The organism is uncultured Aquimarina sp., from assembly GCF_947492965.1.
Taxonomy (GTDB): domain Bacteria; phylum Bacteroidota; class Bacteroidia; order Flavobacteriales; family Flavobacteriaceae; genus Aquimarina.
This window is the reverse complement of record NZ_CANLOZ010000005.1, coordinates 57,672-115,342: the sequence shown is the minus strand read 5'-3', so window position 1 is coordinate 115,342 and position 57,671 is coordinate 57,672. Positions and strand designations below refer to the sequence as shown.

Genomic DNA, 57,671 nt, shown 5'->3' with positions numbered 1-57,671 from the left:
TCTTTCTCTAGACTTTTTCTTTTCTTCCTCTTCAGCTTTAGGGACTAATTCACCTTTAGCATCAAGATCTGCTATTAATAAAGAGACACCTTTGGACAATGAGTTATAGTGTATCGTATAAGAGTTGCTTAGTGTTTCACTAGAGTGATGTGTAACAATTTTACGAATATCCAATAACTTCTTTTCGTTATCCATAAAATACATCATCGGAAAACCTAAAGAATGTTTTAGGTTATTAATAATGTAGGAGTTTTGATTCGTAAGCTCATTAACATATAGAAGCTGTATGTTTTCACTATATTCACCTACTTTCTCCTTTAATCTTTCTTTTGTGTCCCAAAACAAGACAATAAAATCAATTTGATCATGGAATTTATCAGCAAGGTCATTTAGTGCTGGTATTTCTCCTATCCCAGGAACACACCATGTAGCATAGGTAATAAGAAATATAGGTTTTTCTATTTCTTTAAATGAGATAGGCTCTCCTTTTAATGGACTCATTTTAAAATCGTCCATATAGGTTCCAACCAGATGGTTTTGAACTAAAGAATCAAATAAGAATTGCGCATATTCTAAATCCTGATCCTTGTACGCCTCATTACTTTTGAGATTATATTTTTTGATATGAGCTGCAACAGCTATGGAAAAAGGAACTTTTCTTTCTGTTTGTCCAATTTGTCCAAAAGTATTTCCAATATACAAAAAGAGTATTCCTAGAATTAATATTTTCTTCATTACAACCTTGTTACGATAGCTAAAGTACTATAAAGTCTTTAAAAATAACAGTTTTCGTAGTGTAAAACGTTATTTTTTGGTCTCAGTACACTATTTATTTCACCCCTAAAACTAATAGATAACGTAATTGTAGGTACAATTAGTGTGCCTAAATTCTTTTCATTTGTTGTTTCATCATGGAGATTTGCTCTTTTAGCATACCATGCTTATCTAACTTTTTAGCTTCGGTAAGTAAATTTTGAGCTTCACGCTTTCTGCGTTTGGTCATTGCAATTCCTGCTAGGTTAAGTTTAGCAACGGCTAGATCCTGATTCATCGATAGACCAAGTTTGATTGCTTTCTTTAAATATTTTTCTGCTTGCGTAATATTTGTTTGAGACAACATGATCCCTAAAAGATAGTTATAATATCCTTGTTGTTTCGTTGTTAAAGCACTTTCTGGATTTTTAATTTTATCCAACCATTTCTTTGCTCCAGGAAAATCTTGTTTACGTAATCTTAGAAAAGCTAATAAGATTAATTCGTTTTTAAAATATAAGAATACAAAAACTGAAGCTAGTAAAATTAGCATGATCCCATTACCAATATATCCTTCTATCATTTGCCAAATGGCAGTTCCAACAATTAATGCGGCTATTACTAATTTAATATTTTTGTTATACATGAAATCCGTTATTTTTTAATCGCGGCAAAGGTAATAAAAACAATTAAAAAATTTTGATAATTAGGTTTGCGAAAGTAAAAACTCTTCGTATATTTGCCCGCAGTTTTGGGATGAGATGCCCAATAGGTATTTAAAAAGAGATTTCAAGAAGATATATAAAGAGAGATAGCAATGAAAAGAACGTTTCAACCATCGAAGAGAAAGAGAAAAAACAAACACGGTTTTAGAGAGCGTATGGCTTCTGCTAATGGTAGAAAGGTCCTTGCTCGTAGAAGAGCTAAAGGTAGAAAAAAGCTATCTGTTTCTTCTGAATTAAGACACAAGCACTAATGATTGTAGTGCAATGAAAATATTAAGGTGTTACTTTTAGGAGTAACGCCTTTTTTTATATCTAATCAATACCTATAAAATATTTTTAAATTTTCAATACCAACACCAAAATGCCAAAAGATCAAAAACTAAAAAGTATACTAATCATTGGATCAGGTCCAATTATCATTGGACAAGCTTGTGAGTTTGACTACTCAGGATCGCAAGCACTACGTTCATTAAGAGAAGATGGAATAGAAACAATATTAATAAATTCTAATCCAGCGACTATAATGACTGACCCTTCAATGGCAGATCATGTATATCTAAAGCCATTGAATACTAAATCTATTATAGAGATTCTTAAGAAGCATCCTAATATAGACGCAGTATTACCAACCATGGGAGGACAAACTGCTTTGAATTTATGTATCGAAGCAGATGAAAAAGGAATTTGGGAAGATTTTGATGTAGAGATTATTGGTGTTGATATCGATGCAATCAATATTACCGAAGACCGCGAAAAGTTTAGAGAATTAATGCTTCAAATTGGTGTTGGAATGGCACCGCAAGCAACTGCAGGGTCTTATTTAAAAGGAAAAGAAATTGCTCAGGAATTTGGATTTCCTTTAGTAATTAGAGCTTCTTATACCTTAGGAGGAGCAGGAGCATCTTTTGTATATAAAGAAGAAGATTTCGATGAATTATTAACTCGTGGATTGGAAACATCTCCAATCCATGAAGTTATGATTGATAAAGCACTAATTGGTTGGAAAGAATATGAATTAGAGTTATTAAGAGATGCTAATGATAACGTAGTTATTATTTGTGCTATCGAAAATATGGATCCAATGGGTATTCATACTGGTGATTCAATCACAGTAGCTCCAGCAATGACACTTAGTGATAAGACATATCAGAAAATGCGTGATATGGCGATCCATATGATGCGTAGTATTGGTGAATTTGCTGGTGGTTGTAATGTACAATTTGCTGTGAGTCCTGATGAAAATGAAGACATCATCGCAATTGAAATCAATCCTCGTGTATCTCGTTCTTCGGCATTGGCATCGAAAGCTACTGGATATCCGATTGCAAAAATTGCTGCTAAATTAGCTATAGGATACACACTGGATGAATTAGATAATCAAATTACAAAATCTACTTCGGCTTTATTTGAGCCAACATTGGATTATGTAATTGTAAAAATTCCTCGTTGGAATTTTGATAAGTTCGAAGGTTCTGATCGTACTCTTGGACTACAAATGAAAGCAGTAGGTGAGGTAATGGGAATTGGACGTTCTTTCCAGGAAGCATTACACAAAGCTACACAGTCATTAGAAATTAAAAGAAATGGTCTTGGTGCAGACGGAAAAGGATACAAGAATTACGATCAGATTATCGAGAAGCTAACTTACGCTAGTTGGGATCGAGTTTTTGTGATCTACGATGCAATTCAAATGGGGATTCCGTTAAGTCGCATTCATGAGATTACTAAGATCGATATGTGGTTCTTAAAGCAATATGAAGAGCTACATTTATTAGAAAAAGAAATTTCTACTTATACCATTCAATCGTTGACGAAGGATTTGATACTGGAAGCGAAACAAAAAGGATTTGCTGATAGACAAATTGCACATATGGTAGGTTGTTATGAAAGTGAAGTATATAATAAAAGAGATGAACTCGGAATTAATAGAGTTTATAAACTGGTAGATACTTGTGCAGCAGAGTTTAAAGCGCAGACACCTTATTTCTATTCTACTTTTGAAGCAGAAACGCAAACTCCAGATGGAGAAGTAATTGTTGCTAATGAAAGTGTAGTTACAGATAGAAAGAAAATCGTAGTATTAGGTTCTGGTCCTAACCGAATTGGACAGGGAATCGAGTTTGATTATTGTTGTGTGCATGGAGTTTTAGCATCTGCAGAATGCGGATATGAAACGATTATGATTAACTGTAATCCAGAAACTGTTTCTACGGATTTTGATACAGCGGATAAATTATATTTTGAACCTGTTTTCTGGGAGCACATCTATGATATCATCAGGCATGAAAAACCAGAAGGTGTTATCGTACAGCTAGGAGGTCAAACGGCATTAAAATTAGCTGAGAAACTAGATCGTTACGGTATTAATATCATCGGAACGAGCTATGAGTCTCTTGACCTTGCTGAGGATCGTGGAAGTTTTTCTACACTGTTAAAAGAGAATAATATTCCTTATCCAGAATTTGATACAGCAGAAACTGCAGATGAAGCATTAGCGGTGGCAGACCGTTTAGATTTCCCAATATTAGTGCGTCCATCCTATGTATTAGGAGGTCAGGGAATGAAAATTGTGATCAATAAACAAGAGTTAGAAGAGCATGTGGTTGATTTACTTCGTAAGATTCCTAATAACAAACTATTATTAGATCATTATTTAGATGGAGCAATCGAAGCAGAAGCAGATGCAATCTGTGATGGTGAGAATGTGTATATCATTGGAATTATGGAGCATATCGAGCCTTGCGGTATCCACTCTGGAGATTCAAATGCAACATTACCTCCTTTCAACCTTGGAGAGTTTGTAATGCAACAAATAAAGGATCATACGCATAAAATTGCTTTAGCATTAAATACAGTTGGTCTGATTAATATTCAGTTTGCTATAAAAGATGATACAGTATATATCATCGAGGCGAATCCAAGAGCATCCAGAACGGTTCCTTTTATTGCAAAAGCATACGGAGAACCTTACGTGAATTATGCTACGAAGGTAATGTTAGGAGAAAAGAAAGTTACAGATTTTGATTTCAAACCACATTTAGAAGGGTACGCAATCAAACAGCCGGTATTTTCTTTTAACAAATTCCCAAATGTAAATAAGAAACTAGGTCCTGAAATGAAGAGTACTGGAGAAAGTATTTTATTTATAGATGATCTGAAGGATGATCAGTTCTATGACCTATACGCTAGACGTAAGATGTATTTGAGCAAATAATTTTATACTGCATATAACTAAAATCCCGTTTTCTAACGGGATTTTTTTGTTCGAATATATTAGTTATAGATTATTAGTATACCTTTAGATAGACTAAAATTTAAATATCGATGATTATTAATAGCAGAATGGTAATACGAGTATGTTTTCTTTTTGGGTTTATACTATCCAGTTTAAGTACTTTGGCACAAACCAATGTTGAAGCAATACAACAACATATTGATAAAACTGTTTGGGCTTCTTTTCAGAAAGCATATGAAGCAAAAGATGCCGATGCCTTAAATGCAATTTATGCAACAAATGTAATAAGAGTTACGCCTAATGGTATTGATACAAAGGATGATTTTAAACGTAAGAATATAGAGAGTTTTAAAGCTTCTAAAGAAAGTAAGACTCAAATCAAACTCGACTTTTGGTTTGATTCCAGGCATACTAATGAAAATACCTCATATGAAGTTGGTTTCTATAAAATAGGACTTACTACCAATGAAAAAACTCAGCTTATTTATGGTCAATTTCATATTGTATTAAAAAAGATAGAAGGAGTTTGGAAGATTACTCAGGATTGGGATACTACTACGATTAATGGGCATAAGATATCTGAAGAAGATTTTAGTATAAAAGAACCGATTGATTTTTCTGAATAAATGACCTATTTAGATGCGATCTTAAAAATATAATTGATTTCTCCCAAGATCTTTTTTTCAAAGAAGATTTTCAAGTTAAGATCAAATTTCGAGGTTATACTCTTTATATGCTCGATATCACAATCGTTAGATAGAATCATAAAGACATTAGATGAATTTGTAATATGATTCGGAATTTGTTTAAATAATTTTTCAAAATACTCGAAGTTCTCTCCACAAAACCAAGCTTTCTCTTTCGTGTTTTTTGGGGTTCTTGGGTAATATGGAGGATTTATAATGATGTAATCATAGATTCTATTTTGCAAATTATCAAAAAGATCTGATTGTATTATTTCTAGATCTAGATTGTTCTTTAGTGATGCTTTTTCTAAATATTGCAATGCAATTTTATTGATATCTGTAGCCGTTACAATAGCTTGTTTTTTAGATGCGTATAACGAAATGATGCCAGATCCACAACCTAGTTCGAGAAGTGTTTTGTTTTCCAGATTCATGGGGTTGATAAAATCTAGCAAAATTTTTGTGCTTAACGTAAGATGAGGAGGGAATACTTCTGGATGGACAAGTACCTTAATTCCATCATAACTGTATTTTCTTGGTTTTAAATAGAATAATTTTAAACCTAGTTTTAAAAATGGATGTGTTATTTTCTTTAAAAAAAGCCTCACTATTCAGAATAAAATCCTTGTATTTCCGGTTGTCTATATTTCCATATTTTGTGCAGTGCCTTTATCTCATATGGATATTTGTAGATTTGATTTTGATATCTAATACTGGCAATGATTTGTAATATTTTTTTCTTTAAACCTTTAATTCTAAAATCCGAAGCTGTGGGATAATAGCCATTTAACACGGTTTCAAAGTCTTTGATTTTATCAACCATTTCTGGAGTTAGCCAAGGTGTTAGAGGATTTTTTCTTAAGTCAAATTTTTCCCATGCAGGATCTAACCAGTCTTCAAGTTTTTTAGGAAAACTAAATCCAGCATCTTGGATTTGTTCATACAATTCAGATCCTTCAGTTGCGACAGGACTGTAGAGGTAAATAATAATTTCAGCATTGGGATTGATCTCCTTGATTTCTCTTATAAATTGAATATCCCAATTAATCTGATCCATCACTTTTTTAGGAGAATCGGCGGGCATACCAAGTACGAAAGAAAATTCGGGAATTATCCCTATTGGAGCTAATCTTTTTGCAAAATCTTTTATCGTTTGGCCTGTTTGGGTACCACCTTTATTCATTTGTTTTAGGATCTCGTCATTTCCAGTTTCTGCGCCAAGAAAGATCATTTTGCATCCCGCTTTTTTCATTGTTAGGAGATCGTCATCACTATATTTATTAATCGTATCGATTCTTCCTTCTCCCCACCAAGTAATTCCATCATTCATGATTAATTCAGAAAATTCGACAACTCTCTTTCTGGAAGTGAAAAAGTTGTTGTCATGAAATTCAATAGCATCTATTCCGTATGTGTTTTTAAAATATTTTACATCTTCATATACTGTTTGCGCCGATTTCGCTTTCCAACGACCATCGTAGATAGGAACGACAGCGCAAAATGAACAGGTAAAAGGACAACCTAAACTAGAATGATAAGAAAATGTTTTCTTTCCTAAGAAGGTCTTACTCAGGTAATGTTTTAAATCATAAAAGGTATTTAGATGTTGATATGGTAATGGAGGTAAAGTATCTTGATCAAGTAATTTTTCTTTTTGCGTTTGTATGATATTGCCTGCTGAATCAAGAAAAATAAGATTTTTAATATCTTTTATTTTGGCGTATTCCTTTTGTTCTAAAGCATCTAATAACGAAGGGAAAGCAACGTCTCCTGGTCCACTAACTATATAATCTACATAACTAGCTTCGATACAAACTTTGTATTGATTAGAGGCAAAATATCCTCCCCAAATAGTGATGCACTCAGGAAATTGTTCTTTTAGTCTTTTGGTAAAAGGAATTGCTTCTTTTAGCTGAGGTCCTGGCATCACAGTAGAGCAGAAGTACTTGTATTCTCCTGTAGAGAAATAACTAAGTATTTTTTTCCAAGGGTCTCTTTCTAAATTACCATCTATAAAAACAAAATCATACTTTCCATAAATAGAGGCACCAACTTGTAATATAGAATTAGGAATTCTATGTTTGGCATTGGCACTTCTGGGATTAAATATGATTATTTTGTTTTTAGTCATTATTTAAAAAACTTACTTTATAGTAGTATGTAATTATTTTATGTTTTTAGATACTGTGAATATCAAATAAACTTGATAGGAAATGTTTTACCAATTAGAAGTCTAATCTATTTTAGAAAACCAACATAAGATCTTCTAAACAGATAGAGTTTCAAGTTTTTTATTATTATTTTAATCCCTTCAATATTTAATTTGATATGTGCATTTGATTTTTTTAGAAACGTTTTAAATTGAACGTTGTCTGCATTTATTCTTGCCATTTCACTATAAATATAGCTCTTTCTATTTAGATAGTGTGGTCTTAGAATTTTTTTACTTTCATATAAATGTTGTAATGTTTTTAAGTATTCGATAAAAGGTCCTTCGCTTTCTCTCGATGACATATTATCTCTGTGTTTTCTAAGTTTGATAAGACTTTTGTGTATGAAGTATGTTTCATGGATACTTACAATTCTTGCAAAAAAATCATGTTGTCCGTCATGAAAACTCTCATCTAATAATCCTATAGTTTCTAGAATGTTTGATGTAAAGGTATAGGAAGAATAGGATTGGATTCTATTATATAACAAGTCCAGAAGTATATTCTTTTTAAAATCTTTATGAAATTGATAAACTTTGTTTTTATACACTCCTTCTTTGCTAAAAAGGGACAAATTATGCGCACTCATCTGTAAGTTTTTATGTTTTAAAAATGTTTTGAGTGTTTGATCAAGTTTCTCAGGATGTAGGAGATCGTCAGAGTCTAAAAAAGTAATGAGCTCACCAGTTGCATTTTTAAGTCCAATGTTTCTTAAAACACTTAGTTTTCCAATCTTATTAATTTTGTGATATATAATTTTATCATCTTTATAACTTTTTATTACCTCTTCTGTATTGTCATTAGAACCGTCGTCTATAATAATGTGTTCATAATGTTGATAAGATTGATTTCTAACACTTTCTATGGTTTCTCCAATCAATTGAGCTCTATTATATGTAATGGTTATGATACTAAATTTCATGATTACTTTTTTAGTTCAATTATGGAGTCATACATGTTTTTAGTTTCGTCTATATGATGAGATACGGTAATGATTGTGCAGTTGTTTTTGGACGCATAAGTTTTTAGAAAGCTTAATGTTCTAATCTCAGCTTCTTTGTCTAGATTATTGGTAGCTTCATCCAATATTAGGATTTCCGGGTTATTAATGATGGCTCTTGCTATACAAATTAGTTGCAATTGACCACCAGATAAATTACCAGCATCCGATCCAATAAAAGTATGTATCCCATCTGGAAATTGATTTATTATTTTATCTATTTTTAAATCAGAAATCAATCCGTTAAGTTCTTCCTTATTGTAATCTGTTTTATTTAAAACGATATTTTCTAGAATCGTACCTTCATAGATAAAAGGTTTTTGTGTGAGGTAGGTGAAAAGATTAAAATATTCATATTTATTTTCTTCCGTGATTTTAATATCATCTATATAGATATTTCCAGAAGTAGGTTTTATAAGTTTAGAAATAACATTTAATAGCGTAGTCTTTCCAACTCCTGAGTTTCCAGAAATAGCAGTAAACTTTCCTTTCGAAAATTTTAAATTCAGATTGTCTAAAATCTTTTTATCCTGATCATAGTAGAAAGAAATATCTTGTAAAGAAATTTCCTTTTCAAAAGAAATTATAGCGTTAGCTGTTCTTTTGTCTTTGGAAATATTAGTCTTCTTTTCAATAATATCTAATGTGTATAGGTGTGCTTTAAAATTGGTAAAAGCAATATTTAATTTATTTAGTGATGGGATTGCTTTAAACAATAAGGCTGCGAATACGGATAAAAAAACCGTAGCGTTAGTTTTGTCAGTGATCAAAACATTAGTAATCATGAAAATTACGCATAAGATTAAAATCAAAATAATCTCTGTTTGCTTTGTACTATTTACCCTTTTGGCATGCAGTATGGCATAGCTTTCGTTAAGCGCTTTGTTAGAGTTATGAAATGCATTTAGGAAATATGCAGAGATATTCGAAGATTTTAAAGAAAGATAACCGTTTAGCAAATTATTTAGGTTACTAATATTTTGGTTGTAATCGTTAATTCGTGTTTTGTTTATTTTTTCTAAATCAGCGCTATTATATTTTTTATGAACCAGAAAAATCACAACCATAATCATAATAATAAGCAGAGTAGTTATGTAATTAAAGAAAACGCCTATAAGACATAGTATAAATAACAATAAAAGTTCGCTAAGTATGGTATTGAGAGATAGTAATACGTTACTAACAAAATCGTTTGGAACAAATATGATATCCTTTGCAACTGTAGACTTTTTTTCTTGCTTGAATGCTACGTAATTTTCTAACAAGTAAAATTTTGATAACAATGAAGAATATTCTGAACCTAGTTCAAATGCTTTTTTAGCCCGGTATTTATTTATTTCTATGGCTATATAATTTTTTGCAACAAAAAATAAGATGACCACACCTAGTAACACATATCTGGTATTGGTTTCAATAGTGACATTAAGAAAATCGAATGAATGTTCTTGCCCTAAAATGGATATGATTACAGGAATCAATAAAAAGATAGAAAAGGCATCAAGAATTAATGAGAAAAATGAAAGCAAGGAGAAATACTTCGAAGTCTTTCGATACTCTTTTGGAATCACCCGTTGTATTCGTTTTATTAAATTCAAAAAACTCATTAATACTTATTTTTTGTCAAGATTATCTTTCTAAAAGTGTAAAAACCATAGCCTCTTTGAGTATCCGAAAGATAAATCAAAGTATCTTCATTGATAATTGCGGGTTTGTATTTGTTAGAAGGATCATCTGTAATTTTGGTTGCACCATGATAGATCTGATTGTTTTTTATGCTAATTTCATAATTTATACTTTTTACATTGATGTCTGTCGACTTAGTTTGACTTCCTTCTTCTGCCCAGTACTTATACATTAACACCTCATTTTCTACGTAATAATCATATATCAACGCTTGGTGTTGATCTTTTTCGAGTAGGTAATTTGTATCTGGATTTATCTTTTTCTCATCATTATTCCACAAGAATATAGCGGAAACACATAGGCTAATAGACAAGATACTTAGATGCCATTTTGCTAAATTTATTTTTTTGAAGAAAATTAGACACCATAATGATAAATATAGGAATAGTTTTAAAAAAGAAAAGGGTAGAGGTAAATTGTAGGTATAGTGAAATGGAAAATTACAAATAAGAAATAGAATAGCTACTCCAAATAAAACAAGATAGTCTTTTGAATTTTCCCTGAGTAATTGAATTAAAAGAATAATAAGTAAAATATTGCTATAACTACTTCCGTATGGAGACAGTAAATAAGATGCTAGTATCCAGTATGAAAACCTAAGAAGTTTTGACTTTTGATTCCAAGTAATTAATAATCCATATCCTATGATTAGTAGTTTAGATACTATTAATAGCAAATAATATATGCTGGGACTATGAATTATAGCATCCGGATTTTTGATCTCATTGTGTATAAAAACATGTTTTAGAAACATTAATATGGATTGATACCCTTTAATAAACTCTCCTGATATCTCTCCTTTATTGGCTTTTGGTAGTATATTTTCTATAAAATACAACCATGCATCGAAACCGTTTACAGAGATGGAAATAGTTAAAATTATCGCAGTACAAAATGCTAGAACTAGAAAGCTTTTTATTTTTTTTTGGAAAAGTAAAAATCCAAAAAGAATTAAAGGAAATACTTTTAGGAGTATTGCAATGGACCATAAGATTCCCATTTTCAATTTTTTCTCCTGCTTATAAGCTAAAAAACCTTCAGAAATTAAAAAGAAGAGTAACAAGTATACCTGACCAAAAAGGATATTATTTTTGATAGGAATTAAGAATACCAGAAAAACAGTAACATAATGGATGTTTGAGATTTTATAGGTAGTAAATATGTTTTTTAGTGTATACAGAAATAGGATTAGACTTAAAGAATTAAAAACAATTTTTGCGGTAGAAAAACTAAATAATGTAAAAGGAACAAAGAACAAAGCCAGAAATGGAGTATTCGGCGAATAACTTGCAAAAACGTTTTTTTGAATCTCAAAGATTTTTTGATTAAACCATGTTGGGTCATAAATAATTTTAGAGAAACTTCCGTTTTCTAAGAAATAAGCTCCAAAGTAATAATTAGCAAAATCATGAGGTAAAAAGAAATAGGATTTTATAATATATATAATACCCATCAATAGTAGTGGTAAGATATATAGTATCCATTTCTGTTCTTTTGCTAAAATCCCTTTCATTCAAATAAACGTGATTTTAATATTTTACTATTATGAAGAAAATATTGGATTGATACTCTAACAATACCTAAACCATAGATAACACTTCTTCTAAAGTTTATGGAAGAAGCTTCTTCAAAATATTTGGTCGGACAAGATACTTCTCCAATACGAAAGTCATGGAAGCAGCATTGTGCTAATATCTCATTATCAAAAATAAAATCATCCGAATTGTCTTTAAAATTAATTTTTAACAGCGCTTCTTTAGAAAAGCATCGATATCCCGTATGATATTCTGATAACTTCTGATTGATCATTATGTTTTGAAAAAGGGTAAGAATCCGATTCGCTATATATTTATAGATAGGCATTCCTCCCTGTATAGCTCCTTTTCCTAATATTCTGGAACCAAGTACTACATCATAGATATCATTTGCTACTAAGTAAGCCATCGAAGGAATGAGTTTGGGAGTGTATTGATAATCTGGGTGTAGCATGACTATGATATCAGCACCAATGGCCAATGCACGTTTATAACATGATTTTTGATTTCCGCCGTACCCAATATTGGTTTTGTGTTCTATAATATGTTGAATTCCAATTTCATTTGCAAGCTGAACGGTTTGATCCGAACTAAAATCATCTGTAAGAATTACTTCATCAACAATATCAAAAGGAATTTCTTCAAAAGTCTTTTGTAATGTTTTTTCTGCGTTGTAGGCAGGGAGAATAACTACTATCTTTTTTGAATGTAACATACTATTTTAGATGATTAACCTCATTAGCAGATTTCTCGCGCATACTTTCGGGAATCTCTAAGGATTTCCAAGGTGCCAGTGCATCAATATCTTTTCTATGGTATAAATCACCAATAAATCCAAATTCATGATGTCTGTGTGTTTTTAAATGTTTTAATTTGGTTTTTACTTCTTCAATAGAAATACCCCACTCGTTTGAAATATGTTCTGCAGAAGGTTCCATAAATGAAATATAGGATATTTCCATTTCAGTATGTAATCTCTTATTTCTAATTTCTTTATCCTGCCAATGTTTGTCCTGATATGATCTTAGAAGTTTATTATTCCTATCCAAAGAGTCTTTTAATTCTGGGTACGTTAAATATCCAGGATAGTTATTTTGTTTGCTAAATAAAGGTTGTATTCCTGTTTCATGACACCAAATACACTTTGCTGGTTTTCCAGCATTTGTGACCGTGCGATCTGCAACGTCTTTAATATTTCCATTGTGGTCATATATCCCAAACTTTAGTTGACCATTATTCATTATTTCTAAAGTTTCATATTCGAATATTTCTTTTGATACAGAATCTACTTCGGTTGATATATATGCTTGTCTATTTTCTGTGTTATTTTTTGATATAGAAATAATTCTGTCTACGAGTGATACACTGGAATCATCGATATAGCCTTTTATAGTATCAAAAGCATATGAAGTATGATACTCTTGAAGCTTGTTAGGTATATCTACAATTTTGTAATAATGATAGGAGCTACCAATAGTAAGTGCTATGTATCTTCCGAGATCAATAGCATTGTTTTTTTTATATTCTTCTGTTTTTTTTAATTGAGAATGAAGTTTTTTTAGATGCTTAGAAGCATTTTTATTGAATTTTAATTGTTGGATATTTAAGGTTATTATAGGTTCTTTATTTGTTGAAATACCTACCGTTTCCGTATCTGCTACCAGATCAGAACCTAAAAAGGATAAACACCATTTTAGAGCAATCACATTTTTGGTAAACGTGTCCTCGGGATATGATTTATTCCATTTTAAATTAATCATATTACTCTTTTTTGGATAACTAAAAGAGAGTATCAATAGCGTAATTGTAATTAGCAATATTGGAATACCGTATTTATATTTTTGATATTTCATATATATAATAACTTTCTTGTTTGACAATACTACTATTAAAACCTTTCAAGAATTTATAGTTTAAAGAATTTGAAAGTGTCATTTGTTTTTCAGTATTTAAAGAATGGGTAGATATAAAAATAACACTCTGATTTACATTGTTTAGCACCTTTTGTAAAGAATCATTTAAAGCTTTCTCTGGATTTTGTACTATTGGAATTCTACGATTCCATTTACAAAAACTTTCATAGCTGTCTGCATCGAGGAAAAAAATAGGCTTTTCTAGATAACTGCTCAAAGGAGTCCCACCACATCCTTGGGTAATGACCATTTTATTGTTGAGATTAGATGTTTTTAGATAAGTAATGGTTTGTTTGGAATTCGAAAAGGGTAAGGATAAATCTATACAAAATGCAGTTATTCCAACGATCAATTGTGTTATTAACATGCTGTAAATAAGACTCTTTTTTATGTTTTTTAATAACATTAATGGAAGTTTGGAATTAATTATGTTTGTTTGAAACGGATAGTAGTGATTAATCCATAATCCTGTGATTATTAAAAGAAAATGTACTCCAAAAAATCTAGGTGCAGATACTTGAGTAACAAAGAAGAAAACTATCGTTCCCAAAATTCCTAAATAAGCATACATTAGAACCAGTTTGTTTTTAAAAAATAAGAAGCAAGGAATGAATATACTTATAATTCCTAGTATGATTGCAAATGGTTTACTAAGGTTTACGATCAAATGGGTATTCCAAAAATGAAGCGTTCTAAAATCAGGAATAAAAAATACTCCTTTAAAAAATGTAATTGCACTTTTAGAAAGTTTTTCAAATACAGAAAGATCTGTTGTTCTTTCAAAATATAAACTATCGGAAGGGGGAATGATTTGAATAACTGAAAGCGCTGTGATACCTCCAAAGATTAGAGTACCAATAAGAAACTTCTTTTTTAAAAAGAAATCTTCTTTCAGGATCATTTCAAGAAAAATGATACCAAGCAACGCGAATGAAAGTATTATAAAAATTGAATGGACATGATTTGCAATAGCCAGAAAAGTAATAAAAAGAATAAATTTTTCATGTCTGTCTTTATAGATTGTTAAAGCACAGAATAAAAATAAAACTCCTAATCCATAATTTCTGCTAATTACATTGTACTCAAAAAATATAAAATACCCGAAAATGAATAATATCTTAAATAATAAAGAAAAAGGGGCTTTTTTAAGAAATATGAAGACTGCTATGCTAGAAATAATAATGTGTAGCAATTGCATCCAAAAAGGGTTCGAAGAAAACCGGTTAATATAAAATAGTATTATATTCCAAAGTATCGGGTGTCCTTCATAGCTGGTATTTATTATAAGATCGGATAGAGAGTTGCTATCTCTTCCTAACAACCAACTGTGGGATTCATCTAACCAAAGTTCGTGATGCGTAATCCCTATAAAGCTTAGAATAAAAAAAATGAAAACTAAGGAGTAAGGAGCAAATTTTTCCGAAAATAAAATTAAAAAGTTACCCATTATCTAAACTTATAATATTTCATTAAAACCAAAGCAGCCATAGATTTGAGTTTTAATTTATATTTCGAGATTAATCCATTACCCTTTTTAAAATAGTTTACTTCATTTACAATTCTTCTTACGGCATAGTCATAAAATTTACGATGGTAAGTTCGTTTAAAATCAATATCTCTATCTGTTGAGGTATTCCAATCAGGTTGTATGGTAATATCATTTTCTATTTCATTATAAAGTGATGTTCCTTTGATAGGGTAGGCAACTGTAATGGTAAAATGTGTAGGATTGGCAATTTTGAGATGATGAATAGTTTCTGCAATATCTTTTTCATCTTCTCCAGGATATCCAACCATGATGAAAGTTCCTGTTTCAATACCTAATTTATTGGTTTTTTGAATGGCTTCTCTAACAGTTTCTACTTTTACACGTCTATCCATAGCATCCACAATTTTTTGTGAACCACTTTCTGCGCCAATCCAGATACGATAACAACCTGCTTCTTTAAGTTGCCGTAGTACTTGATCATTTAATCTTTCAGCTCTGGTAATACATTCAAAAGGGATGATAGCATTTTGTTTGATTACTTCTTTATGAAATTCTCCTAACCATTTATGACTTACAGTAAATACATCATCTACGAACCATATAGTATCAGGATTGTATTCTTCTTTTAACATCGCAAGTTCCTGCGCTACTAATTTTGCAGGCCTTCTACGATAACTTTGACCATAAACCGCTGTACTACACCATTTGCATGTATATGGACAACCACGTTGTGTACTAACAGTCATAGAACTTTGTCCATGATTGTTTTTCCAGGTTTTTAAATACAATTGCATATCTATCGCTTTCCTATTTGGTAATGGAAGGACGGATAGATCCTTCATTTTAACCCTTGCAGAAGTTTTGATTACTTTTTCATTATCCAGATATGCAATTCCAGAGACATTATTTATTTCCGTTTTATTTTTTATAGCTAAATAAAGTTCATATAACGTTTCTTCGCCTTCGCCAATTACGATATATTGTGCTCCTGATTTTAAATAATTTTCGGTATTGTAAGTGACATCTGGACCTCCTAAGACTATTTTTGGGAATCCATATACAGCATCCGTACTAAGTATTTTTATTAGTTCTATAACTTCTACTTTAGTCATAAGATTTGCATATATCGCAACAAGATCTGGTTTTTTAGCTTGAATAAATTGTAACTGTTCTTCTTTCGAACTAAAAGTAGTATCAAAAACATAATTTTTTACATCATACTTCTCTAGATATGAGGAAATATATAACTGACCTAATGGAGGATATGGTTTCATAATCCTATGTTCTTTAGGATCTGTACTTAGGTAATATGCATGGGTTAATACGATGCTCATTTCTTAGATAATGAGATTATGTAATGATCACTGAAGCTAGATATAAAAGTAGAGTGTTTGAAAAACGAGTCTAAACGATTTAATAATTTTAATAATCCTAATCTGTTTTTAAAAAAGCTTTCGAGGTAGGAGGGAGGAATAAAAAAACCAATTGGTTTAGTTTTCTGAATGCGAAAGTAACTACTAGAGTTCTTTTTTATATCCTTAGGATTATAGTACCAAGTTTTGACCGAAGTATTTTCAACGTTTGCGAGAACTGCCTTTTTCGTATTTCTTCTGAATACGCTGCTGAAATTACCTTTCATTATAAAATAAAGGCTTTCCATAAGGCAATTTTTAGGCATGATAACCGCTACGATTTTACCGTTAGGTTTTAGTTTTTTTACCGCAGCACTAAAAAAGTTTTCTAATTCTAGAGGAGAAAGACAATTTAAACCACCAAAATCTGAAAAGATAAGATCAAAAGACCTATTAAAATCTGTGTTGTCTAAACTATTAATGTCTAATTGTCTAAAATCTGGTTGGTTACTTTCTTTAGTAAGTTTTGAATTTGCTACAGCGATCATTTCTGTTGATATATCTGTAGCTATAATACGATGCCCTAAGGTTGAAAGCCAGATTGCGTCATGACCAGTTCCGCAGTTGACCTCTAAAATCTCTAAGCTGCTATTTTTAGGAAACGTAGTTATTAGAAAATCGTGCACTCTTTTTCTTTGAAGTTTACCGATATGACTATTTGTAAAAACAGTATCATAAGAAATAGCGGATATGTCAAAACTTTCATTCATTTAAATGTTCCATTCTTTTTAAAACTTGTGCGTCTATAAAAGCACTTGGGAAATAATATAAAAGGTAAGCTATTCTCTTCAAGGCAATGGCAGATACTTTAGATGGGCTTTTGAATATTTTTTTTAAAAATTGTAATCCTTGACTTTTTCTGTATTCTTTATGCACATATCTGTGTAATTTTCTATAGTATTTAGAGTTGTAAGTTCCCTTAAACATCATAGCTAAATCATCAGAATCAGTCCAATTTGCTTTAAACTTTAGATCATCTTTAACCTTTTCATAAAACTTGGTACCAGGAAGCGGATAGGATACCGAAACTCCCAAATCATCAGGAATAAGTTCTTTGATCATTCTGATAGTCTCGGAGATGTCCTTTTTAGTTTCTCCCAAGTATCCAAATTGTATAAAAAATGCTACTCGGATGTTTTTTTCTTTTAATAGACGGGTTGCCTTATATATTTCTTCAACTTTGGTTCCTTTATCCATAGCATCTAATATAGACTGGGAACCACTTTCTGCTCCTACCCAAACTTCTTCCAAACCAGATTCTGATAAAGCTTCTATAGTGTCTTCTTTTAGCAATAAATCAACCCTACTTTGGATATAATAATTGAGCTTCGTATTTGTTTTCTTTAGCTCTTGATTAAAGCTTTGTACCCAACCAGGAGTTAAACCAAAAATATCATCGCACATCCAAAAGCGAGATACCTGATAGCTTTTTTGTAACAATTGTATATGTTTAACAATGTATTCTGGTGAATGATTGTTATATCTATTGCCATAAATAGGTTTAGCACACCAATTACATTTAAACGGACATCCTCGTGTAGTAGCAAGATTTAAGGTAAATTCTTTGCCACTACGTGTCCATATTTCTTTATAAGATTTTATATCGACTAGATCCCAAGCAGGTAACGGAAGATCATCTAAATTTTTTAGAACTTCTCTTTTTGGATTTGTAATAGTTTCTTCATTTCTAGAATATACAATTCCTTTAATTTTTTCAGTTGCCCCTTTTTGATTAAGCGTTTCAATTAACTCTAATAGTGTGTTTTCTCCTTCTCCTTGAATAATGTAATCTGCACCATTATAAAGATATTTAGAATAATGATCGGTAGCATCAGAACTATTTACAATAATGGTACAATTATGAGTTTTTCCAATTCTCATCATTTCAAATGCTGCCTCTCGCATCGTGGTAAGACACATTTTGGTTAAATAGTTAAAGCCATCATCGTACAATACAAGAAATTTAGGTTTTTTATGAATAATCTCTTTTTCTATTTCATAAGGGTTATCTTTTAGATTCGTGTCAAAAAGATCAACTTTAAAACCTTTTTCTCTCATTAAAGCGGCAGCATATATTGTTCCTAGAGGTGGATAAGGAGTTTTGTTATCCCATTGCTTCTGGTCCAGTGGATAATAATAAGAATGTGAAAATAAAATATCAAGCATGTTCTTTTTCTAATTCTATATTATACCTTGATTGAAATTCTTGGTATTTTTTATTTAGTTTATTAATTACTTGTTTTTGAAAGTTTTGAGGGTGATGTTTCGATACACCTTGTGTAGACTTCATAGCTATTTTGAAATCTTCTTTGCTTAAAGTCTTAAATTTATTGTTCCATTTCTTAAGAGTAAGTTTTAGAAATGTTGATTCCAAAATGTTTCCGAGTTTACTAAGCAATAAGAATTCAATGGATCTTGAGGTTATAGGTTTTCTTTTTGCAGAGATAATTGAAGGTTTTCCAATTTCTAGATTAGGAAGAAAATTAGAAACCCAGCGATTTTGATTGTAAAATTCTGTAAAATCACCAGTAATTGGAATCAGCGTTAAAAGTTCTGTAGCGGTAAAAATATTTTTCTCAGATATTTCCAGAGAGTTTTCGGTTACGAAATAATTAATACAAAAAAACTTTCTAGAGTTCAATAAAAAAATCTTTTTGTATAACATTAATAAGGTTCTAGCAACCCATAATCTTTCAGATTTGGTAATTACAAAATAATCAACGTCTCCATTTTTATCATGATAATTTTTAGATAAGGATCCTGAAATTCCAACTGCTTTTACGTACGGGAATTTGGAAATAAATGCTCCTTTCCTAATTGCCTTGTCCATAACAGAATTAGCCATTTTATTACCCTTAATTCTTCGTTTTACCAAAGAAGGATTATTGTCTAAAAAATAGAAGTCATTATCGATAGATACGACTCCTTTTTGTTTTAAAAGATCCAATTCATGATTTACTTCATTTTCATCAGCTGCAGAAGAAAATAAGAAAATTTCCCTAGCCGAAAGGGGATACTTAAAAATTGAAAAATAAAGGAGTGTTTTAAGTGAGTTCATTCGGGTTGTAAGAGTTAAGCCTTTTAAAATTAAAATTTGTGTTGAAAAAAATGAAAATGTCTGTTCGTATAGAATTGATTTTAAATTATTACCGTTGTTATTTATTTCTTTATTAGAAGAAAATTTAAGGATACCGAGATATCATCTGCAATTTTTTTACTTACAATACTTGGTATTTTAATATCAAAATCTTCTGGTTTTGCAATGAATGTTGATGAAATAGAAATTGTATTTCCGTCTTTTGTTATGATCCCTTTAGTTTGTATCTCTTTTGATTTTCCGTGTAGCGATAACTTCCCCTTAATGATATATTCTTTTTGTAAATTTTCTACATCAAAGTCTACCAGTACGCCTTTAAAAGTAGCTTTTGGAAAATCATCAGATTCGATATAGTTTTCATTAAAATGTTCTTCCATTAAGGCATTTTTAAATCTAAAACCTTTTACCAATGCTAGAGCAGCAATTTCTCCATTATCAGTATTTAAGATCGCCGTTACTGTCGTGTTTTTTGCTTTTACTTCTTCGAAAGAAGGAACGGAAGCTTCAAAACTAATAACACCTTTTTTAGTAATGAATTTTCCTTGGGCAAAGACAGTTCCAGAAATAATAAAAAGAAAAACGAATATGATATTTTTCATAGAATGGTTGTTATTTTATTGTTCTAATAATCCATCTGTATTCCACTGTAAAATGATATCAATAGTTGCCTGTGGAAGTCTTGGGCCACCTGCAGGCATCAAAAAACTAATATCTTCAGAGGATACTCTATCTAGCAGACCACGATTATCTACAGCTTCTTTTACCTGTGTAAAATTTAATAAAGGCATTGGAGCAAAGTTAATAGGAGGGTCATTATGACAAGCAATACAGTTTGTATCGATAATAGATTTCACGTCAGATTCATAGGTAACTAAGGTAACAGGTGGAGTTACATCAACCAAATCATCTTCGCTATCATTCTCGCAACCAATATGTATAAATAGTGCACAAAAGACAAAGAATTTAAGAAAATGTACTTTCATAAGTGAGTTATATATTAAGTTTTGGTCGGTAGAAATTAGATCAAATTTCATTCATATGCAAAAATATGTTTCATTCGGAGGATAATTTTCATACTTTTAAAACAACTTAAGCCTAATACTTCGTTATGAAAAAGCTTATAATAGTTCTAGTCATTTTAGCCATTGGTGGTTTTTTTGGGTATAAATATCTTTATCAATCTCATAGAAATATTGAAAAGGAAGAAGCGTCGTTTAATTTAGAGGCAATCAGTTTGGTGAAAGAGTTTTCCAAGGATGCAGAACTAGCTTCGAAGAAATATTTAAACAAAACTATCATTGTAAAAGGAGCACTTACAGAAATTGAATCAAATTCTTTAATGCTTGCAAATGCTGCCTACTGTACTTTTGATGCCAATCATGGTATTTTGGAAACCAATTTGAATTCCGTTTATTCCATAAAGGGAAGATGTATTGGGTATGATGAACTGTTAGAAATAGTAAAGCTTGATCAGGCATCCATAATAAAATAGTAAATAACACTTATTCTTATCATAATATCGTCTTAATGAAAAAACTCATTTTAATTTTATTAATATTCCCTTATACTCTATTAGCTCAGGATGATTTGTTAAATGAATTAGAGTCCGGTATACAGGAAGATAATTATGTCTCCTCAACTTTTAAAGGGTTGAAGATTGTTAATTTTGAATCCACAAAACTGGTTAATAAGAGAAATCTATTTTTTATTGTTGCGCATCGATTTGGTAGTGTAGAAAACGGAATTGATGACTTCTTTGGATTGGATCAAGCGGTTACTCAATTAAAATTTATTTATGGGATCTCTGATGCCGTTAATATTGGAATTGCTCGAAGTTCATTTCAGAAAACTTATGGAGGTCACGTAAAATATAGGTTATTTAGACAAAAGAAAAATGGTTTTCCGTTAACAATCGTAGGATATAATTTAGTAACCGTAAATACTGGTTTAGATACGGATCAATTACCAAAATTAGAATTTAATAACAGATTGTCTTATGTTTCTCAGGTATTGATTGCTAGGAAATTTGGAAAAAGGTTATCTCTAGAACTTGCGCCTTCCTATCTTCACGAAAATTTTGTAAGATTTGATGATCAGGATAATTCTCAATTTATTATGGGTGTTGGTGGTCGTTATAAACTTACAAAACGATTTAGCTTAAATGTAGATTATGGATATCATTTAAACAGGAGTAGTAGTTCTGCGTTCAAAAATCCACTGTCCATTGGCGTAGATATAGAAACTGGTGGTCACGTTTTTCAATTACATTTTACCAATGCACAACCTATGTTCGAAAATGGATTCCTTGGTCAGGCTTCTGGTGATTGGGGTGATGGAGATTTTTTCTTCGGTTTTAACCTAAGTAGAGTTTTTGATCTTTAGTATAAAATTTCAGTCGAGCTAATTATTATTATGTAAAGTTTTTGCAGGTAATGATTTCGTTGTTTTTTAGAGCTATAATTCAGTGATCACAAAGTCAGCGAATAATATTTCTTCATCTCTAAGATCTTGTGAATTTTTTAGACTCCTATAGATACCCCATTTAGGTCTAATGAAGTCGGCTTCTGTTTTCCACATTTTTAGGTCATTGTTTTTATACTCTAATATAGTTTTACCTGTTTTTAGATTTTTAATAATTATAGAAAATTTAGCTTTTCCTTTTTCGTCATAAGTTACTGTTTCGATCACATCTACCCAATTACCTTTCAGCTCGTCTAAATTTACCTTGGTTAGGGTGTTTTGATCCAAACCAGAGGCATATCGTAATTCTAAACGATCAACACTTCCTTTTCTGGCAGTTAATGTAATAAGAGGCATATCTTTATCCAATCCTCCTACAGCTTTTAGTTGATGTAAGTGAGTAAATCTTTTAGAAGGTTGGAAACCTTTATCCAGTTTAAATTTCCATCTGTATTCCACTGTTTCTCCTTGTACTCCTTTGAGATGATCAGGTGAAGATTTGTAGCTTTTAATTTCGTTACGTTGTCGATCGAACTTCTTACAACGATCATTATCTTCTTCTACATGGATTACGAATTTAAATACATGTTTCTGTAATTCTTTGCTAAAAATCTCACTAATATGAGTGTCTTTAAAATTAGAATGGTTATCACAATCACCTTTTTTTATTCCAGGTGCTTCTATAGGGTTGTAACCAGGAGCTAATTTAGAAGCAATAAGCTGATAGGTGTCTCCAGGTCCATCGGCACTAAGCGAAACTTGGGTATATGAGGTAGCATATAAGAAAAAGATAGATAGAATGACAATTGATCGCATATTGAATGTGAGATTAGTTCATTTTTACAATTTTCTCCACAGAAAAGGTATTGGTTTTATGATCTATTAGTTTAATAAAGTAGAGTCCATTAGAAAGAGTAGTGATATCAAGTGTATCGGTTTTTAATATTCCGCCTTTACGAACTAATTGTCCAGATTGGTTAGTGATTACTATTTCGTAATCACTGATGTTTTCTAAAAAGGTAATATTTATGGTAGCGTTTGCTGGATTTGGGTATATATCAAATAATTTTTTTTCTGACACAGTAGGTACTGATAAATTAGGATTTTCGGTAATGGAAAAATTAGCGTATAACACTTCTTCATCTCTTAGATCGGAAGCAGAATTTAAACTTCTATAAATACCCCATTTAGGTCTTATAAAATCTGCATTTGTTTTCCACATTCTTAAATTAGAAGAGGAGTAGTTTAGAATTTCTGCACCACTATCAACATTGGTAATAATAATGCTATAGTTAGAGTTCCCAGTTTCTCCATAGGTAACCGTTTCAACTACTTCTACCCAATTTCCTTTTAGTAAAGAAAGATTTGCAGTGGTTAGCGTAGATTGCGATGTGGTAGGTGCGTATCTTAGTTCTAGTCGATCTTCAGTTGCTTTCCTTGCAGTTAGCGTGATTAGTGGTTGACTTTCTTCTGCAGCATCCGCACCAACTGATTTTAATTGATGTAAATGGGTGAAACTGGTAGAGGGTTGAAAATTAGCATCGATTTTAAACTTCCATTTGTATTGAACTGTTTCTCCTAATGTACCTTTTAGGTTATCAGGTGAAGGTGCGTACGTTTTGATCTCATTACGTTGTCTATCGGTAGTATTACATTTGTCACGATCTATATCTTCATCTACGTGGAGAAGAAACCTAAAAACATTGATACCTAAATCAGAATCAAATAGCTCATCTATATGACGATTTCCATCCGTACCAACATAAGTAGAATGATTGTCACAGGTACTTCCTGTAATTCCAGGAGCTTCTATTACATTTCCACTGGTAGGTGCAAGAACGCTATTAATGAGTTCATAAGTATTTCCTGGACCATTAGCATCTAAGGTGACCTGTGCGGTTATACTATAACTTACAATTAAACCAAAAAATAAAATAAAATGTTTCATCGATTACAGGGCGTTAAGTTATTGATTTTAATCATGATATCCCCACAAAAAATGCAGGGATATCAAATAGATAGTAGTAAACTCAAATTTAAAATCAAACCATTATTTTGATTTTATGCGTTCTTATTTTTTTACGATTGCTTTGGTGATTTTTGCACCATCACCGTATATATTTAAATAGTACAAACCAGTAGCAAATGGTGTTAGATCAACAACATCTAAGTTTTCTTTTTTGTTCAATAAAATTTGACCTGTAACATCCACAACCTCTAAGGATTGTATAATATCATTTTTAGAATTTATGTTAATTACATTCGATGTCGGATTGGGATAGAAAGAAATATCATCAGTCAATTCTTGTCCTGTTACGGATAATAACGCAACAGTAGGGTTTAAAGCTCCATATATATCACTAGGAATAACATAACCAGCGAATTCTTCTGGAGATACACGTGCTGTATTACTAGAGAACTCCCAATTAGGACCTGTTCCATCAAAAGAAGCTGCTATCCAATCTGAAGCTGCAAAACCTGTAGAGGTACCTTGTCTACCCCAGAAGTGTACATTACTCCCTGTGTTTTCTATTACTGTAGCACCAGTATCTGTAAAAATACTAGCAGAGTTTTCAGCTAAATCTCTTACAACGATAATTTGCCCATATCCGAACTCTCCATTATCTCCAGCATCAAGTAAGTCATCTTCATCTAAAAAGCTTACTGAATCGTATCGTGTCCACATCGTATGATCACCTGTCGCATCGATAATACCATCGTCATTAGCATCTATATCAACACCACTAGGATCACTAGGAGCCTGTATTAGCATATAAGTAGCACTCCAATCTTCAAAATTTCCATCATAACCAATGTCTGGCGTAAATGAAGAAACATTACTACTAGAAGATCCAGTAACATCGTTTCCTACAAGTTCGATAGTAACCACAGTAGTCCCCGCTGCGATAACGCTAGAATAAGGGTTTGTAGTAACTACACTTGTATTTTCATCAGTATAATTTGCTACAATAGCTAGAAATCCGTTAGAACCAAAAGTTCTTGTTCCATCACCTAATTGAATCACTTCTCCAACTTCTCCATAGTCACTTCTAGATGCTTCTCCGTCACCTTCTACATTTATTAGATATAAATCTGAAGGAATTACAGCATCTGGAGTACCTCTTATCTCTATATACTCATTAGTTAAATCTGGACCATTAGGACTTAAAATCAATTTATTGATATATGTGCCTGATCCTGAAGGAATTTGAGAAAACCCCAAGGTCATAGTTAGCATTGTGCAGATAAGTAATAAATTTTTCATAATTATTTCATTTAGAGAATTGGTGAAATTATATTTGGTTAACCAAATTGGTTAACCAAATATATAGATTATTTTTATTTAAGACAATTTTTGTGAAAAATTATTTAATTTAATTGTTTTTGTATCAATTTGATATTTTAAAAGAAGGTTTTACTGTAATACCAAAATAGAGGTTATAGAATGCGATTTCGTAAGCTTTTTACAATGTTTATTGAGTTTTTAGTAAGCTCCGTGATCTTGTCATAATCTAGTTTTCCATTCTTATCTTTTACGATAAGTTTAGATCCCATACCAACACAATGTACGCCTGCATTGAACCAATCAGTTAAATTTTCTTTTTCAGGAGTGACTCCACCACTTGGCATAATACTAGTCCATGGGCATGGAGCTTTTATACTTTTTACAAAATCAGCTCCACCGATTTGAGCAGCAGGAAATATTTTTACAATTTCAGCGCCCAATTCTTCAGCATAATTAATTTCTGTAAGAGTAGCACAGCCAGGTAACCATGCAACTTTTCTGCGATTACAGACTTTGGCTATTTCTTTATTTAAGATTGGAGAAACAATAAAGTTAGCTCCTTTTTGAATGAATAAAGAAGTGGTGCCAGGATCTACAATAGATCCAACACCTAAAACCATACCTGGTAATTCTTTTTGTATCCATTTGGCAACTTCGCCGAAGATATCTTGAGCATGATCACCTCTATTTGTAAATTCAAAAACACGTGCACCTCCATCATAACATGCTTTGATAACTTGCTTTACAATATTAATATCCTCATGATAGAATAAAGGTACTATACCTGTATCCTTTGTTATTTGCGCTACTTCGATTCGTGTATAATCTGCCATATTATCTTTTTATACGTCCTGATAAGTTTCCTTCAATTATATGTAATACTTCGGCTTCTGAAACCAGATTTGCATCTCCTTCTATAGTGTGCTTCAAAGCACAAGCAGCATTGGCAAATTGTAAAGCTTTTTGATCATCATAATGCATTAAACCATGAATTAATCCAGCAGCATAAGCATCACCTGTTCCAATTCTATCAACCACGTGGGTTATTTCTAGTTCATTAGTTTCATAAAAATCAACACCATTCCATAGGCGCGCTTTAATTTTATGCCAATTAGCATTTAGGGATACTCTTGTTTTATCAAAAACACCTTTTAGATTCGGGTACTTTTGGATAAGAAGCTTGCTTGCTTGGATAAAATCTTCATTTTCGTATGAAAAACTGGTATCTAGTAATTCATTAATTTCATTAGGTCCGCCAATGAATACGTTTGATAATTCTACTAATTGATTAAGAATATCTTTTGCCTTGTGTCCATAATTCCAAAGTCCACTGCGATAAGCTGGATCTGCGGAAATGGTAATTCCTTTTTGGTTAGCAATCTCTAATCCTTTTTGCAAAGCTTTATATGCATTTAAGGAAAGGGCAGGAGTAATACCTGTCCAATGAAACCAATCACAATCTTCAAGAGCTTTTTCCCAATTAATAACATCTGGATCAATATGACAGAAAGCAGAATTAGAACGATTATATGCAATCGTACTTGATCTCATGACCGCACCAACCTCCAGGAAATAAAGTCCCAGAGGATGATACGAGTCAATAATCAAACCAGTATCTACTCCCAGTTTCTGCAAGTAGCTCTTTACTGCGTCACCAACAAAATCATTGGATACTGCAGTGATATGTTTAGTATTATTTCCGAACTGTGCCAAGGAAATGGCGACATTGGCTTCGGTTCCACCAAAGTAGTATTCTAATTGGTTAGATTGTTTTAATTTTTTGTTTCCCAAAGGAGCAATACGCATTAAAACTTCTCCAAAGGTTACTACTTTTTTCATTTTATATTTTTCAGGATGTTATTAAATACCTAACGCTTGTCCACCTCCGATTTGGATAGTCTCGGCAGTTATAAACGCTGCACTATCACTTGCTAAGAACGAAACAACAGAAGCTACATCTTCTGGCTGTCCTAACCTTCCTAGCATAATATTGTTTGCCCAAGACTTAAACACTTCAGGTTTAGTAGATTTAATTTGTTTATGGAAATCAGTATCAATTGTACCAGGAGATACTGCATTAACTCTAATTCCGTACTCTGCTAAATCTTTTGCCAATCCTCTTGTAATTGCATGAACTGCAGCTTTAGAAGTTCCATAAATTCCTGCTCCTGGTCCTCCAGCGGTCCATCCAGCATTGGAAGTATAGTTGATAATAGAAGATCCTTCTGCTTTTTTAAGAAATGGGATGGCAGCTCTTGATGCAAAAAATGTAGAATCAAGATTTAATGCCATTACGAATCTGTAAAACTCTGTGGTCATTTCCTCAAATCTAGATCTACCACCTAGTCCACCAGCGTTATTTACTAGTACGTCTATTTTACCATATTTTTCACCGATTGCAGTAATATTTGATGTAACAGCTTCTTCATTAGTAACATCAAATCCATAATATTCTGCAGTGATTCCTTGTGCTGTAAGTTCTTTAACTCTTTCAGCTCCTTTTTCATCTTCGATACCATTTAAAATCACGGTATATCCATCTTTTCCTAATCTTTCCGCAACTGCAAATCCTATTCCACCAGTTGCACCTGTTACTACAGCAACTTTTTCTTTTAAACTCATTTTTTAAACTTTATTTATGTTGATTAATTTTAATTCTTATTATTTAGCTCTTTACCTTTACTGGTTCAACTTTTGGTATAAGCACCCATACAGAAAAAACTACAATGGCTACAAGTGCAGCTCCAATTAGAAATACAAAAGAGTATTTGTCTATCGGTAATTTATTTCCAATGTACCATGTTAAAACTGCTGCTGCGAATTTTGCAGACATGCCTGCTAATCCAGATAAAGTTCCTACCGATTTCCCGTTGTATAAATCACTTGGTAGCGTTTGGATATTACCAATTGCAGTTTGAAAACCAAATAGAATAACTGCCATAATAAGTACAGCAATTAGTGGACTACCCGGATTACTTAAAGAGAGTAATGCTGGAAGCATAATAGCGCATCCAATTGCAATGGTTGTTTTTCTAACTTTGTTGGTACTCCAGCCTTTAGCAAAAAATGATTTAGCTATTAATCCACCAAACCAAGCTCCTATCATGGCTCCAAGGAAAGGAACCCAACCTAATTTGGTGATTCCTGCGATATCCATTTCAAAAACATTAACCAAGTAATTAGGTATCCAGATTACAAAAATCCACCAAATTGGGTCAATCGCTGCTGAGGCTAGAATAACTCCCCAGCTCTGTTTGTTTTTTAAAAGCTTACCGTAACTTAAACTCTTCTCTTCTGTCTCTTCACTAGAATTTGATTCATTCTTTTGTCCATCGATAATTAAATTTCTTTCCTTATCAGTTATCCAAGGGTGTTTTTTTGGCGAGGTTTTTACATAAACAAACCAAGGAATTAGCCAAACAAATCCTAGAATAGCAATAATTAAAAAGACAAATTGCCAATGTAATTGTTGTGCTAAAAGTCCTATAAGAGGGATGGAGATTAATGCTCCAAAAGATGCTCCAAAGTTAAAAATTCCTTGAGCAACTGCTCTTTCATTTGTGGGGAACCACTCAGCATTTCCTTTTGCTGCTCCAGGCCAATTACCAGCTTCTGATAATCCTAACAACATTCTTACTAAAGTGAAGCCTAAAAAACCTCTCACTATAGCATGTAAACCTGTGGCTAATGACCAAAAGCCTATAGAAATGGCAAAACCTAATCGGGTACCTACTTTATCAAAAATTCTTCCAAATAGTGCTTGTCCTAATGCATAGGCGATAATGAAATAAAAGCCAATATCACCATATACTTTTTTGCGTCCTTCTTGGTCCAAATCAGGATAAAGCTCATCGGCAATACCTCCTTCAGTTTCCCATAAAACAGAAAACGCTTGTCTGTCTATGTAGTTGATAACAGCTGCTAAGGCAATCAAACCTATAACCCACCAGCGTAATCCTTGTACCTTCTTCATCAATTATTTCTTTTTGAAGTCAATTTCTAAAAAGTCTTCTCGTATCGGGCTGAAAACATCAATTAATACTCCAGCTTCTAAACAAACTGCTCCATGAGAAACATTAGGAGGGATGAAAAAACCATCTCCTGCATTTAATATTTTCTTCTCATCTCCAATTGTCACTTCAAAACTTCCTGATTCCACGTATGTTGTTTGTGAATGAAAATGGTCATGGATATACCCTATAGCTCCTTTTTCGAATGCTACTTTTACCATCATGATGTTTACATCATAACCAATCATCTGACGTGTAATTCCTTCTGCTGCTTGCTCCCAAGGTTTGTCTTTTGTTACAAAAAATACTTCGCTTTTTATTTTAGAATAGCTCATTGTTTAGTTGGTTTTTAAATTATAATTTCCTGTCCATTGAAATTCTTGATCTTCAATGGTTACTGTATGCTTTTTGTGTGGATCGTGATCGTTATTCACTATTGCTAGCGTATAGCTTTCATTATTATTGAATATTGCTTTTACGATAGTGTAGTTTTCATCTGAAAATAATAATTGAATGTGTTTTACACGAGAATGCGGATTCTGAACGGATTCTAACTTGGGATCAAAATTTCCGTGCGGCTCAATAATATTCACGAAAACATGGTCTTTTTTATCATTTTCTCGCAACATATAAGAAGCATCATTTCTGAGATTAAATTCGGGATCGTTAGCTCCTAATAACGAAAAAACCATTTTACTATCCTTAGAAACAAGACTCGAAATAGAGTAGAAGCGGTTCTTATTAAGCCAAGTAAATGTGGCTAGGTTATGATCGCTTTTACCTTCTGCAAGTTTCCATAAATGTTGATATCCGTTTTTTGTACCAAGTGGTGATAATGTGTTTGCTTTGATATACTCAAAATTAGTTTCCATTAAATGTCCTTGATACATAAAATTAAAATCATATTGATGCTTGTTAGCAGAAGCGATTCGATACACATCGATTATAAAAGGCGGTTGTTCTGAATTTTTACCCTCTACTAGTGCAATTGTTCTTTGCATAGCTATGTCATCATATGCATTTTCTTCTTTAGCACTAACAATTTGAAAATCTTTATCTCTTACGTTAGAAAATAATAGTTTAGGACTTACCTCGCTGGAAGCTTTAACATTCGCTCCAAATTGTGATGCTTCATCTATAGTAACCGTATTATGAGCGATTGTTTGTTTAGCCCAAGTTTTGTTTTCTGGTAAATAGCGACCTCCTTGCTTAGATTCTACATTTAAGAATCTTGCGGCACCATAATCTTGAATGATTTCTTGTTTTCCGTCATAAAGGAATAATGAAAGTCGATCAAAATGTCCGTGCCCCATACCTTGCGATGCAAACTTAAAGACCGTAGTAAGCTTTTCATTACGTTGTAAGTTTGGCATACGCAACAATGCTAATCCGCCATCATTTCCATCTTTACCGTCGGTAATAAGTAGTGATTTTTTTTCGTATTCTTTAGCATTGAAATTCTGAAGTGCTTTTGCAACAGAAAGTCCTGCTCCAGATATACTTACTTTATTATGCTCATGGGTAATAGGCAGTAGCGAACTATCATTATAGTAGGCATAAGCAATATTGCTGGCGAATATCAATTCACTGGTTAAATAGTTTTTTTCTTTTAATGCATCATTAAAAGGGAAAAAAGCTCCATTTTCATCAGTAAGTTGCAATACTGTGGTTACAGCTTTGCCTAATAATTGATCTCGGTATTCGAAGATTTTAAGATCAGGTTGATTACGTTGGATAGCCTGCCCGAAAAGCATAAAGGGCATCATAGCGTATCTCTGATAATAAGGTCCTTCAGAATAATATCCTTCTGGAGAAAAAAGCATGTCTATTTGTTTAAGAAAACCGGTTTTCTTGTCCTTATTACTTCCGTATAGAGCACGGTCTACCATATCCTGGTCTTTGAGAACATATCCTGTCATACCTACGCCCGCTACTGCCCAGGTTCCATGATTATGAATTTTATTAAAGGTTTTTTTGGAATCTACACTTATAAATTCAGCTACTTTTCGGAAGACATTGTTTTCTATTGTTTTTTTATCTTCTGATGAAATAGCATCACTTACCAAATTGTAAGCTTGAATAGAATTAACTAACCATACACTTTCGTTTAATCCTTGCCAAAATAATTTTCCTGCAGGATGATTTTCTTTTCTTTTTGGATGCAATGGTAACTGAGGATACATATCCGCATAGGCAAGTAACATATTTGTTACGAACTCAGAATACTTACTATCTTTAGTAATCATAAAAGCAATTCCCGCAGCGTACATTTCTCCATAATTACGCTTGTGTTTTTCATGAGAATAACCGCCACCTGGATCTTTTGGTACTGGAACTTCTATTCCATTTACGATTGCTTTATCAGCCTTTGTTTTTTGTTCTTCAAATGAATTTCTTAAAATCTCATTTGAGTCTAGTAATTCTTTTATTTCATTGGCTTCCGAATTGGATAAAGAAAGTACAGGTTTTTGATTTTTGGTTTCTGTTTTTACTTCAGCTTTAGCATCTGTTTTTGGTTCTGAGTTACAACTAAAATTGAGGATGCATAGGGTTAGGGCTAGACAAAGAATGTCTAACCTTAACCGTATAATATGTGAAGGTGATGGGATCATATATGCTTTTATGATTGTTATTATATATTGTTCTTATCCTTGGTCTTTCCAAAAAGTTTCATCAGTAACTGATGCTGGTGAATAATCTACAGCTCCGAATTCTGTAAGTACTCTATCTGTAACAATGATCCAGTCGTAATCCGCAGACCTAGGAATGTTGTCAGAAGAGCTTCCTGCAGTAAGACGGAAATGAAATCTAGAGAAATCCGCCGCACTGTCCATAAATCCGTTAAGTCTAACAGCTACTAATACCCATTCTCCTGCTGTATCTAATAATTCTCCATTAGATTCTCTTCGTTGAGCACTAGAAGTTCCTAGATATATTTTAGTTCTACAGTTAGCACCATTAATTCTCATCCAGAAATGCAGAACTGGATTTCCTCCAAATCGACCATCTGGATCTACCAATGCTGCAGATTCTTCTCCCATTTCCTCAGTTCCATATGCATCACTAAAATCATATCCATAGATAGATGCCAATGTACTTGTAGTAGCTGTAGGATAATCTATATGTAGATATCTACTTCCAAAAGGTTCTGTCATCCCCGTAAATCTAGGCTGTTCAGAAGCCTCTTCACCCAATGATAAAACTACTTGGCTAGGATCATTTTTGTTATCTCGTACAGTTTCTAATGCTTTAGTGTCAAAATCATAATATTCGTAGTATGGGCCATTAATGTATGGAATATTAAATGTTGTCTGACGATCTTCGGTATCTGTTATGATTACCTCAGAAATACCTGTCGATACTCCAGATGGCACCATAAAAGTTAAATCTGTCGGAGATGTGGTTATTGTAGCTTCTATACCATCTACAGTTACCGAGGTGGTAAAATTGATATTAGCACCAGTTATCGTTACCATATTATCACGAGTCATTATTCTCGGAACATTATCTGGTTCTGGAGTGGGTATATTTACTAGAAAAGAAGAACTTAATTCTTGTCCTATTTCTCCAGTATTGCTATTGTAGTTTAAATTTACTGCAACCGGATCCAAAGTCCCTGGATTAGGTACTGTTACTACAATTACACCAGTTTCCTGAAATGATATTACACCTGCTACATCACCGAAGGTAACACTAGAAACCACTCCTAGATTAGCTCCTTCGATAATAAGAAGGTCATTCGCTGTAGCCTCATCTGGGATAACACTGGTTACCGATGGAACAGGGTAGGACACATTAACAGTTTCAGAAGAAGTAGCTGTAAATTCAAGATTTTCGGCACCTTGTCTACTTACATCATTTATTAAAACTATTTGTCCAGAAACTACTGCAGGATCTACTCTTAGTAAAATTTGAGTATCACTTATCTTACTTTTAATTTCTGTAGGGATACCTCCGATAGTTGCGCGATCTACAAATTGTAGAAACTCTCCCTCTACTAATACATCCTCAAGAATTTCTACATTAGACGGAGAAAAACCTGTAATAATTGGTGTAGCAGACTCAATTTCTTCCACAGTCTGATCTACTTCAATATCTGCGTCGCAAGAAGAGGATATAACGAATATCAATATTAAACAGAAAACTAGCAGACCTGCTAAGATTCTTTTAAAAGATGCTTCATAATTTTTCATAATTCTATGGTGTTAATTTTATTTTTTAGTTTCCCATTTCAGACCAATAGCTTGTTGCCTTAGTAAAGGTGACTTCTTACTTGGAATGAAGTTTTCTTTATCGTCCCATTTCGGGTTTTTATAAAATACATCTTTTGCAGATGCTCCTTTTGTTGCTTTTACCGTTCCGCAATCAAAAATGACACAGTTGGTAATCTCATTTTTGTTTCCTTTTAAACTTACAGGGTTTATAACTTTATAGCTTTTTTCAAATACTGAATTTTTAATAGCTACGGTAACAATTCCTTTAGTCCTTAAAACAGTTCCTTTTTCTATATTTCCTACATTACTGAATACAGAATTATCAACGAGGAGTTTACCTCCTAAAGTAGATTCATCATTACCGCCACGGAAATAATTTATAGCCCATTGATCGATATCTTTAAAAATCGTATTTTTTATGATAACTACTTGAGCACTATACCTTCCTAAATCATCTTTTTCTTCACCTAGGTTGATACCTCTGTAGGCATTTTCAATTCTTGAATTCATGATGCTTATAGAATCAGCAAAAGTTCCTTTATATCCTTTAAAAACACTACCGCCATTTTTGTTTTTGAAACCTTTTATATGACAGTTATTAATAAATACAGAGTATGGATCGGAAATTCCTTTATCAGGAGAAACTACAGCATATTTTATAGGAGTATTGGATGTAGCGTTTATCTCAATGTTATCTATTTTTAAGGATTTTCCACCTTCGACTCTAAAAAAATAGGTTGGTTTTTTTTCTAAACCTTCCTGTATTTTTAAAATAGCCTTAGGTTCGTTTGCGCTTCCTTGTATGGTAACACTGTTTGTGATTTTTATGCCTTTTTCCAGAGTGTAGGTTCCTGGTTTTAATTTTAGAATACTTCCATCAGGTGCTTTTTTCAATGCTTTACGCAAAGTACCTACACCTGGTTCCACTTCAATAATTTCGGTAATTGTCTTAGTTTTTTGTGGTACGACTTTAGAATCCCATGAAGTTCCACTTTTTAATAGCAGTGCTTTCGGGTATTTTTTATTCCCTAAGTTAAAAGCTCCTGCGACAAAAGTCGTTCTTTTAGCTCCAGTGATATCCAATCTTGTAGGTTTGCCTTCACTCTTGGAATTCTTTAGTAAGGCTTCGTTTTCAACTTTTGGTATATATAAAATATCTTCAAAAGTATCCCAGTTTACTTTTACTTTTGTAAAACCGTCTTTCTCAAAAGTACCTTTTGTATCAAGTATATTACCATAGAATTTAAATCCATCTAAGGAGTCATATACAGAAGCTATTTCATCATTATGAGTATTGAAAATTATATTATTAGCAAATACAGTATTTTCTGGTGCTAATGATCTTTCTTCATCTTTACCAGCGCAAAATTGAATAGGAGAACAATTGATTACTGTATTATTAACAATGCTTACATCCTTAACTTGGTGGTAACGATTAGCGGGGCTGTTTGGAACCCCATTCATTACTACAATAGGACCTCTAAAACCATCACCAGTTAGATTCATCATAAGATTATTTCTAATCATATGGCCCGCATTAATCACTCTGATTCCTCCGGTATTTGGTTTTTGGTTTCCAATAAAGACATTACTTTCGATTAAGCATCTATTACCATGTCTTAATGTTAACACGCCTTCACTTTCTAGAAATAAATTATTTCTATAGGCATTATCACAGGATTTGTTAGATATAATTTCTACTTCTCCGTTACATTTTTCGAACACATTATCTTCTACAATCGTTCTGGATGATAACAAAGAATTTTTGCTAGTTCCGATTCTGATAGTCTCGCCTCCATTAAATCCTAAAGGAGGTCTTTCTCCGAAATAATTATGATCAATTCTATGATTGTTTTCAATGTGTTTTTCACCTTTTAACCAAACCACAAGAGTAGTTCCTGAATGAGTTTTACCAGCAAAGTAATTATGATCTACACGATTGTTTTTACCCCAAACGCTGATCCATTTATAATCAATAGATTTGGATCCAGGGTTGAAATAGGTAATAGCACAATCTGTTAATCTAGAATGATTAGCAAATTCTTTAGAATTTACTCTAAAGGAGATAACTGACTTACCAGAAGAATATCCATTTTTGAACCATAGCCCTTTGACTATTAGATATTCTCCAGCCATTTTTAAGCTAGAATCACCTGAAATAACAACTTTACCTGATTCTTCAGCTTCAATAGTTATAGGGTTTTCAGACGTTCCTATACCTTTCACCACTAATTTTACATCTTTCCATTCTCCGTTTTTAAGAATGATACGATCGCCAGCTTTTACAGATTTTATAGCTTCATTAAACTCAGAAAGAGTAGCTACTTTAATCTCGTTTGCAAGTCCTGCATATCCTACAAAAAGTAGAATTGGTAAAGTAATAGTGATGATATGTGTTTTTATAAACATCATTAATAACCTACGTTTTGAGCTAAATTAGGGTTCAAGTCAATTTCTCTTTGCGGAATCGGTAACAGTAACTGGAAGTCCGAGATTGGACTTGCATCTAAATCCGGATTATCAGGATTGTTATAAGCAAATTCAGTTACGAAATGTTCATTGATTACTGTTAATGCTCTATTAGTTCTTAATAGATCAAAAAATCTATGGTTTTCGAAAGCGAACTCTAAGCGTCTTTCATCCTCCAAAGCAAGTTTAAAGGCAAAACTAGAACTTACATCAGCTTCTACGATTGCTGTCAGACCTGCTCGTTCTCTCACTTTATTAAGCTCAATTAAGGCTTCTGAAATTCCTCTAGCATCTACATATGCTTCAGAAAGCATTAATAGTACATCAGCAAATCTAGTTACTGGCCAATCTACGTCTCCATCATCTAATGCATTAAAATCTGAATTGTATTTAGTAACATGTTTGTTAAATATTTCAGTTCCATTCGTAGCTATGTAGCTATCAGCCATGGAAGAAGGTTTTCTTTGGTCATCAGTTGCATAAGAATCAGACACATCTTCAGTAGGAACGTTAAGTCCATCACCATTACCGAAAACTACATTTCCATCACTCTGTAGTGGTGCAAAGAAATTTGGAAAAGGAGATCCTAAACCAATTAATCCTTGTTCATATCTAACAGAGAAAATTACTTCGTTATTGATTTCATTTCCAGGTTCGAATAGTTCGTCATAATCAGGAAGTAAATCATTTAATCCTCTATCTCTTACATACTCCAATTGAGTGATAGCCGCTTCTAAATCTCTAGTGGGACTTGATAGGTGAACTTTCCCAAGTACTGTTCTTGCTGCTATTCCTGTTGCTCTTCCAAATTCTGAATCGTCATACTGCTCTGGAAGTAATGCTATGGCATCCGTAAGATCTTGAATAATAAAATCATACACTGCCGTTTGCGGTTCTCTGGATAATTGAAACCCTTCTTCACCAATAAGGATTCTATCAACAATTACAATACCTCCGTATAATCTTGTAAGATTAAAATGCATCAATGCTCTTAAAAATTTAGCTTCACCTTCATATTGATTTCTTAGATTTTCATCTTCTGCAACATCTAGGTTAGCTAATATTCTATTTGCTAAAGCAATTGTTTTATAACAACTCGAGTAATAACTCTGATTAATAGAATTATTGGTGTCTACGGTTAGTCTATCTAAAGTAAATCTTGGAGCGTCCGATTCTGGAGATCGATCAGGATTTGTAAATGTGTTGTCAGAACGAAGTTCTGTAACGTTCCATTCAACTGCCATTACATCGTATAAACTAGAATAGGCGGCGATGATTCCTCTATTTAATTCTTCCTGATCTTCATAGAAGTTGTCATCCGTTCTAAACGAAATTACATCTTCTTCGAGATCACAAGACACCATTAATAATGTCAAGAAAAAAGCATAAATCTTAAAATTTATGGATCTGTTCTGAAGTTTAAAAATATGTTTCATTATCTAATTTTTTGTAGTCAATATTTCGGTTTTTCAAGTCTGCTGTAACAGAAGTTTTTCGAAATGGACTATTATTATTTGCTTTTAGAAATTGATGTCTAGTCCCAGTGCAAGTTGTCTTTGTACTGGTGTAACACCTCTTTGATATCCTCTAATTAGAACATTATTACGATCAGTATTTCCTTCTGGATTATTACCCAGATAATCATCAGCGGTTTGGTACCATAAATTTTGACCAGAAAGGTAAATTCTCAATTTTTCTAGTCCCATTTTTTTCACAGAGTGAGTAGGTATAGAGTATCCTAATACAACTTCTCTTAGAGAAGCGTAAGAAGCGTCTTGTACTGCGTAATCTGTTTCTAACCATGGAACTCCAATTCTAATTCCTGGTCTGCTTGCTGGGATGTTTTCATTAAACCATTGTCCTTCGGCATATACAGAACCATATCTCGCAACTTCATTATAGAAAGCTTCACCCCACACTACTTCACCTCCTTGTGATCCTTGGAATGAGAAATTTAGATCAAGGTTTCCATAGTTAAATGTGCTTGTGAATCCCCAAATAAAATCTGGGAAAGGATCTCCAATAACTGTTCTGTCATCTTCATTAATGATTCCATCACCATTTACATCCACACGTTTCAATCCACCAACAGCATCAGTAATACCACTTGGACTGTTAGCTAAATCTTCTGCATTCTGAAAAATACCATCTGTTTTATATCCATAGAACTGAATATAAGGTTCACCTACACGTGTAATGTATTGATCTGTACGTTCTCCATTGTTAATAGCTCTCTCAGATCCACCAAAGGATATAAGTTTGTTTTCATTAAAGGAGATGTTAGCACTTCCTTGCCATTTTAGTTTTCCTGTACCAAGATTTGTAGATAGTGCAAATTCCCATCCAGAGTTTTGTACTTTTCCAATGTTGTTCCACTGCTCATCAAAACCAGTAGTATTGGAAATTTGCTGCCTTAATAATAGTTTTTCAGATAATTTATAGTAGTAGTCCACTGTAAGATTTACAGAACCATTAAAAAGTCCAAGATCTACACCATTATTAAATTCTGTATTTGTTTCCCAAGTGATATCAGGATTTCCTTGTAAAAAGTCTACTTCTCCCTGACCTGTAGTTACTCCACCAGTATTTCCTAAGCTATAATTACTGAAGTCTACAATGGTTTGCGATAAGAAATCGAATAGAGGAGGAGCTGCTCCACTAATTCCCCAACTAGATCTTAACTTTAAAGTATTCACGGTATTTCCGATACTGTTTCGCCAGAAATTTTCATTGGCTACATTCCAACCTACGGAAACAGATGGGAAAAACCCGTATTTGTTGTTTTTACCAAACTTATTAAAACCATCTGCTCTACCTGCTAAAGAAATTAAATAGCGATCTTTAAAAGCGTAATTCACTCGGGCTAAGTAAGAAGATAAAATAGTTTCATCTTTTATAGTAAATGTGTTGTCTAAATCTATAATAGTACCACCATTAAGTGTAGTGATGTTTTCGTCATCAAAGTTTGTAATTCTTAAATTACTTAATCGCTCGGCAGTATTTTCGTAAGTAATACCAACTAATAGTCCAAGATCATGACCATTAAAGTCTCTATTATACGTTAAAGTATTTTCATTTATGTATTTTACAGTAAGTTGATCAGCTAATAACCCTTCAGTTTCTCCATCTCTATCTCCGTCAGAACCAAAAAACTCTTCTCCTGTTCTGTATCGTACATATCCCCCTAAAGATGATCTAAGAGTTAATCCAGTGGCTATTTTCCATTTTACAGAACCATTAGATAATAATCTATATTCAAAACGATTTCTCCTACTAGCTTCTTGTCTGGAAATAGGGTTAAAATTGGATGAAGTCCAAAGTGCTTCTATATTTCCAGTATTTTCTACTTGTCCAGTAACTGGGTCTACATAATCAAAGTTCAAATCTCTAAAATGTAATGCATGAGCAAAACTTCCAACAGGCTGTCCTGTTAAGTCTGATGTATATTGATTATGTCTAACAGGAATCCAAGTCTCATATCTTCCAACATCTGTAAAATTGATAGAAGATCTTCTGGTAAGAGTATAAGAAGGATTTATTTTAAGATCAAAACTTAAATTGTCTGATAGTTTTGATTTTAGTCTTGCAGAAAGATTTAATCTTTCTAAGTCATTATCTTTTCTTAGACCTTCGTTATAGATGTAGTTGGCAGATACTAGATAATTTGTTCGAGTACCTCCTCCAAATACATTTAATTGATAGTTTTCGATTCTTGCCTGATTTCTAAGAGCTTCTTCTTGCCAGTCTGTTGCACCACCAATATTTTGAGCGATGGTTCTTTTTCCTATTTGTACATTATCGTAGTATACAAGATTAGGTTCTCTGTTTTCTTGTTGTGCATTAAAATTTTCAACTAACTGATCTCTGCTTCTGTCTAGGTCTGCAAATTCAATGGCATCAAGGATATCGATACTTCTAGCTGCCTGTTTAATTCCGGATAAGGATTTAAATTCAAAAGATGTCTTTTCAGCTTTTCCTTGTTTTGTTGTAATTAAGATTACACCATTTGCACCTCTAGATCCATATATAGCGGTAGAACTTGCATCCTTTAATACCTCTATAGATTCTATAGTACTCGGGTTTATAAATTGAAGTCCATCATCAAACGGAAAGCCATCTACTACTACTAGAGGAGCAGAACTAAGACTTATAGAACCGATACCTCTTACGATAATTTCAGGGTCATCACCTACATTACCGCTTGGATTTCTGATTTGAACTCCAGCAATTTTACCTTTTATACTATTTGATACATCCGAATAGGGAAGTTCATCTAAGTTCGTATTTTCTAATTTCGCTACGGAGGCTGTTAAACTAGATTTTTTCTGGACTCCATAACCGATTACTACTACTTGTTCCAGTTCTGAAGCTTCTTCTTCGAGCGAAACATCAAGTCTCGTTTGGTTTTCAACAACTATGGTAACTGTTTTTTTTCCTGTAAAAGAAAAGGAAAGAATGTCCCCTTTATTAACTTTTATCTGGTAATTTCCATCAAAATCAGTAGTAGTTCCTGTATTTGATTCAATTATTAATACGTTAACTCCAGGAATTGGAATTCCATCTTCTAGTGAAGTGACCGTTCCCTCAAGGGTAATGCTCTCTTGAGCAAGCATTGTACTATGATATAGAACAATCAGGATGATTGTTATGATCTTTTTGAAATACATAAGTAATTAATTTTGTTTTTTTAATGCTTTCTTTTAAATCAATAATTGGTCATCAATGAGTAAAAGGAAACCCTAATTTTGTAATTACTTATCACTGAACAAAGCATTAAAAATGATATACTAATTAGCATTTATCTATTTTTAGTATCTTTGTTTTAATCTATCTATAAGTAATTATAGTTATAATTTTACTTCTTAGACCAAGTAAAGTTTGAAAATTAAGGGATTAGTGTGGTAGCTGTCCCTTTTTTTAGTTTTATATCACATAATTTGACTGGTGTTAAAATTGTTTTTTTAGTATTGTTAAGTATTAATCATAGCAATATTTATATAGATCTTTAAAGTGTTCCTCTAGTTTAGCAACAGCTCGATCTGGGTCTTTATCTACGATGGCATCTATGATAGCTTGATGTTCCCTAATGAGTAGATAATTCTCATCTTTATTACAGACTTTGTTGGCAACAAAATGTGTTATTATTTCTGGTGTAATAACAAGCATTAAAGAATTGATTACGCTATTACCACTAGCTTCAGATAGTTTTAGATGAAACATTAAATCTTCTTCTACTGCGCTTAACCCATTTACGGCTTTTTCACTATAAGCTTCATGGGCAGCAAGGATTTGCTTTAAATGTTCATCGGATCTTCTGGTAGCAGCTAATCGAACAGCATGAGTCTCTAGTATCAATCTAGTTTCTACCAGAGATTTAAAGTCTGGTTCTTGTAATTGCAAAATATCCGTCATCATTCCGTTTAATGCAGTTACACCTATATTAGATACTCTAGTTCCACTCTGAGGGTACTTTTTAACAAGTCCATAGAATTCTAATCTTTGAATAGCTTGTCGTAGTTGATTTCTGCTTACACCAAGTTGCTCAGCCAGCACTCGTTCTGCAGGAAGCTTATCTCCTGGTTCGAGTTGCTTAGAAACAATTAGTTCTCTTATTTTAGAGATAATTATCTCTTCAGAACCTTTTTTAGAATTGGATGAAACGTCCGATTCTTTTTCTGTTTTAATACTCATATACTGGTTTTGATTTTAACTGGTTGACCAATCTGGTTAACCAAAAGTATAGTTTTTTTTTATTATCACAAAATTTATATGTTAAAAATATTATGAAACTGTAAAAAAAGCATTGTTTTTTCGTCGAATATTCATTCTAAATCCTTTTCGTATTATATTATCGATACTTGTAAGCCCAAGTGATCATTAGTAAAAATGACTATTTGGTCTATAAATTCGCCTTACAATAATATTTATTCAATAATATGGTGTTAATATATTAAAAAGTAAGTTGTGTTCTTAATAAAGTGTTTAAAATGAGTATAATGTAATTTTTTGATGGTTTTTTTGAAACAAGTTCTTTATTAAGAATCAAATTTTGCGTTTGTCGTAATTTTCGTGAAATTTGATTTTTATTTTTCTTCATCAAAACTATTTTGCGTAATATTGTATAATCTAGTTAACGAAAGGGGCTTCGGCCGACGATTTAGAGTTACTATTATGAAAACGGCAATAAACATTTCGAGAAAAGTGAAAGTTCAATCTCAGAACATATCTGTTACTACTGCATTCAGAGTGCGCCGCTTTCGTCGCCCCTTGGGGGTTTAAATTCATTTAGAAGTAGGTGCGTCCTGCTTCCTTTCAAATTCCATTTTAGTTAAATAAAAGTATCAAAGATGACTTTGTACTAATTCGAGTATGGTTATATCCATATTTTATTTTCACTGGAATTATCAAGAAATTTTAAGAATCATACACTAGTCTATGTTTCATTTTACTGTGGATTCGTAGCTTCTGTATACTAATATTTATCATTAATTATATCTATATCTGATGTAGAAAGCAGATAGTAGAAATAACAATATGAAACAGATAGAAATTATCATAGCAACAGACAAGCATTTACATTTTGCTCAGGAAATATGTGATGTAATATCGGATTCTGCAAAAGTCAGAGGAACTGGTATTGCTAAGCGAACGCCTGATTATATACAAACAAAAATGATAAACGGTAATGCTATTATCGCTTTATACGATGATAAGTTTGCAGGGTTCTGTTATATAGAGGTTTGGGGACATGAAAAGTATGTTGCACATTCAGGTCTTATAGTTCATCCTGATTATAGAAATCAAGGACTGGCAAAAAGAATTAAAGAATTTACCTTTAACTATTCTTTGAAGAAGTATCCTCACTCTAAAGTATTTGGAATTACAACGGGATTAGCCGTTATGAAAATCAACTCTGATCTAGGATATAAACCAGTGACTTTTTCTGAGTTAACAGATGATCCTAAGTTTTGGGCGGGTTGTAAAACATGTACAAATTATGATATTCTTAAAGCAAAGGAACATAAAATGTGTCTATGTACAGGTATGTTATATGATCCTGTTAATAAAGTAAAGAAAAAAGAAAAATGGTACGATAAAAAAGTACTTAAAAGATTAAAAAAAATAAAACAAACAATGCTTACAAGCAATAAACAATTATTGTTATGGAAAAAGTAGTAGTAGCATACAGCGGAGGTTTAGATACTTCCTATTGTGTAAAGTATCTAATTCATGAAAAGAATTTAGAGGTGTATACGATCTTGGTAAATACGGGCGGTTTTTCTGATGAAGAATTAGACCAAACAGAGAAGAGAGCTTATGAACTGGGGAGTACATCACATGTGAATAAGACCATTCTAAATGAGTTTTATCAGAAAGCCATTAAGTATCTAATTTTTGGGAATGTCTTAAAAAATAATACGTATCCGTTGTCAGTCAGTGCCGAAAGAATTTTTCAAGCAATCGAAGTAATCAATTATGCGAAAAAAGTAGGAGCTAAATATATTGCTCATGGAAGTACTGGAGCTGGAAACGATCAGATAAGATTTGATGTTATTTTTCAAACACTTGCTCCAGAAATTGAAATCATCACACCGATTCGAGATTTAAAATTATCCAGGCAAGAAGAAGTAGAATTCCTTAAAAAGCATAATGTACACTATAGTTGGGAAAAAGCACAATATTCCATTAACAAAGGTATTTGGGGAACGAGTGTAGGAGGTAAAGAAACGTTAACATCTCATGATCCACTTCCGGAAGCTGCATATCCTAGTCAGCTAACAAAAGACAAAGAAGAAACAATCACTTTAAATTTTGAAAAAGGAGAACTTATAGGTCTCGATGGTATTAAAGATACACCTGTAAAAAATATTCAAAAATTAGAGGAATTAGCAAGTGCTTTTGCGATTGGTAGGGATATTCATGTAGGTGATACGATTATAGGAATCAAAGGAAGAGTTGGATTTGAAGCCGCTGCGCCACTAGTGATCATAAAAGCACATCACTTGCTAGAAAAGCATGTGCTTACTAAATGGCAACAATATTGGAAAGAACAATTGGCTAATTGGTATGGTATGTTATTACACGAAGGAAATTATCTAGATCCCGTGATGAGAAATATTGAAGTTTTCTTAGAAGATTCTCAAAAATCAGTAACTGGAGATGTGACTGTAAAATTGAAACCTTATCACTTTTTATTAGAAGGAATTGAATCTCCTTTTGATATGATGAAATCAGATTTTGGTCAATATGGAGAAATGAATAATTCATGGACTTCTGATGACGCTAAAGGTTTTATCAAGATTTATGGAAATGCGAATAAAATATATCATAATGTAAATCCTACAGAATCATGATAAAAGTTGGAATCATAGGAGGATCTGGGTATACAGCAGGAGAATTAATTAGGTTGTTAATTCATCATCCAAATGTAGTACTAGATTTTGTGTATAGTACAACAAACGCTGGTGTGTCTATTAGTGATCAGCATGTGGATGTTTTAGGAGATATTGATCTAGCATTTACGGATACTGTAAATCCTAATATAGATGTTTTGTTTTTATGTCTGGGACACGGACGATCAAGAGCTTTTTTAGAAGAACATACCTTTTCTAGTTATACTAAAATTATAGATTTAGGAAATGATTTTAGATTAGAAAAAGATCATGTGTTTGATGGAAGAGAGTTCGTTTATGGATTACCAGAGCTACAAAAGGATAAGATTAAGTCGGCTCAGAATATTGCAAATCCAGGATGTTTTGCTACAGCAATTCAATTGGCATTATTACCATTAGCATCTGCTAACAAAATTCAAGATGCCGTACATATTAATGCAACTACGGGAAGTACTGGAGCAGGAGTAATGCCTGGTGGGACTACGCATTTTAGTTGGAGGGATAATAACTTTTCGAGTTATAAAGTGTTTACGCACCAACATCTTGATGAGATCAATCAGAGTATTCATCAATTACAAAATAATTTTGATACTCCCATTTTCTTTATTCCGAATAGAGGAAATTTTAGTAAAGGCATTTATGCAACTTTATATACAAAGTATGATGGTTCCGAAGAAGAGGCAGTAGCGTTATATAAAACCTATTACAAAGATTCCAAATTTACAGTGGTTTCTGAAAAGGAAATTTATTTAAAACAAGTAGTGAATACCAATAAGTGTATTCTTCATCTTAGTAAAAAAGATGAAATGCTACTGATCACCTCTGTAATTGATAATTTGATTAAAGGAGCTTCTGGTCAAGCAATTCACAATATGAACTTGATGCTGGGAATAGAAGAAAAAACAGGACTAGAATTAAAAGCAAGCGCGTTTTAAAATGAACAAAATAACAATCATAGGAGGAGGTAACTTAGGTAAATCAATTATATCAGGTTTAGCTAGTAGTGATTTATTTGAAGCAAAGAATATTACCGTTGTTGATAAATCGAAGTATAATTTAAAAGAGGTAGAAACAAATTTGGGTGTATCTACATCACAAGATATTTTAACTTCTATAAAAGATGTAAAGTGGGTTATCTTGTGTGTGCAACCCAGACAATTAGATACTGTGCTTCAGGAGATTAAATATGAAGTAACAACAGATCAGATATTGATATCTACGGTAACAGGTACTTCTATAGAAGAGATAAACGAGGTAGTTCCTAATAACAAGGTTGTGAGAGTAATGCCCAATACAGGGGCGGCAAAAAAACTATCAATGACCTGTATTGCGGCTAATGATGATGTGAAAGAAGAATTATCAATGGTCGAAAAGATGTTTGATACGATAGGAGAAACCTTGGTAATCGAAGAACGATTAATGCAAGCAGCAACGGTATTAGGAGCCAGTGGTATTGCATTCTTCTTAAGATTCTTGAGAGCCATGATACAAGGAGGTATCCAAATGGGATTTCATCCTCATGAAGCTCAGATTATCGCTGTGCAGACCGCTATTGGAGCAGCCACCTTAGTAGCAGAAAATGGAACACATCCTGAACGGGAAATAGATAAGGTGACAACCCCACAAGGATGCACTATAGAAGGATTGAATGAAATGGAACACCAGGGGCTTAGTTCCTCTGTAATTAAAGGAGTAATGGCATCCTATGAAAAAATTAATACGATAAAGTAGTTGACTGTTTTTGGTTATTAGTTGATAGCTACCTACTAATAACCATTAATAGTAAAACTATATGAATATAAGAATTAGATAATACAATGATTAATTGTTTTGCTTTAACCATAAAAGCTAATAACAATTAACCAATAACAAATAACAAATAAAATGAAACTATTTGATGTATATCCTCTTTATGATGTAGAGCCGGTAGAAGCTCATGATAGTATCGTAGTGGATAAAAATGGAGTGGAGTACTTAGATTTATACGGCGGTCATGCAGTAATATCAATCGGACATGGACATCCTCATTATATAAAAAGGATGAAAGAACAGTTGGACAAAATTGGTTTCTATTCTAATGCTGTTCATAATAGTTTGCAAACTGATTTGGCGAATAAATTAGGTCAATTATCAGGATACGATAACTATCAGTTGTTTTTATGTAATTCTGGAGCAGAAGCTAATGAGAATGCTCTAAAGTTGGCTTCATTTTATACACAGAAGTCTAGAATAATTTCATTTCATAACGGATTTCATGGTAGAACATCAGCAGCGGTTGCAGCAACTGATAATGCCAAGATCAATGCGCCTTTAAACAAACAACAAGATGTTACTTTTTTACCTCTAAATGATTTGGATTTACTAAAAACCGAATTATCCAAAGGTGACGTTTGTGCTGTTATTATAGAACCTATACAAGGTGTAGGAGGTTTAGATGAAGGGACTACGTTCTTTTTTAAAGAATTAGAAAAATTATGCAAAGAAAATAAAGTCGTATTAATTCTTGATGAGGTACAATCAGGATTTGGAAGAACCGGAAAATTCTTTGCACATCAATATCATGGAATTACACCTGATATTATCTCGATTGCCAAAGGTATGGGAAATGGATTCCCAATTGGAGGGATTATGATTGCACCACATATCGAACCAAGTTATGGGATGCTCGGAACTACTTTTGGAGGCAATCATCTCGCTTGTACAGCGGCTTTAGCAGTCTTGGAAGTGTTAGAAGCTGAAGAGTTGATTGATAATGCAAGATTAACAGGAGACTATTTTGTTACCAAAGCTTTAGAAATTCCAGGAGTTCAACGAGTAAAAGGAAAAGGATTAATGTTAGGGTTAGAGTTTGATTTTGAAGTAGCTGAACTAAGAAAAAAGTTAATCTATGATGAGCATATTTTTACTGGAGGTGCTATGAATAAAAAGTTGTTGAGAATTCTTCCACCATTAACAATTGGTAAAACGGAAATAGATCAATTTATAAAGGCATTACAAACCGTGTTAGTGCCAGAAAAGATATAAAAATGAATACTATACTTGATATATCAGAAAGAAATGCTGTACTGAAAAAAATGGCTGCGTTAATTGCAGAGCACAAGGATACTATTATTAAAGCTAATAAAAGTGATCTTAATTCATATTCTGGAGATGATTTAGCAATGAGAGACCGATTAAAAGTGGATGACTCCAAAATAGATACAATGATTGCTTCTCTAGAACAATTGGCTAGTCAAGAAGATCCTGTTGGGGTAGAACGTTTTCGATTTACCCATGATAATGGAATGCAAGTATATAATAAAACGGCTTCATTTGGAACGGTTTTAATTATCTATGAATCTAGACCAGATGTTACAGTGGAGGCGGCAGGAATAGCTTTTAAATCTGGGAATAAAATTTTACTAAAAGGAGGAAAAGAATCCTTGCAGTCTAATCTTGCGATAGTTAAGCTATGGCATCAGGCTTTAAAAGATAACAATATATCAAGTGATTGGATAGAGTATCTAAACTACAATAGAACCGAGACTCAATCTTTTTTAGAAAAGCCAACCCAAAATGTGGATTTAATTATTCCAAGAGGAGGAGAAAAGCTAATTGCCTTCGTAAAGAAACATGCCACTTGTCCGGTAATAGTAAGTGGAAGAGGAAACAATTTTGTGTATGTGCATAAGGAAGCAGATCGTGCGCTGGCGCTAGATAATATTATTAATGGTAAAACAGACAAAATTTCCGCTTGTAATGCTGTAGACAAGGTTCTTATCGATAAGAACTTGCCTAATAAAGAAGATTTTGTAAAAAACCTGATCATCACCTTAAAGAATTTTAATGTTGAAATACTAGGAGATGCTTCGCTCTCTAAATATGATGAAGTAGCTCAAATTTCAAATCCTAATATATGGGAAGAAGAATTTTTAGATTATAAAATAGTAATCGGAGAAATAGAAAACGCTCCCGAAGCAGTTTCTAAGATTAATAAATTTAGTGGAGGACACTCTGCCGCAATAATTACAAGAAATCAGAAGGAAGCAGAATCCTTTATGGCATCTGTAGATTGCGCAGCAGTATATCACAATGCTTCTACGCGATTTACAGATGGATTTCAATTAGGTTTAGGTGGAGAATTGGCGATTAGTACAGATAAATTACACCAAAGAGGTCCTATTGGACTGCAACATTTGGTAACCAATAAATGGTATATACATGGAGACGGGCAAATCAGATAAAAAGAGAATTGTCCTAAAAATAGGATCCAATGTTCTTACCAAAGAAACGGATCATATTTCTAGAGGCAAAATTGAGGATATAGGTAATCAGATAGTTGAATTACAAGATCGTTATGAGTTTGTAATTGTAAGCTCTGGAGCAATTGCTGTAGCAAAGCAATTTGTAAATCTAGAGAGTAATGGCAAGGAGATTACCGTAAAACAAGCTTTAGCATCTATTGGACAGCCTCATTTGATGAGAATTTTTCAAGAAAGCTTTAGGGATTTAGGGTTGCTTACTTCTCAATGTTTATTGTCGTATTCTGATTTTGAAAGAGAACAGTCTAAAAAAAACATTGTAAATACGATTAATGTCTTGATAGCGAATAACTACATCCCAATTATCAATGAGAATGATACGGTTGCAACAGACGAAATTAAATTTGGAGATAACGATAAACTAGCAGCATTAACTGCTTGTTTATTAGATGCAGACTTATTACTTATTGCTACCAATACCAATGGTATATGTACCAAGGAGTCAGTAGAAAATAAAACCTTTAAAACAATAGATGAAGTAGATGATTTAGAGCTTTTGAATAATGAAATTGTTTCTTCAACATCTAAACATGGAACTGGCGGAATGAAATCAAAAGTACAAGCCGCTAGCATAACTCAGGACTGTGACATAGAAACATGGATAGCCAACGGTCTCGAAGACAATTTTATGGTAAATGCGATTAATAATACTGTTCCTTTTACCAAAATAATTAAACCTGTATACAATGAATAATTATTTTTCAGTACACGATATAGATGCTCTTACTTCTTGGGTTGAAGAAGCGATTGATTTAAAGAAAAACCCTTTATCTCACAAAGAATTAGGAAAAGATAAGACAATCGGTTTATTGTTTTTTAATCCTAGTTTAAGAACGAGGTTAAGTACGCAGAAAGCAGCTTTAAATCTTGGAATGAATGTGATGGTAATGAATTTTGGTGGAGAAGGATGGTCCTTAGAATATGAAGATGGAACTATCATGGATCAAGGTAATTCGGAGCATATTAAAGAAGCAGCACAAGTAGTATCTCAATATTGTGATATCGTAGCAATACGTGCTTTTGCGAAGTTAGAAAATAGGGAAGAGGACTATGAAGAAAAAGTTTTAAAAAGCTTTATGAAATATGCCAGCGTTCCTATTATTAATATGGAAAGTGCTACAGGTCATCCACTACAAGCGTTAACAGATGCAATTACAATAACAGAATATAAGCCAATACATAAACCAAAGATTGTACTTTCATGGGCACCGCATCCGAAAGCCTTACCGCAGGCTGTCGCCAATTCTTTTGCAGAAATGGCACAAAAAATGGACGCAGAGTTTGTAATTACCCATCCAATGGGGTTTGAGTTAGCCAGTCAGATTACCAATGAGGTGCCCATAGAGTACGATCAAGCAAAAGCATTCGAAAACGCTGATTTTGTGTATGTAAAAAACTGGAGTTCCTATAAAGATTACGGAAGTTCTTCGCAAGATGAAAGCTGGAGAATTACAAAAGATAAAATGGACCTTACCAATAATGCGAAGTTTATGCATTGTTTACCAGTAAGAAGAAATGTAGTTGTTGATGACGCAGTCATTGATAGTGAGAACTCTGTAGTTATTGAACAAGCAAACAATAGAACCTATGCTGCACAGTTGGTGATGAAAAAGATTTTAGAAAAGAGTTAAGCTATGAAAACAAAAGATAAATTATTAGTTGCAAAGATTGGTGGCAACATCATCGAAAATAAAGAAGCGTTGGATTCTTTTCTGCAAGACTTTTCTAAAGTGAAAGGACCAAAAATTTTGATTCATGGAGGAGGAAAATCTGCTACAAAATTAGCATCTAAATTAGGTGTGAAGACTGAAATGATTGATGGAAGAAGAATCACATCGGCAGAGAATTTAGATATCGTGGTAATGACGTACGCTGGTCTTTTAAATAAAACCATTGTTTCAGGTCTTCAAAAATATAATTGCAATGCTTTGGGGTTAACCGGTGCTGATGCAAATGTGATCGTAGCGAATAAAAGACCAGTACAGTTTATAGATTATGGATATGTGGGTGATGTTACAACGGTAAATAAGGATACGTTAAAGGGATTTATAGATTTAGGAATAACGCCTGTTTTTTGTGCGGTAACACATGATACCAATGGTCAATTGTTTAATACCAATGCAGATACCATTGCATCCGAAATTGCTTCAGCGATGAGTACAGATTACGAAGTAGCGTTGTTTTATTGTTTTGAATTAAAAGGAGTTCTCGAAAATATAGAGGATAAGGATTCTGTAATAGAGCATATTGATTTAGAAAAATATTCTGAATTAAGAGATCAAGATATCATCGCGGATGGTATGTTACCCAAATTAAAAAACTGTTTCGATGCATTGCATAAAAACGTAAATAAAGTACATATAGCCAATGCAGATTTTATAAAAGATAACTCAATAAAACATACGACTTTGAGCTTATAAATATAAGATGATAAACTTTTAAAATCTGTACTAATAAAGAGAGATAAATTATCATGGAGAAAGAAGATAATAACATAAATACAAATGTGATAGACAACCATACTACTATGAATAATTCAGCTTTAAGTATTCCTGAATTAACTGAAAAAGCAATAGATCTGTTGCATCAGTTAATAGAAACTCAATCTTTTTCTTCAGAAGAAGAAGGAACAGCTTTATTGATAGAAAATTGGTTCCATCAATATGAAATACCTTTTGAAAGAGAGAACAATAACATTTGGGCATATAATAAGAATTTTGATGAAGCAAAACCTACAATTCTTTTGAATTCTCATCATGATACTGTAAAACCTAACGGTAATTATACCAACGATCCATTTAAGGCTTTTGTAGAAGATGGAAAGTTATATGGCTTAGGAAGTAACGATGCCGGTGGATGTTTGGTATCTCTAATAGCAACTTTCACCTATTTTTATAACAAACAAGATCTGAATTACAATTTTGTAATAGCAGCCACGGCAGAAGAGGAAAGTAGTGGTCCGTTAGGATTAAAAAGTATTCTGAAATATCTAAAAAATGTAGAGTTTGCTATTGTGGGAGAGCCTACATTGATGCAACTAGCAATTGCTGAAAAAGGATTATTGGTATTAGATGTTTCGGTAAAAGGGACTGCCAGTCATGCTGCACATCCTAATGATGATAATGCAATATATAATACGCTTAAGGTAATTCAATGGTTTAAGGATTACAAATTCGAAAAGAGTTCAGAAACATTGGGAGATGTAAAAATGACTGTGACTCAGATTAACGCGGGTAATCAACATAATGTGGTGCCATCTCATTGTAATTTGGTTGTAGATATTAGAGTGAATGATAAATATAAAAATGAAGAAGTCTTAGAATTAGTTAAAAACTCTTTGCCGCAGCATGTTGAGGTAAAACCAAGATCACTGCATTTAGGGTCGTCATCTATACCAAAGGACCATCCAATTGTTACCTCCGGAATTTCATTAGGAAGAACCACTTATGGATCTCCAACACTTTCGGATCAATCGGTATTAAGTTGTCCATCGCTAAAGTTGGGACCTGGAGATTCTACAAGATCGCATTCTGCAAATGAGTTTATCTATGTAGAAGAAATCAAAGAAGGAGTCGCCTTATATATCAAGATATTAGAAGGTATCATCTAAAAATGTAAAATTATAAATTGAAAATCAATGTTGTTAAGTTAAATGATATTATGTTTTTTGTCACACAGAGCTTGTCGAAGTGAAATTGAAAATCAAGCTTTTAGAGGTCTTCGACAAGCTCAGACTGACAATAAGAACACTTAACTTAAAGACATTAAATATAAAATTAGAAAGGCTAATAACTAACTACTCAGAACTATAACTAAAACGAAATGAAACTGTGGGATAAAGGATTACCAACCGATCAAAAGATAGATGTGTTTACCGTAGGTAACGATAGACAATTAGATTTGGTAATTGCTAAATATGATGTAAAAGCAACGTTAGCACACGCTAAAATGTTACATAAAATTCAGTTGCTCTCAAATGAAGATATCGTTGCCATCGAAAAAGAACTCGATGTCTTGGCACAACAAATTGAGCAAGGGACTTTTGTAATTGAAGATCAGTTTGAAGACGTGCATTCTAAAATAGAGTTTGAGCTTACTCAAAAAATTGGAGATGCTGGTAAACGAATCCATACTGCCAGATCTAGAAATGATCAGGTGTTAGTGGCAATGCATTTATATCTAAAAGATGAGTTGCAACAGATAAAAGATCAAGTAAAGGAGCTGTCTGAAAATTTATTAAAGTCAGCAAAGCAGTATAAAGAGGTGTTGCTACCTGGATATACACATCTTCAGATTGCCATGCCATCCTCATTTGGATTATGGTTTTCTGCATACGCAGAGAGCTTTGTGGATGACCTTTATTTTGTAAATGCTGCAATTAAGGTAGTAGATCAGAATCCATTAGGAAGTGCAGCTGGATATGGAAGTTCATTTCCAATAGATAGAGAGTTCACTACAAAAGAGTTAGATTTTGAAACATTGAAATACAATGTAGTTGCTGCTCAGATGAGTAGAGGGAAATCTGAAAAATCTACTGCTTTTGCTATGAGTAGCGTGGCAGGTACCTTATCCAAATTAGCAATGGACGTTTGCTTGTATATGAGTCAGAATTTTGACTTTATGAGTATTCCTTCAGAATTTACAACAGGCTCTAGTATTATGCCACATAAAAAGAATCCTGATGTATTTGAGTTAATAAGAGGAAAGTGTAATAAGATTCAGGCCTTACCATACGAGTTGAGTTTGCTTATGAATAACTTACCCAGTGGATATCATAGAGATTTACAATTATTGAAAGAAGGCATCGTACCAGCAATTCAGGATTTAAAAGCGTCTTTAGAGATGGCAATTTACGCACTAAAGAATGTGAAAGTAAACGAAAGTATTTTAGAAGATACCAAATATGATTATTTGTTTAGTGTAGATACGTTGAATGCGTTGGTAATGGAAGGGATGTCTTTTAGAGATGCCTACGTGAAAATTGGACAGGATATCGAAAAAGGAAATTACAAGCCTGAAAAGAACACAAAACATACACATATAGGAAGTATTAACAATCCGTGTATTGATAGGATTAAAGAGAAATTAAATTCAGTATAAAAACAATATTATCTAGTTATTCAAGCACAGGTTGGAATCCATTTTAGATAAAGAAACATAAGATATATAAGAGAAGTTGGAGCTGTTAATTGAGTGTAAGTTGAGTTAGTTTAATTTTTTCGCTCCAACCTAGACCCTCAGAGGAGTAGTTAACCGCTGAGGGTTGTTTTTTGTATGAAAAGCTTAATTATTGATATCTTAGTGTATACTTTGTAATGATTAAAAAATATTAAAATCTAAACGTGTGAAAATAAGTTGTTTCGGAGAAGTACTTTGGGATATATTTCCTTCTCATAAAAAAATAGGAGGCGCACCACTGAATGTGGCATTGCGTCTAAAAACTATGGGAATTGATACCACTATTATTACCAGAGTCGGTGATGACGAATTAGGAGATCATATTACTTCTTATATTTTAGAAAAAGGTCTTTCTATTGATACGGTTCAGAAGGATCAAGAATATAAAACGGGAGAAGTTTTAGTAATACTGGATGAAAAAGGTACGGCTTCTTATGAGATTAGCAGACCGGTGGCATGGGACTTTATTGAGAATTCTGAAGCTCTCAAAAAGGAAGTAGCCACTTCGGATGCATTTATTTATGGGAGTTTAGCTGCTAGAAATGATGTTTCTAGAAAGACTTTGTTGGAGCTGTTAGAGCTTGCCAAGTTTAAAATATTGGATGTTAATCTTCGCCCACCACATTATGATGCAGCTTTACTTTTAGAACTGATGCAAAAGGCTGATTTTATAAAACTCAATGATGAAGAATTGGATGAAATCTGTACTTATTTCAACATACAAGAAAACACAGTTGAAGATCAAGTAAAAGCTTTAGCAAAATATACAGAAACTTCCCAAATTTGTATTACCAAAGGAGGAAAAGGCGCTACCTTATTTTATAATAATAGTTTTTACAATAATTCTGGATACGAAGTAAAGGTAATAGATACGGTAGGAGCAGGGGATTCCTTTTTAGGCACTTTGATTTCGAAGCTAATCCAACAAATCAATCCGCAAACAGCCATAGATTATGCATGCGCTATTGGTGCTATGGTAGCAGGTAGCGAAGGAGCGAATCCCGTTTTTACGGATAAAGAGATTCAAGCATTTATAAATGCTCAATAGCTGATAGCTTTTATTTAGTGACCAATGATTTGAATTAGAAATTAGCATTTTATTTCTTCAATAATTAACGAAATAAATAGCATTTGGAATATGATTGTAGACAATATTATTATATTTAATTTTTGGGGAAAAAATAGTTTTTTATTTTGCTATTTTTGATTTCTTAAATTGAGATTTAACAAAACATTTTATAATTTGAGAGGGAATTGTAGAGCAAAAACCAAGAAAGGAAAGAGATGCCTTCGGAAAACTAATTTTTTCTATTGCAAACAGCATTGAAAAAAAAAGATTTTTAACTGGAGAACAGGTGTGGTGACTTTGATATTAGGTTTTTCATCAGCTATTGTTGATGTACCCGATGCTTTTCAAATTATCATGAATTTATTCTCACCAGATAAATATATTGTTTCAAATGAAGATGGTAACGTAAGAGGAATTCTGCTTGATAATGCTAAACTTAACGAAAAAGGGAGAATAAGTTTGAGTTTTGGGGTTGCAGATTCAGATGTTAAAATATCAACTATCCCTGCGAATTATAGTGATGATTTTCAATGTTTATTTATTTTTAAAGAGTTAGATTATAATTGTAATTTTCGTTACAGAATTAACTCAACAGATCGTTTGCTTATTTCTGCTAAACTTTACGACAAGAATGGAGAACTTATCGGTATAATTGAAGACAATCAATTCTTATTGAATAAAGATAATTATTTTACTTGGAATTTTGATCTAACTGGTTTTGAGGTTATTGATAAAGATTTTAATGTGGTTTTGACATTTATTTATGATTTTTCAAATACTCTAAGGTTTCAAGGAATACTTCGTAATAAAGATGGTTATGTTGTAGTAAGGGATGATGGATTAATTTTCGTTAAAAAAAATCAGGTTGAAAGATTAAATCAAGAAATTAGAAAAATTAAACCAGTATTTCGATATACTGGAGAAAATTGGTTTGGTAATCGTAGTTTATCAATAAACTGATTTTTATTTCTAGGTTAATTTTCTATAATTCGCGTATCCATATATTGCGATAATGTACTGGATTGCTATGATCTTGTAATTTTATGGGACCTTCTCCATGAGGAATATTCTTCGGCGGACCTATATACTCTGTAGTTCCTAAAATCTCTACATTATCTTGTACCAATACACCATTATGAATTACCGTAAAAGATCCTGATGTTTTCTTTTTACCATTCTCAAATTCAGGTTGATGGAATATGATGTCATAAGTCTGCCACTGATCATTGGGCTTGGTAGCATTGGCCAAAGGAATGTGCTGTTTATATATAGCAGTAGCTTGTCCATTAGCATACGTACGATTTTGATAACTATCTAAAATCTGTACTTCATATCTATTCTGAAAAAATACACCGCTATTTCCTCTTCCTTGTCCATCACCTACCAAGACATCTGGCGCTTTCCATTCTAAGTGTAATTGAACACTACCAAAATTTCTTTTAGTTTGTATATCTCCTGTTCCGGGTTTTACCGTCATGGTTTTATCAGGATTGATGGTCCAACCAGCTTGTGTAGAATCTTTGGTCGCAATCCATTGCTCTAAATCTGTTCCATTAAAAAGTACAATAGCATCAGATGGAACATTCATCGAATCAAAAGAAATGGCTTTTGGTTCTGGATCCCAAACTTCAGTTTCCTTAGGGTCTGTAATTTCTTTTGTGGGAGTAGGAGTTTCTTCCATCTCTTCTTCAATCTTGTTTTCCTCAGCAATAGTAGTTGTCTCTTTTTGTTTCGTATCACAAGCATATAACACACAGCCAATAATAAGAAAATAGATAAGGTTCTTCATTTTGAGTTTTTTAGATTATAATCCTAATATTTTTTTAAGTTGTTCTTTGTCAATATCAGCACCAGCAAAATCATCAAATGCCTTTTGCGTGGCTTCAATAATATGACTTTGAATGAACGGAGCACCTTCTCGGGCACCTTGTTCTGGAGATTTGATACAACATTCCCATTCCATTACCGCCCAAACATCACATCCGTATTGGGTAAGCTTAGAGAAAATAGTCTTAAAATCTATTTGTCCATCTCCTGGAGAACGATATCTTCCTGCACGATCTATCCAATCACTATATCCACCAAACGCACCTTTTTTTCCAGTGGGATTAAATTCAGAATCCTTCACATGAAAAGCTTTGATAAATTCATGATAATGATCAATATATTCGATATAATCCAATTGTTGTAAAACAAAATGACTCGGGTCATACAGTATGTTTACTCTTTTGTGATTTCCTGTAGCTTCTAGAAAACGTTCAAAAGTAACACCATCATGCAAATCTTCTCCTGGATGAATTTCATAACAAACATCAACACCTTGCTCGTCAAAATGATTCAAAATGGGTAGCCATCTTTTTGCTAATTCTTCGAATCCCATTTCTACCAATCCGGCAGGACGTTGTGGCCAAGGATGCATCGTATGCCATAAAAGAGAACCAGAGAAGGTGCCATGCGCACTAATTCCTAAGTGGTTACTAGCGGTTGCAGCATTTTTTACTTGAGTTATCGCCCATTCTGTTCGTTTTTTAGGATTGTTTTTGCAATCGTCAG

The 57,671-nt window shown here is 32.8% G+C and carries 50 protein-coding genes (2 of these 50 cut by a window edge); 18 read left to right on the top strand and 32 right to left on the bottom strand.

The window, feature by feature from the left end; all coding sequences use genetic code 11:
- Positions 1-735 carry the 5' portion of a redoxin domain-containing protein gene (locus Q1B37_RS14075; protein ID WP_299899475.1) on the bottom strand. 105 nt of this gene lie to the left of the window's left edge, so only the first 735 of its 840 coding nucleotides appear in the window; it begins with the start codon at positions 733-735; its stop codon lies beyond the left edge, outside the window.
- Between the two features lie 148 nt (positions 736-883).
- Entirely contained in the window at positions 884-1,399 is a 516-nt protein-coding gene (locus Q1B37_RS14070; protein WP_299607571.1) for a DUF2892 domain-containing protein, read from the bottom strand.
- A gap of 171 nt (positions 1,400-1,570) precedes the next feature.
- On the opposite strand from Q1B37_RS14070, the gene rpmH reads away from it, so the two are divergent.
- The 3 genes from rpmH to Q1B37_RS14055 all read left to right on the top strand — a co-directional run bounded on the left by rpmH (position 1,571) and on the right by Q1B37_RS14055 (position 5,339).
- Entirely contained in the window at positions 1,571-1,729 is a 159-nt protein-coding gene (gene rpmH / locus Q1B37_RS14065) for a 50S ribosomal protein L34 (protein ID WP_081414554.1), read from the top strand.
- A 110-nt stretch (positions 1,730-1,839) separates the two neighbouring features.
- Positions 1,840-4,692, top strand: a complete 2,853-nt coding sequence (gene carB / locus Q1B37_RS14060; protein WP_299899473.1) for a carbamoyl-phosphate synthase large subunit — start codon at positions 1,840-1,842, stop codon at positions 4,690-4,692.
- Positions 4,693-4,802: 110 nt separating this feature from the next.
- Positions 4,803-5,339, top strand: a complete 537-nt coding sequence (locus Q1B37_RS14055) for a nuclear transport factor 2 family protein (protein ID WP_299899471.1) — start codon at positions 4,803-4,805, stop codon at positions 5,337-5,339.
- A 5-nt stretch (positions 5,340-5,344) separates the two neighbouring features.
- Here the strand turns inward: Q1B37_RS14055 and Q1B37_RS14050 are convergent, their stop codons facing one another.
- From Q1B37_RS14050 to Q1B37_RS13985, 14 genes are all read right to left on the bottom strand, one after another.
- Positions 5,345-6,007: a methyltransferase gene (locus tag Q1B37_RS14050; RefSeq protein ID WP_299607565.1), complete on the bottom strand. Its 663-nt coding sequence runs from the start codon at positions 6,005-6,007 to the stop codon at positions 5,345-5,347.
- The gene (locus Q1B37_RS14045; protein ID WP_299899469.1) at positions 6,007-7,530 is read right to left on the bottom strand and encodes a radical SAM protein; all 1,524 of its coding nucleotides are present in this window, start codon (positions 7,528-7,530) and stop codon (positions 6,007-6,009) included. Before Q1B37_RS14045 ends, Q1B37_RS14050 begins: the two co-directional genes overlap by 1 nt.
- A gap of 107 nt (positions 7,531-7,637) precedes the next feature.
- Positions 7,638-8,531: a glycosyltransferase gene (locus Q1B37_RS14040; protein ID WP_299899467.1), complete on the bottom strand. Its 894-nt coding sequence runs from the start codon at positions 8,529-8,531 to the stop codon at positions 7,638-7,640.
- Between the two features lie 2 nt (positions 8,532-8,533).
- On the bottom strand, positions 8,534-10,213 hold the full coding sequence (locus Q1B37_RS14035; protein WP_299899465.1) for an ABC transporter ATP-binding protein/permease: 1,680 nt from the start codon (positions 10,211-10,213) through the stop codon (positions 8,534-8,536).
- Positions 10,213-11,805, bottom strand: a complete 1,593-nt coding sequence (locus tag Q1B37_RS14030) for a glycosyltransferase family 87 protein (RefSeq protein ID WP_299899463.1) — start codon at positions 11,803-11,805, stop codon at positions 10,213-10,215. The genes Q1B37_RS14035 and Q1B37_RS14030 overlap by 1 nt, the downstream gene beginning before the upstream one ends.
- Positions 11,802-12,542 (bottom strand): glycosyltransferase family 2 protein, encoded by a 741-nt coding sequence (locus tag Q1B37_RS14025; protein ID WP_299899462.1) that lies wholly within the window; start codon positions 12,540-12,542, stop codon positions 11,802-11,804. Before Q1B37_RS14025 ends, Q1B37_RS14030 begins: the two co-directional genes overlap by 4 nt.
- Position 12,543: 1 nt before the next feature.
- On the bottom strand, positions 12,544-13,680 hold the full coding sequence (locus Q1B37_RS14020; protein WP_299899460.1) for a hypothetical protein: 1,137 nt from the start codon (positions 13,678-13,680) through the stop codon (positions 12,544-12,546).
- Complete coding sequence (locus tag Q1B37_RS14015) at positions 13,661-14,641, bottom strand: hypothetical protein (protein WP_299899458.1); 981 nt, start codon at positions 14,639-14,641, stop codon at positions 13,661-13,663. Before Q1B37_RS14015 ends, Q1B37_RS14020 begins: the two co-directional genes overlap by 20 nt.
- A 545-nt stretch (positions 14,642-15,186) precedes the next feature.
- Positions 15,187-16,563: a radical SAM protein gene (locus Q1B37_RS14010; protein WP_299899455.1), complete on the bottom strand. Its 1,377-nt coding sequence runs from the start codon at positions 16,561-16,563 to the stop codon at positions 15,187-15,189.
- Complete coding sequence (locus tag Q1B37_RS14005) at positions 16,560-17,351, bottom strand: class I SAM-dependent methyltransferase (protein ID WP_299899454.1); 792 nt, start codon at positions 17,349-17,351, stop codon at positions 16,560-16,562. Before Q1B37_RS14005 ends, Q1B37_RS14010 begins: the two co-directional genes overlap by 4 nt.
- Complete coding sequence (locus Q1B37_RS14000; protein ID WP_299899452.1) at positions 17,344-18,807, bottom strand: radical SAM protein; 1,464 nt, start codon at positions 18,805-18,807, stop codon at positions 17,344-17,346. Before Q1B37_RS14000 ends, Q1B37_RS14005 begins: the two co-directional genes overlap by 8 nt.
- Complete coding sequence (locus tag Q1B37_RS13995; RefSeq protein WP_299607542.1) at positions 18,800-19,699, bottom strand: nucleotidyltransferase domain-containing protein; 900 nt, start codon at positions 19,697-19,699, stop codon at positions 18,800-18,802. The genes Q1B37_RS14000 and Q1B37_RS13995 overlap by 8 nt, the downstream gene beginning before the upstream one ends.
- A 101-nt stretch (positions 19,700-19,800) precedes the next feature.
- Positions 19,801-20,337, bottom strand: a complete 537-nt coding sequence (locus Q1B37_RS13990; RefSeq protein WP_299899450.1) for a YceI family protein — start codon at positions 20,335-20,337, stop codon at positions 19,801-19,803.
- A gap of 15 nt (positions 20,338-20,352) precedes the next feature.
- Positions 20,353-20,721 carry a hypothetical protein gene (locus Q1B37_RS13985; RefSeq protein ID WP_299899448.1) on the bottom strand — a complete coding sequence of 123 codons (369 nt, stop codon included), beginning with the start codon at positions 20,719-20,721 and terminating at the stop codon, positions 20,353-20,355.
- A gap of 125 nt (positions 20,722-20,846) precedes the next feature.
- Between Q1B37_RS13985 and Q1B37_RS13980 the strand changes: the two genes are divergently transcribed.
- A complete protein-coding gene (locus Q1B37_RS13980) occupies positions 20,847-21,230 on the top strand; it encodes a hypothetical protein (RefSeq protein WP_299899447.1) in 384 nt (127 codons plus the stop codon).
- A gap of 35 nt (positions 21,231-21,265) precedes the next feature.
- Positions 21,266-22,120, top strand: coding sequence for a DUF5777 family beta-barrel protein (locus Q1B37_RS13975; RefSeq protein WP_299607534.1), 855 nt, complete (start codon positions 21,266-21,268; stop codon positions 22,118-22,120).
- A gap of 72 nt (positions 22,121-22,192) precedes the next feature.
- Here Q1B37_RS13975 and Q1B37_RS13970 read toward each other — a convergent pair whose 3' ends face one another.
- The 14 genes from Q1B37_RS13970 to Q1B37_RS13905 all read right to left on the bottom strand — a co-directional run bounded on the left by Q1B37_RS13970 (position 22,193) and on the right by Q1B37_RS13905 (position 41,868).
- Positions 22,193-23,014 carry a heparin lyase I family protein gene (locus Q1B37_RS13970; RefSeq protein ID WP_299899446.1) on the bottom strand — a complete coding sequence of 274 codons (822 nt, stop codon included), beginning with the start codon at positions 23,012-23,014 and terminating at the stop codon, positions 22,193-22,195.
- 13 nt (positions 23,015-23,027) lie between these two features.
- Positions 23,028-24,146, bottom strand: coding sequence for a T9SS type A sorting domain-containing protein (locus Q1B37_RS13965; RefSeq protein ID WP_299899445.1), 1,119 nt, complete (start codon positions 24,144-24,146; stop codon positions 23,028-23,030).
- Between the two features lie 123 nt (positions 24,147-24,269).
- Positions 24,270-25,463: a T9SS type A sorting domain-containing protein gene (locus Q1B37_RS13960; protein ID WP_299899444.1), complete on the bottom strand. Its 1,194-nt coding sequence runs from the start codon at positions 25,461-25,463 to the stop codon at positions 24,270-24,272.
- 173 nt (positions 25,464-25,636) lie between these two features.
- Positions 25,637-26,317, bottom strand: a complete 681-nt coding sequence (locus Q1B37_RS13955) for a bifunctional 4-hydroxy-2-oxoglutarate aldolase/2-dehydro-3-deoxy-phosphogluconate aldolase (protein ID WP_299899442.1) — start codon at positions 26,315-26,317, stop codon at positions 25,637-25,639.
- A gap of 1 nt (position 26,318) precedes the next feature.
- Positions 26,319-27,323, bottom strand: a complete 1,005-nt coding sequence (locus tag Q1B37_RS13950; protein WP_299899440.1) for a sugar kinase — start codon at positions 27,321-27,323, stop codon at positions 26,319-26,321.
- Between the two features lie 21 nt (positions 27,324-27,344).
- On the bottom strand, positions 27,345-28,106 hold the full coding sequence (locus tag Q1B37_RS13945) for an SDR family NAD(P)-dependent oxidoreductase (RefSeq protein WP_299607521.1): 762 nt from the start codon (positions 28,104-28,106) through the stop codon (positions 27,345-27,347).
- A 43-nt stretch (positions 28,107-28,149) separates the two neighbouring features.
- The gene (locus Q1B37_RS13940) at positions 28,150-29,457 is read right to left on the bottom strand and encodes an MFS transporter (RefSeq protein ID WP_299899438.1); all 1,308 of its coding nucleotides are present in this window, start codon (positions 29,455-29,457) and stop codon (positions 28,150-28,152) included.
- Positions 29,458-29,460: 3 nt separating this feature from the next.
- A complete protein-coding gene (locus Q1B37_RS13935; RefSeq protein WP_219008159.1) occupies positions 29,461-29,829 on the bottom strand; it encodes a cupin domain-containing protein in 369 nt (122 codons plus the stop codon).
- Between the two features lie 3 nt (positions 29,830-29,832).
- Complete coding sequence (locus Q1B37_RS13930; protein ID WP_299899437.1) at positions 29,833-32,106, bottom strand: heparinase II/III family protein; 2,274 nt, start codon at positions 32,104-32,106, stop codon at positions 29,833-29,835.
- Between the two features lie 33 nt (positions 32,107-32,139).
- A complete protein-coding gene (locus tag Q1B37_RS13925; RefSeq protein WP_299899435.1) occupies positions 32,140-33,687 on the bottom strand; it encodes a hypothetical protein in 1,548 nt (515 codons plus the stop codon).
- Between the two features lie 18 nt (positions 33,688-33,705).
- Entirely contained in the window at positions 33,706-36,120 is a 2,415-nt protein-coding gene (locus Q1B37_RS13920; RefSeq protein WP_299899434.1) for a chondroitinase-B domain-containing protein, read from the bottom strand.
- Positions 36,120-37,613: a RagB/SusD family nutrient uptake outer membrane protein gene (locus Q1B37_RS13915; protein ID WP_299899433.1), complete on the bottom strand. Its 1,494-nt coding sequence runs from the start codon at positions 37,611-37,613 to the stop codon at positions 36,120-36,122. The genes Q1B37_RS13920 and Q1B37_RS13915 overlap by 1 nt, the downstream gene beginning before the upstream one ends.
- Positions 37,614-37,697: 84 nt before the next feature.
- Positions 37,698-40,844: a TonB-dependent receptor gene (locus tag Q1B37_RS13910; RefSeq protein ID WP_299899431.1), complete on the bottom strand. Its 3,147-nt coding sequence runs from the start codon at positions 40,842-40,844 to the stop codon at positions 37,698-37,700.
- A 310-nt stretch (positions 40,845-41,154) separates the two neighbouring features.
- Positions 41,155-41,868: a FadR/GntR family transcriptional regulator gene (locus tag Q1B37_RS13905; RefSeq protein WP_299899430.1), complete on the bottom strand. Its 714-nt coding sequence runs from the start codon at positions 41,866-41,868 to the stop codon at positions 41,155-41,157.
- Between the two features lie 843 nt (positions 41,869-42,711).
- Between Q1B37_RS13905 and Q1B37_RS13900 the strand changes: the two genes are divergently transcribed.
- The 13 genes from Q1B37_RS13900 (at position 42,712) to Q1B37_RS13840 (ending at position 56,078) form a co-directional block, all read left to right on the top strand.
- Entirely contained in the window at positions 42,712-43,353 is a 642-nt protein-coding gene (locus tag Q1B37_RS13900) for a GNAT family N-acetyltransferase (RefSeq protein ID WP_299899428.1), read from the top strand.
- A complete protein-coding gene (locus Q1B37_RS13895; RefSeq protein ID WP_299899426.1) occupies positions 43,341-44,531 on the top strand; it encodes an argininosuccinate synthase domain-containing protein in 1,191 nt (396 codons plus the stop codon). The genes Q1B37_RS13900 and Q1B37_RS13895 overlap by 13 nt, the downstream gene beginning before the upstream one ends.
- The gene (gene argC, locus Q1B37_RS13890; protein ID WP_299899424.1) at positions 44,528-45,505 is read left to right on the top strand and encodes an N-acetyl-gamma-glutamyl-phosphate reductase; all 978 of its coding nucleotides are present in this window, start codon (positions 44,528-44,530) and stop codon (positions 45,503-45,505) included. Before Q1B37_RS13895 ends, argC begins: the two co-directional genes overlap by 4 nt.
- 1 nt (position 45,506) lies before the next feature.
- A complete protein-coding gene (gene proC, locus Q1B37_RS13885; protein ID WP_299899422.1) occupies positions 45,507-46,301 on the top strand; it encodes a pyrroline-5-carboxylate reductase in 795 nt (264 codons plus the stop codon).
- Positions 46,302-46,454: 153 nt separating this feature from the next.
- A complete protein-coding gene (locus tag Q1B37_RS13880; protein WP_299899420.1) occupies positions 46,455-47,594 on the top strand; it encodes an aminotransferase class III-fold pyridoxal phosphate-dependent enzyme in 1,140 nt (379 codons plus the stop codon).
- A 2-nt stretch (positions 47,595-47,596) separates the two neighbouring features.
- Entirely contained in the window at positions 47,597-48,793 is a 1,197-nt protein-coding gene (locus tag Q1B37_RS13875) for a glutamate-5-semialdehyde dehydrogenase (RefSeq protein WP_299899418.1), read from the top strand.
- Positions 48,771-49,565 (top strand): glutamate 5-kinase, encoded by a 795-nt coding sequence (gene proB, locus Q1B37_RS13870; RefSeq protein WP_299899416.1) that lies wholly within the window; start codon positions 48,771-48,773, stop codon positions 49,563-49,565. Before Q1B37_RS13875 ends, proB begins: the two co-directional genes overlap by 23 nt.
- A complete protein-coding gene (locus tag Q1B37_RS13865; RefSeq protein ID WP_299899414.1) occupies positions 49,558-50,502 on the top strand; it encodes an N-acetylornithine carbamoyltransferase in 945 nt (314 codons plus the stop codon). The genes proB and Q1B37_RS13865 overlap by 8 nt, the downstream gene beginning before the upstream one ends.
- 3 nt (positions 50,503-50,505) lie before the next feature.
- On the top strand, positions 50,506-51,291 hold the full coding sequence (argB, locus tag Q1B37_RS13860; RefSeq protein ID WP_299607475.1) for an acetylglutamate kinase: 786 nt from the start codon (positions 50,506-50,508) through the stop codon (positions 51,289-51,291).
- A 107-nt stretch (positions 51,292-51,398) separates the two neighbouring features.
- Positions 51,399-52,481 carry a M20 family metallo-hydrolase gene (locus tag Q1B37_RS13855; protein ID WP_299900054.1) on the top strand — a complete coding sequence of 361 codons (1,083 nt, stop codon included), beginning with the start codon at positions 51,399-51,401 and terminating at the stop codon, positions 52,479-52,481.
- A 212-nt stretch (positions 52,482-52,693) separates the two neighbouring features.
- Positions 52,694-53,971 carry an argininosuccinate lyase gene (gene argH, locus Q1B37_RS13850; RefSeq protein ID WP_299899412.1) on the top strand — a complete coding sequence of 426 codons (1,278 nt, stop codon included), beginning with the start codon at positions 52,694-52,696 and terminating at the stop codon, positions 53,969-53,971.
- A 244-nt stretch (positions 53,972-54,215) separates the two neighbouring features.
- Positions 54,216-55,097, top strand: coding sequence for a carbohydrate kinase (locus tag Q1B37_RS13845; RefSeq protein WP_299899410.1), 882 nt, complete (start codon positions 54,216-54,218; stop codon positions 55,095-55,097).
- A 312-nt stretch (positions 55,098-55,409) separates the two neighbouring features.
- On the top strand, positions 55,410-56,078 hold the full coding sequence (locus Q1B37_RS13840) for a hypothetical protein (protein ID WP_299899408.1): 669 nt from the start codon (positions 55,410-55,412) through the stop codon (positions 56,076-56,078).
- A gap of 22 nt (positions 56,079-56,100) precedes the next feature.
- Here Q1B37_RS13840 and Q1B37_RS13835 read toward each other — a convergent pair whose 3' ends face one another.
- The gene (locus Q1B37_RS13835; RefSeq protein WP_299899406.1) at positions 56,101-56,907 is read right to left on the bottom strand and encodes a DUF1080 domain-containing protein; all 807 of its coding nucleotides are present in this window, start codon (positions 56,905-56,907) and stop codon (positions 56,101-56,103) included.
- Positions 56,908-56,922: 15 nt separating this feature from the next.
- Positions 56,923-57,671 carry the 3' portion of a sugar phosphate isomerase/epimerase gene (locus Q1B37_RS13830; protein ID WP_299607467.1) on the bottom strand. 304 nt of this gene lie beyond the right edge of the window, so 749 of the gene's 1,053 nt are visible here — the last part of the coding sequence; its start codon lies beyond the right edge, outside the window; it ends in the stop codon at positions 56,923-56,925.

Excerpts from the sequence above, each read along its gene's own strand:
- Q1B37_RS14070 (WP_299607571.1), bottom strand. The coding sequence starts at position 1,399 with ATGTATAACAAAAATATTAAATTAGTAATAGCCGCATTAATTGTTGGA.
- rpmH (WP_081414554.1), top strand. The coding sequence starts at position 1,571 with ATGAAAAGAACGTTTCAACCATCGAAGAGAAAGAGAAAAAACAAACAC.
- carB (WP_299899473.1), top strand. The coding sequence starts at position 1,840 with ATGCCAAAAGATCAAAAACTAAAAAGTATACTAATCATTGGATCAGGT.
- Q1B37_RS14055 (WP_299899471.1), top strand. The coding sequence starts at position 4,803 with ATGATTATTAATAGCAGAATGGTAATACGAGTATGTTTTCTTTTTGGG.
- Q1B37_RS14045 (WP_299899469.1), bottom strand. The coding sequence starts at position 7,530 with ATGACTAAAAACAAAATAATCATATTTAATCCCAGAAGTGCCAATGCC.
- Q1B37_RS14040 (WP_299899467.1), bottom strand. The coding sequence starts at position 8,531 with ATGAAATTTAGTATCATAACCATTACATATAATAGAGCTCAATTGATT.
- Q1B37_RS14035 (WP_299899465.1), bottom strand. The coding sequence starts at position 10,213 with ATGAGTTTTTTGAATTTAATAAAACGAATACAACGGGTGATTCCAAAA.
- Q1B37_RS14030 (WP_299899463.1), bottom strand. The coding sequence starts at position 11,805 with ATGAAAGGGATTTTAGCAAAAGAACAGAAATGGATACTATATATCTTA.
- Q1B37_RS14025 (WP_299899462.1), bottom strand. The coding sequence starts at position 12,542 with ATGTTACATTCAAAAAAGATAGTAGTTATTCTCCCTGCCTACAACGCA.
- Q1B37_RS14020 (WP_299899460.1), bottom strand. The coding sequence starts at position 13,680 with ATGAAATATCAAAAATATAAATACGGTATTCCAATATTGCTAATTACA.
- Q1B37_RS14015 (WP_299899458.1), bottom strand. The coding sequence starts at position 14,641 with ATGATCCTGAAAGAAGATTTCTTTTTAAAAAAGAAGTTTCTTATTGGT.
- Q1B37_RS14010 (WP_299899455.1), bottom strand. The coding sequence starts at position 16,563 with ATGAGCATCGTATTAACCCATGCATATTACCTAAGTACAGATCCTAAA.
- Q1B37_RS14005 (WP_299899454.1), bottom strand. The coding sequence starts at position 17,351 with ATGAATGAAAGTTTTGACATATCCGCTATTTCTTATGATACTGTTTTT.
- Q1B37_RS14000 (WP_299899452.1), bottom strand. The coding sequence starts at position 18,807 with ATGCTTGATATTTTATTTTCACATTCTTATTATTATCCACTGGACCAG.
- Q1B37_RS13995 (WP_299607542.1), bottom strand. The coding sequence starts at position 19,699 with ATGAACTCACTTAAAACACTCCTTTATTTTTCAATTTTTAAGTATCCC.
- Q1B37_RS13990 (WP_299899450.1), bottom strand. The coding sequence starts at position 20,337 with ATGAAAAATATCATATTCGTTTTTCTTTTTATTATTTCTGGAACTGTC.
- Q1B37_RS13985 (WP_299899448.1), bottom strand. The coding sequence starts at position 20,721 with ATGAAAGTACATTTTCTTAAATTCTTTGTCTTTTGTGCACTATTTATA.
- Q1B37_RS13980 (WP_299899447.1), top strand. The coding sequence starts at position 20,847 with ATGAAAAAGCTTATAATAGTTCTAGTCATTTTAGCCATTGGTGGTTTT.
- Q1B37_RS13975 (WP_299607534.1), top strand. The coding sequence starts at position 21,266 with ATGAAAAAACTCATTTTAATTTTATTAATATTCCCTTATACTCTATTA.
- Q1B37_RS13970 (WP_299899446.1), bottom strand. The coding sequence starts at position 23,014 with ATGCGATCAATTGTCATTCTATCTATCTTTTTCTTATATGCTACCTCA.
- Q1B37_RS13965 (WP_299899445.1), bottom strand. The coding sequence starts at position 24,146 with ATGAAACATTTTATTTTATTTTTTGGTTTAATTGTAAGTTATAGTATA.
- Q1B37_RS13960 (WP_299899444.1), bottom strand. The coding sequence starts at position 25,463 with ATGAAAAATTTATTACTTATCTGCACAATGCTAACTATGACCTTGGGG.
- Q1B37_RS13955 (WP_299899442.1), bottom strand. The coding sequence starts at position 26,317 with ATGGCAGATTATACACGAATCGAAGTAGCGCAAATAACAAAGGATACA.
- Q1B37_RS13950 (WP_299899440.1), bottom strand. The coding sequence starts at position 27,323 with ATGAAAAAAGTAGTAACCTTTGGAGAAGTTTTAATGCGTATTGCTCCT.
- Q1B37_RS13945 (WP_299607521.1), bottom strand. The coding sequence starts at position 28,106 with ATGAGTTTAAAAGAAAAAGTTGCTGTAGTAACAGGTGCAACTGGTGGA.
- Q1B37_RS13940 (WP_299899438.1), bottom strand. The coding sequence starts at position 29,457 with ATGAAGAAGGTACAAGGATTACGCTGGTGGGTTATAGGTTTGATTGCC.
- Q1B37_RS13935 (WP_219008159.1), bottom strand. The coding sequence starts at position 29,829 with ATGAGCTATTCTAAAATAAAAAGCGAAGTATTTTTTGTAACAAAAGAC.
- Q1B37_RS13930 (WP_299899437.1), bottom strand. The coding sequence starts at position 32,106 with ATGATCCCATCACCTTCACATATTATACGGTTAAGGTTAGACATTCTT.
- Q1B37_RS13925 (WP_299899435.1), bottom strand. The coding sequence starts at position 33,687 with ATGAAAAATTATGAAGCATCTTTTAAAAGAATCTTAGCAGGTCTGCTA.
- Q1B37_RS13920 (WP_299899434.1), bottom strand. The coding sequence starts at position 36,120 with ATGATGTTTATAAAAACACATATCATCACTATTACTTTACCAATTCTA.
- Q1B37_RS13915 (WP_299899433.1), bottom strand. The coding sequence starts at position 37,613 with ATGAAACATATTTTTAAACTTCAGAACAGATCCATAAATTTTAAGATT.
- Q1B37_RS13910 (WP_299899431.1), bottom strand. The coding sequence starts at position 40,844 with ATGTATTTCAAAAAGATCATAACAATCATCCTGATTGTTCTATATCAT.
- Q1B37_RS13905 (WP_299899430.1), bottom strand. The coding sequence starts at position 41,868 with ATGAGTATTAAAACAGAAAAAGAATCGGACGTTTCATCCAATTCTAAA.
- Q1B37_RS13900 (WP_299899428.1), top strand. The coding sequence starts at position 42,712 with ATGAAACAGATAGAAATTATCATAGCAACAGACAAGCATTTACATTTT.
- Q1B37_RS13895 (WP_299899426.1), top strand. The coding sequence starts at position 43,341 with ATGGAAAAAGTAGTAGTAGCATACAGCGGAGGTTTAGATACTTCCTAT.
- argC (WP_299899424.1), top strand. The coding sequence starts at position 44,528 with ATGATAAAAGTTGGAATCATAGGAGGATCTGGGTATACAGCAGGAGAA.
- proC (WP_299899422.1), top strand. The coding sequence starts at position 45,507 with ATGAACAAAATAACAATCATAGGAGGAGGTAACTTAGGTAAATCAATT.
- Q1B37_RS13880 (WP_299899420.1), top strand. The coding sequence starts at position 46,455 with ATGAAACTATTTGATGTATATCCTCTTTATGATGTAGAGCCGGTAGAA.
- Q1B37_RS13875 (WP_299899418.1), top strand. The coding sequence starts at position 47,597 with ATGAATACTATACTTGATATATCAGAAAGAAATGCTGTACTGAAAAAA.
- proB (WP_299899416.1), top strand. The coding sequence starts at position 48,771 with ATGGAGACGGGCAAATCAGATAAAAAGAGAATTGTCCTAAAAATAGGA.
- Q1B37_RS13865 (WP_299899414.1), top strand. The coding sequence starts at position 49,558 with ATGAATAATTATTTTTCAGTACACGATATAGATGCTCTTACTTCTTGG.
- argB (WP_299607475.1), top strand. The coding sequence starts at position 50,506 with ATGAAAACAAAAGATAAATTATTAGTTGCAAAGATTGGTGGCAACATC.
- Q1B37_RS13855 (WP_299900054.1), top strand. The coding sequence starts at position 51,399 with ATGAATAATTCAGCTTTAAGTATTCCTGAATTAACTGAAAAAGCAATA.
- argH (WP_299899412.1), top strand. The coding sequence starts at position 52,694 with ATGAAACTGTGGGATAAAGGATTACCAACCGATCAAAAGATAGATGTG.
- Q1B37_RS13835 (WP_299899406.1), bottom strand. The coding sequence starts at position 56,907 with ATGAAGAACCTTATCTATTTTCTTATTATTGGCTGTGTGTTATATGCT.